The organism is Burkholderia sp. lig30 (assembly GCF_000687455.2).
GTDB lineage: Bacteria > Pseudomonadota > Gammaproteobacteria > Burkholderiales > Burkholderiaceae > Burkholderia.
Genome location: NZ_JGVW01000088.1, coordinates 1 through 56336 on the forward strand (window position 1 = coordinate 1; position 56336 = coordinate 56336).

Consider the following 56336-nt stretch of genomic DNA (forward strand, 5'->3'; position numbering starts at 1 on the left):
CCTCATGCCAACCCACGCCCCCGACCTCGCCTCCGCCAACGAAACCCCGCTTCCGGTTCCGCTGATCGCCGCCGCCGTCGACGTCCTGTCGCGCGCCGACTCATTGCTCGTCACGGCCGGCGCCGGCATGGGCGTCGACTCCGGCCTGCCGGACTTTCGCGGCACCGAAGGCTTCTGGCGCGCGTATCCCGCGCTACGCCACGAGGGCTACGAATTCCACGAGATCGCGTCGCCGCGCGCGTTCCGCGACCGGCCGCGCCTCGCATGGGGCTTCTATGGCCATCGCCTCGCGCTCTACCGCGCGATCGTTCCGCACGCGGGCTTCGAGATTCTGCGCCGCTGGATCGACGCGATGCCGAACGGCGGCTTCGTGCTGACGAGCAACGTCGACGGGCAATTCCAGAAAGCCGGCTTCGATCCCGCGCGCATCGTCGAGATCCACGGATCGATCCATGCGATGCAGTGCCTGGAGACCTGCTCGGGCCACACGTGGGATGCCGTCCCGTTCGCGCCGGACGTCGACGCCCGCACCTGCGGCCTCGTCGGCGAGCTGCCCGCGTGTCCGCGCTGCGGCGGCCTCGCGCGGCCGAACATCCTGATGTTCAACGACGTCGAATGGATCGGCACGCGCTACGACGCGCAGGATCAGGCGCTGCGCGACTGGCTCGCCGGCGCCGGGCGGGTGGCCGTGGTCGAGGTGGGGGCGGGGACGGCGATTCCGACCGTGCGTCTCATCGGCGAACGGGTCGCCACCGAGATGATCCGCATCAACGCGCGCGAGGCGCACGCGCGGCGCGCGCGCGTGATCGGCCTGCAGGGCGGCGCGCTGGCGACGCTGGACGCGCTCGACCGCGCGTGGCAGGCCCGCGGCTGACCCGCCGCGGGCCGCGTGCGATTACGGCTGCGCGACGAGCGCCTGCATGAGATAAGGCACGTGCGGCGCGCCGAGCCCGGTCACGTAGTCGTAGCCGCCTGCAGCGGTGCAGATCGTGCCGCAGTTGCCGTTGGTGCCGGTCGTCACGTCGTGATAGTCGCTGCCGTACGCGCTTGCCCCGGCCGCATACAGCGTGTTGTACGTGCCGCTCAGCACGTGCTTGCCGGCCGCGGTGCGCAGCGAATTGGCGATCGCGAAAAGCGCCGCCCACTGCGGTGCACCCGCGCTCGTGCCGCCGACCTCGAACCAGCCCGCCTGCCGCTGATACGTGACCGAGTCGTACACCGCGAATCCCGTGGACGGGTTCGCGTCGTAGCTCACGTCCGGCACGCCCCGCTTGCCGGCGACCGGGATCGGCCACGTGGATTGCCCGGCCGGCTCCGGCTCGTAGCTGCTGACGCCGCCGCCGCTGCCGTTCCAGGCGGTCTCGCCGAGGTAATTGCCGTAGCCGTCGGCGGACAGCGTCGTGCCGCCGACGCCGACGACGTACGGCGACACCGCCGGATATTCGGTGCCGTTGCCGCTATCGCCCGACGATGCGACGAACGTGACGCCCGCCGGCGTGCGGAAGTGGCTGTCGTAGCTGGTCTCGCCGCTGAACTCGTTGCCCCCGAAGCTCATCGACACGACGGACGCACCGCGCTTCACCGCGACGTCGACTGCCGTCATCAGGTCGTTGAAGCTGTTCGACGCGGCTTCGACGAGGACGATCTTCGCTTTCGGCGCGATCGCGTGCGCCCACTCGACGTCGAGCGCCATTTCGAGCGACCAGCCCGCGTTCGAGGGCGGCCTGATACCGCTCGCGTAGACCTTCGTGAAGCAGCCGTTCTGGCTGGTGCAGGCCGGCAGCGAGAACGTGTTGCTGAACACGCCGAGATCGGACTCGATTTTCGGATCGTCATAGGCGTCGATGATGGCGATCACCATGCCGTCGCCGCCGTTCGCCACGGCGTCGAAGCCGTATGCGTGCCGCACGACGGACGGCGTCAGGCCGGTGACGATGGCCGTGCTGGCGTTCGCCTTCACCTTCGTGTGGAACGGCGGCCGGGCGAAGCCCTTCTGCACGCGGGTGCCTTCGATGTACGACGGCGTGTCGCCCTGGGCGAACGCGATGGCCGATGCCAGAAGCGGCATGCAGAGCACCGTCGTCAATATGGACGGCAGGGTTTTTCGCTTCATTTTGAATCTCCATGTCGGCGAGACGGCGCGACTCCGCGGAATTCTAGGAAAGATCCCGGGCAACTAGAAGCGATATCGGCGTAGCTCGGGAATTCCTTAGGGATGCAGATGCTGTGGAATCGCGGGTGAACGGGTGTTCTGGCGAATGCGGAGCGCACCTGGACATGGATTGCGATAAGCCGGGATATAAATCTTGTTTTATTTATCGATTAATTCGCCGTATTTGAATAATTGAAATGACGACGTAATGAGCTGCGTAATGAACCGGAAAAGATGCGAGTGAGCATTCGCTATGAACGACGGGGCTGCGAATCCGGCCGCACGTTCGCGCGCATTGCCGAAGCGGCGCAAATCCGCATAAAGTGCTTCGTACGCAGACGAAGGCGCCGTGCAGCCGCGCCCGGGCTGCGCCGTTCGCCGGGCGCCGCCGGCGTGCCGCGGCCGTGGTCGGGCCGCCCCATCGACGAGGAGCGGCCTTGCTATATTCGATCGTCGCAATCTTCATCGGCGCCGGGCTGGGCGCGCTGCTCCGCTGGTTCCTGAGTCTCGGCCTCAACGCGCTCCTTCCCGAGGTGCCGCTCGGCACGCTCGCCGCGAACCTGATCGGCGGCTATGTGATCGGTGTCGCCGCCGTGGCGTTCACGGCAAAAGCGGGGCTGCCGCCCGAGTGGCGGCTGTTCGTGATCACCGGCTTCCTCGGCGGGCTGACGACGTTTTCGACCTATTCGGTCGAAGTGATGACGCACGCGCTGCAGGGCGAATTCGGGTGGGCGGTCGCGGTGGCTGCCCTACACTTGACGGGATCGTTCACGCTGACCGCGCTCGGCATGTGGACCGCCCGCGCGTGGCTGGTGGCGGCCTAGGCCCCGCGCCAGCCGGTTATTGGCATGAACGGGCGGCAGGCACAGGCAGCAGGCGCGGGCGCTAGGCGGCACGATCAGGTGCCAGGCAGCAGGCGATCGGAGGCTCGGGATGGACAGGATCTTGTTGCGCTTCTACGTGCACGAGCAGCATCGCCTGCACTGGAAGCCGCTGTGGGAATGGCTGCTCGAGGAGGCGAACCGGATGGGCATCGCGGGCGGCTCGGCGTTCCGTGCGATGGCGGGCTTCGGCCAGCACCGGGTGCTGCACGAGGACCGCTTCTTCGAATTGCAGGGCTCGCTGACGATCGAAGTCGAATTCGTCGTCAGCGAAGACGAGGCGCAGCGCCTGCTCGCGCGGCTCGCGCAGGAAAAGCTGCGCGTGTGCTACGCGATGATTCCGGCACGCTTCGGCGTGATCGACACGCTCGGCGCGCCGGGCTAGGGCATGTTTCTGCCGTCGAATCGGCGCGAACGAGGCCCGGTGGCGCCGGGCGGGCACCGCCTTCGGTCAGATGCCGAACAGCGTCAGCGAAACCGCGGCGCGGGTGACGACCATCAGCAGCACCTGCACGATCACGAACAGCAGGATCGGCGACAGGTCGATGCCGCCCAGGTGCGGGATCACGCGGCGCAGCGGATTGAGAAACGGCGCGGTCAGCTGATAGAGGATCGGCATGGCCGGCGAGCGCGGATTGAGCCACGACAGCAGCGCCATCAGGATCGTCATCCAGATGACGAGGTTCAGTGCCCACTTCAGGACGGTCAGCAGCGCGACGATGGCGATCGTCGGCGCGAGCGCGAGCGGATCGACGCCCGCCATCGCGATCATCAGCACCACGTACACGAGCGCGGTGAGAATCGAGGCGACGACGCTTGCCCAGTCGATGCCGCGCACGCCGGGAATCACATGGCGCAGCGGCAGCACCAGCCAGTTGGTCGCCTGCAGCACGGCCTGCGTGACGGGGTTGTAGGGCGGCACGCGCACGGCCTGCATCCAGATCCGCAGGATCAGCGCGGCGCCGAACAGCGTGAAAAGTGTATTGAGCAGAAAACGGGCGATCTCGCCGAGCATCGTTGGAATCCTTCTTATACAGTCGAGTAGCGTGCGGCCGCCACCGCCGGACGGCGGCGCATTGGCCGCCGACACCTTATCACGGCTCGTCGCGCGAGGGGGAGGCGCCGGCTGTCGCACGCGCGAGCGATGCCTCGACGACGCCGGCCAGCGCCGCAAGCGACGCGGGCGGCGCCGCGCGCGTCGCGGCAAGCGCGACCGCCCGGCGGGTGAGCAGCGCATAGAGCGTCGCGTGGTCGCCGCCGCGCGCCTCGAGCAACGCGAGCTGGCGCTCGACAATGTTCGTGTCGCCGCGCGACACCGGCCCGGAGAGCGCGTTCGCCAGCCCCTTCTCGCGCGCCGTCTCGATCGTGCCGGCGAGCATCGGCAGCAGCGCGCGCAGCGCGTCGTCCTCGTCGAAGCCGAGGCCGCGCCACAGTTCCACCGCCTCGGCGAGCCCGCACAGCGCGAAGCTGGCCGCGTAATGCGCGGCGGCGTGATAGAGCATCCGGCCGCCCGCCGGAATCGACAGCGGATGGCAGCCGAGCGCCGCGGCGAGGCGTGTGAGGACCGCGTGCAGCGCGCCGTCCGCTTCGATCGTGACCGAGCAGCCGTCGATGCGCGTCAGGTCGGCGTCGCCGCCGCCGAACAGGTACAGCGGATGGAACCCGCCCGTCGCCGCGCCCTGTTGCCGCGCCGGTTGCAGGAGCTCGACGCTCGACGCGCCGCTGCAGTGCACGAGCGCCTGCCGCCCGGCACGCGATGTGTCGAAGCGCAGACCCTGCGCCGTCGCGGCGAGATGGTCGTCGGGCACGGTGAGGAAAATCAGCTCGGCCGCGTCGGCCACGTGCTGCGGCGTCTCGACCGCCCGGCAGCCGTCGATGCGCGCGGCGAGGGTGGCCGCCGATGCCGGCGTGCGGCTCGCCACTGCGACGACGGGAAAGCCGGCCTGCGCGAAACGCTGCGCGACGCAGCGCGCGAGACGGCCGGCGCCGATGAAGCCGAGACGGGGCGTGGCGGATAGGGACATGGCGAAACGGGGAGCAGAGAAGGGAAAGGGCGCCAGTATCGCAGGATTGATCGCCGGCGCGTCGGCCCCGCAGCGTTGGCTATTTGTCTCGAAATTGTAATCATTCATTACGTGTCCGGCGCGCCGCCACGTGCGCGAATCGGCAAGAATGACCGATCGGCGCGGTCCGCTTCGTCCCGTCTGACGGAATCATGCGACCTTTGCGGGTGTCCGTCGGGTGCGCGCGATGCGCGGCGGGCGACCCGCACGGCCGCCCAATTGCAATTTGCAACAAATGCGGGTGCCGAGAGGGGCGGGTTTTCGCTACATTGGCTGCATGCGACGCGCATGCGCGCGATTGCCGACAGGTGCGGACCTGGTGCCGCCCCAGCAGGAGAATCGAAGTGAAGAAGCTCATTCCGTTCATCGCCGCCGCAGCGCTCGGCCTGGGGGCCGCCAGCGCCGCGCAGGCACACGTGTCGATCGGGGTCGGCATCGGGGTTCCGGCCTACCCGGCCTACCCGGTCTATGCGGCGCCGCCGCCCGTCTATTACGCGCCGCCGCCGCCCGTGTATTACGCTCCGCCGCCAGCGGTCTACTATCCGCCGCCTGGTGTCGTCGTCGGCGGATATTGGGGGGGCGGTCCGTACTGGCGTCACCATGGCTACTATCGAGGAGGCGGCCACTGGCGCCGCTGATCGCCCGCTGATTTGCCACCCTCGCGCGGCATGACCGCGCGTGGCCTACGGCGCAACGTCCCTGGCGGGAGGCTGCGCCGTTTTTTCGTTTGGGCGGCCGGGGCCTCGCTCGTCAAGCATCGGCAAAGCTGGGACAATGCAATTCCTTCCAGCCACGGCCACAGCCCCGAACGCGATGCCCGTCCTGCCTGCTCCGACCTTCGATGATGTCGTCGACGCCGCCGCCCGGCTCGATGGCGCCGCACACCGCACCCCCGTCCTGACGTCCCGCACTGCCGATGCGCGCACCGGCGCGACGCTGTTCTTCAAGTGCGAGAACTTCCAGCGGATGGGCGCGTTCAAGTTCCGCGGCGCGTACTACGCGATTTCCCGCTTCGACGCCGAGCAGCGCCGCGCGGGCGTGCTCACGTATTCGTCGGGCAACCACGCGCAGGCGATCGCGCTCGCCGCGAAGCTCGCGGGCATCCGCGCGACGATCGTGATGCCGCACGATGCGCCCGCCGCCAAGCTCGACGCGACCCGGGGCTATGGCGGCGAGGTGATCACCTACGACCGCTATACGGAAAACCGCGAGGAAATCGGCGCGCGGCTCGCGCAGGAGCGCGGCATGACGCTGATCCCGCCTTACGACCACCCGCACGTGATCGCGGGGCAGGGCACGGCGGCGAAGGAACTGATCGACGAGGTCGGGCCGCTCGACATGCTCGTCGTGTGCCTCGGCGGCGGCGGATTGCTGGCGGGCAGCGCGCTGTCGGCCGCGGCGCTCGCGCCGGCGTGCAGCGTCGTCGGCGTCGAGCCGGAGGCCGGCAACGACGGCCAGCAGTCGCTCGCGCGCGGCGAGATCGTGCACATTCCCGCGCCGCGCACGATCGCGGACGGCGCGGCGTCGACGCATCTGGGCGCGTACAACTTCCCGATCATCCAGCGGCTCGTCGAGCGGATCGTCACGGTCAGCGACGCGCAGCTCGTCGGCACGATGCGTTTCTTCGCGGAGCGGATGAAGATGGTGGTGGAGCCGACCGGCTGTCTCGCGGCCGCCGCGGCGCTCGACGGCGTGCTGCCGGTCGCGGGCAAGCGGGTGGGGGTGCTGGTGAGCGGCGGGAACGTCGATCTCGCGCGCTACGCCGGGTTCCTGCACGGCTGAACGCCGCCCGGCCGGTGGCCGGCCCCGCTGCGGTGCGGTCAGGCCGCGTGAACGATCAGGTCGCGATAGCCGCTGACGATCACGCTGTACGAGAAATACGCGAACAGCAGCGCCGACACCACGTGGCACGCGCGCATCAGCCCGGCGCCCGCGCGCTTGCGGCCGTGGCTTGCCAGCGTGCAGAGAAACAGCGTCCACGCGAGGCCGCCGAGGAAGAATCCCGACAGGAACACCGACGCCGTCGCCGGCGTGGTGGCGCCGGCCTTGGCAATCAGCGCGCCGCCGACCGCCGCGAACCACAGGATCGCGCTCGGCGACGACATCGCGAGCACGATCCCGCGCACGAAGCTGCGCCGGGCGCTTGCGCGCGGCGCTTCCCCGTCGCCGGCGTCCGCCGGTGCGGATGCCGGCGCCAGCGCCTCGCGCGCCATTTTCCACGTCAGGTACAGCAGCACCGCGCCGCCGCCGATCCAGACCACCCAGCGCACCGCTTCGAACTGCAGCAGCACCGCCATCCCGGCGAGCGCGAGCGCCGCATAGGCCAGATCGCCGACGCATGAGCCGAGGCCGAGCCAGAAGCCCGGACGGAAGCCGTGCGACAGCGTGAGCGACAGCATCGCGACATTGACGAGGCCGATGTCGAGGCACAGCGAGAGCGACAGGAAGAATCCGTCGGACAGCATCGAAGCGGGCGGGAAGTTCATCGTTCCTCGTGGAATTGCATGAAGCGGGCGGCGCGCATGGTCACAGGCCGATGTCGCGCCACAGTTGATCGACGCGCGCCTTGACGGCCGCATCCATCTCGATCGGGCGGCCCCATTCGCGCGCGGTTTCGCCGGGCCACTTGTTGGTCGCGTCGAGCCCCATCTTCGAGCCGAGGCCGGCGACGGGCGACGCGAAATCGAGGTAGTCGATCGGCGTGCTGTCGACCATCACCGTGTCGCGCACCGGGTCGACGCGCGTCGTGATCGCCCAGATCACTTCCTTCCAGTCGCGGATATTCACGTCCTCGTCGACGACGACGATGAACTTTGTATACATGAACTGCCGCAGGAAGCTCCACACGCCGAACATCACGCGCTTCGCATGGCCCGCGTAGCTCTTCTTCATCTGGACGATCGCCATCCGGTAGCTGCAGCCCTCGGGCGGCAGGTAGAAATCGGTGATCTCGGCGAACTGCTTCTGCAGCAGCGGCACGAACACCTCGTTGAGCGCGACGCCGAGAATCGCGGGCTCGTCGGGCGGTTTGCCGGTGTAGGTCGAGTGGTAGATCGCGTCGCGGCGCATCGTGATGCGCTCGACCGTGAAGACCGGGAACCACTCCTGCTCGTTGTAATAGCCGGTGTGGTCCCCGTACGGCCCTTCGAGCGCGTGCTCGTATGCGGCGGACGCGCTGTTCGCCGGGCGCGGCGGGGCGCCGGCCGGGGCGGGCGCGGGGGCGCCGTCCTGCGGGTAGATGAAGCCTTCGAGCACGATCTCCGCGCGCGCGGGCACCTGCAGCGTGTCGACGCCCGGCGTCAGGCACTTCGCCAGCTCGGTGCGGCTGCCGCGCAGGAGGCCGGCGAACTGGTATTCGGACAGCGAATCGGGCACCGGCGTGACGGCGCCGAGCATGGTGGCCGGATCGGCGCCGAGCACGACCGCGACCGGATACGGCTTGCCCGGATTCGCGAGCGCGAATTCGCGGAAGTCGAGCGCGCCGCCGCGATGCGCGAGCCAGCGCATGATCAGCTTGTTGCGGCCGATCAGCTGCTGGCGGTAGATCCCGAGATTCTGGCGCGGCTTGTGCGGCCCCCGCGTGACCGTCAGGCCCCACGTGACGAGCGGGCCGGCGTCGCCCGGCCAGCAGGTCTGGATCGGCAGCTTGTTCAGGTCGACGTCGTTGCCTTCCCAGACGATCTCCTGGCACGGCGGCGACGACACCGACTTGGGCGCCATGTCCCATACCGCCTTCGCGAGCGACAGCAGCTTGCCGGCGTCTTTCAGGCTCTTTGGCGGATCGGGTTCCTTCAGCGCGGACAGCAGCCGGCCGAGATCGCGCAGGGAGCCGAGCGCGGCGTCGTCGCCCGCGTCGACGCCCATGCCGAGCGCGACGCGCCGCGGCGTGCCGAACAGGTTGCCGAGCACCGGAAAGCGGTGGCCGGACGGCGCATCGAACAGCAGCGCCGGACCGCCGGCGCGCAGCACGCGGTCGCACAACTCGGTCATTTCGAGCACGGGCGACACGGATTGCGTGACGCGGCGCAGCTCGCCGAGCGCCTCGAGGCGCTGGATGAAGTCGCGTAAGTCTTTGTATTTCATGAACAGGTCCGGGCCGCCCGTGTGCGGGACGGCGAAGGTGGGGCGAGCGGCCTGCTGCGACCCCGAATCGAGCGCAGATTTTACCCGCGTGGCCGCGTGGATGCCCGAACACGAAAAAAGTTGACAGCGCGCAAACCCATACGGCACGGGGCTCGGTGTTCTGAAGGGTCGGCGTGTATTACTTTTTGTTATGATTTTTGCATTTTATAGTGTTGACGATCTATAAAACCCTGCTAGAATCCGCTCACATTGGTTGCAGGGTAAAGGCTTAGAGCCGCCAATCACCGATCCTTTGACGCAGCGCGTCACCGTCCGCCGATACCTGCACGGCATGCTTGACGGTCTTAGTTGTAGTCTCAGCCAGCGCCACCAGACGCTGGTTTTTTATGCGTGGGAGCCACCGCGTACGCCCGCCAGCATGGCGCCGGCCGTTTTCCTGCCGTGGCCCCCGAACGGTACTTATGCCGTTTCTCCGATACCTGCCGTCCAGACCAAGGCGTGCGGTGTCGTGATTCCGCGGAGCGTTGCCTTTCTCGCCATCGAGATGCGCGGGCCGCACGAATCATGTTCATGGGAGATCTTCTGAATGAATGCTTGGTTATCGTGGCGTCCCAGTGAGCAGCATGCGCAGTGGTTGCGCGCCGTGCTCCGTCGCGGGACGCGTGTCAGTCACCACTTGTTCAGCGTCGTCGGCGGTCTTGCCATCGTCGTCGCGCTCGCGCTCTGGCTTCTGCCGGCGGTGCGCGGCACGATTGCCGCGAAATTGATGCCGATCGTTTCCGCGGCCGTGCAGGCCGGTCCGGCACGCTTGCTGACCGGACATCCGCTGCCGAATTTCGCGCCGGCCGGCGCGCAGCAGCAGGACGACGGCCAGGGCGCCGATGCGCTGGACGTCAGCTATGACGACGCGTCGGATGCCGCCCAGGGCGACGGCGACGCGGCCCGCAACGGCGAGTCGCCCGTGTCGCTCGCGAAGATGATCCCGATCCAGCGCGTGCCCGCCGATGCGCGCGACGATCGTGCGCTCGCGTCGAACCGCGAGCAGGCGCTCGTCGCCACCTATATCTCGCGTCGCTACCGGGTCGCGCAGGAGCCGGTCGGCAAGCTCGTCAAGGCGGCATTCCAGACCGGCCGCGACGTCGGCCTCGATCCGTTGCTGCTGCTCGCGGTGATGGCGATCGAGTCGGGCTTCAACCCGTACGCCGAAAGCGGCGTCGGCGCGCAAGGCCTGATGCAGGTGATGTCGAAGGTGCATTCCGACAAGTTCCAGTATTTCGGCGGCACCGACACCGCGCTGCAGCCGGTCGCGAACATCCAGGTCGGCGCGCTCGTGCTGAAGGACTGCATCGCGCGCGGCGGCTCGCTCGCGAGCGGCCTGCGCATGTACAACGGCTCGACGAACCCGGACGACAGCGTCTACGGCGCGAAGGTGCTCGCCGAGCGCACCCGCCTGCGCGATGTGTCGCGGGGCCACAACGTGTCGATCTACACGCAGCAGGCCAAGGCCTCGCAGCCGATCGTCACCGCGGCGGCGGCCGGCGGCGCGAAGCGCGTTCACACGACGCTCGACGGCGCGGCCAAGAAGTCGGCGCAGCAGGACGATGCAAGCATCGACGCCGCGAAGCACGGCGGCCATTCGGAGCTGGGCGCGTAACGCGCGCATGGCCCCGGACGGGCAGAAAGCGGAAAGGGCACTCGAGGGTGCCCTTTCTTTTTGTCTGCGCGGCGGCGTATGTCGTGAAACTCGCCGGGAGCGGAAAGCCTGCGCGCCGCTCCACCCCGGGGTGCATCGCGCGTGCCCCGCGTGGCCCGTCAGCGGAGGTTGAACAGCTTGCCGAGCCGCTCGACCGCCTCTTCGAGGCGCGGATACGCGGTCGCGTATGACAGGCGGATGTAGTCGCGCGGCGCATGCACGCCGAAATCCATGCCGGGCACCAGCACGACGCCGGCATCGTGCAGCATCGCCTGCGTGAGCGCGGCGCTGTCGCCGGCCGCCGCGTGCGCGACGCCGCCGCAATGCGCGTAGACATAGAACGCGCCGTCCGGCATCACCGGCACCGTGAAGCCGAGACGCTCGAGCGCCGGCACGATGAAGTCGCGGCGGCGCTTGAATTCGAGTCGGCGCGTCTCGTAGATGTCGAGCGCGGCGGGTTCGAAGCACGCGAGCGCCGCATGCTGCGCGAGCGCGGACGGGCAGATGAACAGGTTCTGCGCGAGCTTTTCGAAGGTGCCGACGAGCGCGGGCGGCACGACCAGCCAGCCGAGCCGCCAGCCGGTCATGTTGAAGTATTTCGAGAAGCTGTTGACGGTGACGACATCGTCGCCGAACGACAGCGCCGACACCGGCGGCGCGTCGTAGCTGAGCCCCTGGTAGATCTCGTCGACGATCGTGAAGCCGCTGCGCGCGCGCACGGCCTCGACGATGCGTTTCATCTCGTCCGGCGCGAGCGACGTGCCGGTCGGGTTCGACGGCGACGCGAGCAGCACGCCGCGCGTGCGGTCGCCCCACAGCCGCCCGACGTCGGCGGCGGTCAGCTGGAAGCGCGCTTCCGGGCCGCTCGGCACCAGCACCGCGCGGCCTTCGGCCGACGCGACGAAGTGACGGTTGCACGGATAGGACGGGTCCGGCATCAGCACCTCGTCGTCGCGGCCGACGAGCGCGAGACACGCGAGCAGGAGCGCCGCGGACGCGCCCGCGGTCACGACGATCCGCTCCGGGCTGACGGTGAGCCCGTACGCGCGCGCGTAGTGCGCGGCGATCGCCTCGCGCAGCGGCGCGATGCCGAGCGCGCTCGTGTATTGCGTGACGCCGCGGTGCAGCGCGGCGGCGGCGGCCTCGATGACCGGCTCCGGCGCGGTGAAATCCGGCTCGCCGATGCCCATGTGGATGATGTCGCGGCCGGCGGCTTCGAGCCGCTGGGCCTCTTTCATCAGCTCCATCACGTAGAACGGCTGGATCGCGTCGACGCGCGCAGCGAGCGTCATGAGCGGATCGGCGGTGGTATTCATCGGCGGGTCGGAAGAGGGGGCGTCAATCGGAAAAGAAAAACGGGCGCCCGAAAGCGCCCGTCAAGCATCAGCCGTTGCGGCGCGCCTGCGCTTCGGCGGGGCGCAGCTGGGCCGCGAGTTTGTCGAGTACGCCGTTGACGTACTTGTAGCCGTCGGAGCCGCCGAACGTCTTGGTCAGCTCGACCGCTTCATTGATGATCACGCGGTACGGCGTGTCGATGTGCTGCTTGAGTTCGAACGTCGCGATCAGCAGCACCGCCCGTTCGACGGGGGACAGCTGCTCGATCGGACGATCCAGGCACGGCGTGAGCGTCTCCACGAGCGTCGCATGCTCGCGGATCACGCCGTGCAGGATCGCGTCCAGCAATGCCTTGTCGGCCTTGTCGTAACCCAGCGCGCCGCGCAGTTGCGCGTCGATCTCGCCTGAAGACGCGTTCGACAGCAGCCATTGATACAGGCCTTGCGTCGCCAGCTCGCGCGATTGTCGGCGGGCGCTCTTCTTCATGCGCGCTCCTCTTCGTCGTCTTCGTCCTCGTCTTCCTCGTCGGCGAGCTGGTCGAGTGCCATCGTCAGGTTGGCCATCTCGACCGCCACGCGCGCCGCGTCACGACCCTTTTCGGTCATGCGCGCGACGGCCTGCTCGTCGGTCTCGGTGGTGAGGACCGCGTTCGCGATCGGCAGGTTGAAATCGAGGCCGATGCGGGTGATGCCCGCGCCGCTTTCGTTCGAGACCAGCTCGAAGTGATAGGTTTCGCCGCGGATCACCGCGCCGAGCGCGATCAGCGCGTCGAACTGGCCGCTTTCGGCGAGCTTTTGCAGCGCGAGCGGGATTTCCAGCGCGCCGGGCACCGAGACCAGCAGCACGTCTTCGCCGGTGACGCCGAGGCGTTCGAGTTCTTCGACGCAAGCGTCGGCGAGGCCGTTGCACACGGGCTCGTTGAAGCGCGATTGCACGATGCCGATGCGCAGGCCGTCGCCTTCGAGATTCGGTTGGTATTGTCCGATTTCCATGATCTGTCCGTATGTTTGGATGAGCGGTTGTAGGGCGGAAGCGACTTCAACAGCAGGCGATGCGGGTCATGCTTGCGGCGTCGTCGAGCCGCAGGCTGCGGCGTCGCTGCCCGGCATCGGCACGAAGCCGGTGACTTCGAGGCCGTAGCCGGACATGCTGCCCAGCTTGCGCGGGTTCGACAGCACCTGCATCTTGCCGACGCCGACATCGCGCAGGATCTGCGCGCCGACGCCGAACGTCTTGAAATCGACCGGCCGGCGCTTGAGCACCGCGGCCTTCTCTTCCTCGTCGAACGCCTTGAAGACGTCGACCAGATGTTCCTTCGTGTCGCCGCAGTTGAGCAGCACGATCACGCCGAGGTCGCGGCTCGCGATCTCGCGCATCGCGGCGTCGAGCGTCCACGAATGCGTCGACACGCCGGTCTCGAGCAGGTCGAGCACCGACAGCGGCTCGTGCACGCGCACCGGCGTGTCACGGTCCGGCGACGGCGTGCCGCGCACCAGCGCGATGTGCGGCGAGCCGCTCGGCTGGTCGCGGTACAGCACCGCGCGGAACGTGCCGTGCGCGGTCTGCATCGTGCGCTCCGCGACGCGCTCGATGATCGACTCGGTGCGGCTGCGGTAGTGGATCAGGTCGGCGATCGTGCCGATCTTCAGGCCGTGTTCCTTCGCGAATTCGATCAGGTCGGGCAGGCGCGCCATCGTGCCGTCGTCCTTGATGATCTCGCAGATCACCGCGGCGGGCGTGAGGCCCGCGAGCGCCGTGAAGTCGCAGCCGGCCTCGGTGTGGCCGGCGCGCACGAGCACGCCGCCCGGCTGCGCCATGATCGGGAACACGTGGCCCGGCTGAACGATGTGCTCGGGCCGCACGTCGTGCGCGACCGCCGTGGCGATCGTGTGCGCGCGGTCCGCCGCCGAGATGCCGGTCGTGACGCCTTCGGCCGCCTCGATGCTGACGGTAAACGCGGTGCCGTACTGCGTGCCGTTGCGATACGTCATCAGCGGCAGGTGCAGCTGTTTGCAGCGCTCCTGCGTCAACGTCAGACAAATCAGGCCGCGGCCGTAGCGCGCCATGAAGTTGATCGCTTCCGGCGTGACGAATTCGGCGGCGATCACCAGATCGCCTTCGTTCTCACGGTCTTCTTCGTCGACGAGAATCACCATCCGGCCGGCTTTCAGCTCGGCGATGATGTCGGGCGTGGAGGCGAGCGTCATAAGAGGGGCTTGAAAGAGGAAAGTGCGTATTTTACGCCACCCGGGCGGGGTTTCGGCTGGCGCGGTCGGCAATCGCTCGCCGGCCGGGCCGAAACGCGCAACGCCCGGCCACGCGGGCGGGCGCGGCGGCGCGGCGCGCAGCCGCCGCGCGCCGGCTTTCCGTTGCGCTCGCGCGAGCGCCGTGTCATGCGTTGCCGTGACCGCCGAGGAAATCGAGCTTGCCGAGTTCCACGCCGTTGTGGCGCAGGATGTCGTACGCCGTCGTCACGTGGAAGAAGAAGTTGGGCAGCACGAAATGCAGCAGGTACGTGAGGCCGGTGAACTCGAGCGGGCCGACGCGCATCTTCAGCGTGATCTGGCGCGCTTCCGATCCGTCGATCTGCGTCGCGTCGAATCCCTTCAGGTAGTCGATCGTCTTCTGCACGCGCGCGTGCAGTTCGTCGAACGTCTGTTCGACATCGTCGTACACCGGCGCTTCGACGCCGGCCAGCCGCGCGGCGCAACCCTTGGCCGTGTCGGTTGCGATATAGACCTGGCGCGTGAGCGGCAGCATGTCCGGGAAGAGACGGGCGCCGGTCAGCACGGACGGATCGATCTGCCGGGCGGCAGCGTGCGCCTGCGCCTTGCCGAGAATGTGCTGCAGGTTGGTCAGGCCGCGGATCAGGACGGGCACGGAGGCCTGATACATCGAAATGGACATGGGCGGTTCCTCTTTATGAGCGACAGCTTGCGCTACGGGGCGCGTGACGGGATGCGGCGTCGGATCGCCGCCTGCGCATCATAGCGCGGGCGGAGGCCGTGCGCGGGGGACGCGGGCCGGACACGTCCGGCCCGCATGCGGTGTTGCGACGATTTTGCCGGTTTCGCCGACGCGAGGCCCGGGCTGCCGACGCCCGCGGTGCGGATTTCCGGGGACGAGCCGGCTTTTTCTTGAGCCGCGCGTCGGCACGCGGTATCGCACCGGGTAGAATGCGCCGATGGCGTCCGTGCCGTCGGCGGGCGCACCACAACGCCGGATGCGACGCGCCGCATCCGCGCCACCGGCCATTCGCGCGTCGGCCGCCGTCGCGGCATGCGATGCGGGGGGGCGGGGGAGGGACGATCCCGGCCGGGGCGTCGGCCGCGCGGCGGCCGGACCCGCTGGCCGGTCTGGCTGGCCTGGGCGTTTTGCGATTTCGATTGGGCGCATTCGGACATGTCGACTCCCGCCATCCTCATCGTCGTTCTGTTGAGCAATTGCCTGCTCACGTCGGCCGTGCTCGGCTCGCTGCTGCGCACCGACGTGCCGGGCGTGCGCCGCTGGCTCGCGTCGCAGGCGATGCTTGCCGTCACGCTCGGCGCCACGCTGGCGGGCGGGTCGTCGCCACCGCACGCGCTCGTCGCGGCCGCCGCCGTGTTCTACGTCGGCGCGACCCTCACCGTCCTGCAGGGCTTCAGGCAGTTCTTTGGCGTCGCGGTGGTGCGCGGCCCCGAGCTGTGCATGGTCTCGCTGCTCGTTCTGGCGCTCGTCTATTGCACGTGGATCAGGCCCGACCACGACCTGCGGGCCGAGCTCATCTCCGTATTCACCGCCTATGTCCGGCTGGCGATCGGCTGGCTCGCATGGCGGCGGCGGCCGCCGAGCCGCCCGGCGTTTACCTATGTGTTCGTCTACGTGGTCGCGACCGGCGGCGCGGTCGTCCATCTCGGCCGGGGCGCCGCTTACCTGCTCGGCCGATCGCACGACACGGCGTTCCTGAGCGGAACGCCGATGAACGTCGCCTTCCTGATACTCGGCACGCTGAGCCTGCTGTGCCTGTCGATGGGGGTGTTGATGCTGGTGCACGACCGGATGGCGGAACGCCTGGAACGGCTCGCGACCATCGACGGCCTGACCGGCGCGCTGATGCGCGGCGCATTCCTCGACCGGGCGGAGCGGCTTCGCCTGCGCGCGGCGCGCACGCGCACGCCGCTGTCGCTCGTGATCGTGGATCTGGACAACTTCAAGACGATCAACGACCGTCACGGGCATGCGGCGGGCGACCAGGCGCTCGTCCATTTCTCCGAGGTCATCCAGGGCGGCATCCGGTCGTGCGATCTGTTCGGCCGGCTCGGCGGCGAGGAGTTCGCGCTGCTCTGCCCGGACGCGACCGCGAGCGACGCGGCGCGCGCGATCGACCGCCTGCGCGCATCGCTCGCGGGCGGCAACGAGCCGGTCGCCCGCTGTGTCGTCGCCTTCACGTTCAGCGCCGGCGTGGCCGAATGCGAGCCCGACGAACGGCTGTCGAACCTGATGGCGCGCGCCGATGCGGCACTCTATGCGGCGAAGGCGGGCGGGCGCGACCGCGTCGTCGTCGCGGAGCCGGCCGACCGGGCCGACAGCCGGCTCGCCGTGGGCGCGTGAGCGCCCGCATACTCCGCGGATTGTTACGCCAGTAATAGTCGCGCCCCGATTTGTAACTCGGCGCCGCGCCGATTTCACGATACTCCCCACCCGATGTGACGAGCCCGCACGTGTCGCGGGCGGTATCGCGACCTGCATCGATGTGGAGACAGACGTGAACAGCCTACCTGTTGTCATCGGGCGCCGTGGCCGGCCGGCGCCCCGTTGCCGCGAAACGCGGCCGGACCCGCGCGGGACCGCCGCCGCGCGTGACGTTCGATGAGCGCGGCACCGGCCACCGATCCGCGCGATGCCGCGATCCTGCAGGCGCAACAGGCGCTTGCCCGCGCGCCGCGCGACGCCGAGGCGTGGCATCAGCTCGGCCTGGCCTGGGAGCACCGCGGCGCGCTCGATGAGGCGATCCGATGCTATCGCCGTGCGGTCGAGATCAATCCGCGCGCCGACGGCTCGCACAACAACATTGCCAACTGCCTGCATGCGCAAGGTCGATTCGACGACGCGTGCGCCGCGTGGCGCGCCGCGATCGACGCGGAGCCCGGCGGTGCGTTGTACTACCGCAATCTCGTGCAGTCGACGACGCTCGCGGCGGACGATCCGTGCTTCGCGTCGCTCGAGCGGCAGGTCGCGCAGGCCGACGGCGCGTCGCCCGACCACCAGGCCGACCTGTTCTTCGCGTATGGACAGGCGCTCGCCGGCATCGGCGAGCCGGCGCGCGGGTTCGCCTGCGTGGTGCGCGCCAACGCAGCCTGCCGATCCGTGACCCGCTACGACGAGGCGGCGATGCTCGGGCTGTTCGAGCGGATGTCCGAGGTGTTCACGCCCGACCTGGTGCGCGAGAAGGGCGGCGCCGGCGATCCGTCAGCCTCGCCGGTCTTCGTGGTCGGGATGCCGCGCTCCGGCTCGACGCTGGTCGAGCAGATTCTGGCGAGCCATCCGGGCGTGTACGGCGCGGGCGAGTGCACCGGGTTCGCGCAGATACTCGCGCACGCAGCGTCGCACGGCGTGCCGGGCGCGCCGGGCACGTTCGGCCTGGAGACGCTGCGCGACGCGCCGCCCGCGTCGTTGCGCTGGCTCGGCTCGGAGTATCTGCGCCGGATCGCGTGCGCCGTCGAGGGCGGGCCGCATGCGCGCATCGTGGACAAGTACCTGTACAACTTCATCAATCTCGGCTTCATCCATCTCGCGCTGCCGAACGCGCGCTTCATCCACACGCGGCGCGCGCCGCTCGAAACCTGTCTGTCGATCTATTCCCGGCGCTTCCAGGACGTGCCGTTCGGCTACGACCTCGGCGAGCTCGGCCGGTTTTACCGCGCGCATGACGCGCTGATGGCGCACTGGCGCCGCGTTCTGCCGGCGGGCACGCTGCTGGAGATCCAGTACGAGGATGTGGTCGGGGATCTGGAAGGCCAGGCTCGCCGGATGCTCGCGCATTGCGGGCTGGACTGGGACGCGCGCTGTCTCGAATTCCACCGGACCGAGCGGCAGATCGGGACCGCGAGCGCGGTCCAGGTGCGCCAGCCGATTTATGCCACCGCGCTGCGGCGCTGGCGTCCGGATGCGGCGGCACTGCGGCCGCTGCTCGACGGGCTGGGGCCGCAGCTGGCACGCGGCGCGTAGCCCGGGCCGCATTGCGCGACCGCTTGCGGTGGCGGTCGCGTTATCGCCGCGTCGTCGACTGACTGGAAAATCGCGCCAGAGTGCGCCAAAATTAACCGAGATCAAGCGGCCATATAAAGTTCGCGGGATTGCGTTCGTTATCAGATCTGGGGCTTCATGATTCGCCGAAGCCCGGGTTCGACCGTCAATGAATCGGGGCGTCGCCGCCAAGGCGCGTCACGGCGTTTGCGGCGTGCGGCTTGCCATGGCCTTTGCGTGGCGAGCCCCTGTTCACCTTGCCGCGGGTTCGCCCGCCGAAAGCGATCCATACATGTCACGCCGCTCAGTCGTCACCGACGACGATCTCGAGTTGAGCGCCGATTCGGCGCAACGCTACGGCCCGGCTGCCGCCACCGCGCTGGGCACGATCACGGCTGCATTGCAGCATCGGGTCGCAGCCATCGTCGACGAGTTCTATGGGTCCCTGTCGCAACTGCCCGGGCCGCGGCTCCTGATCGAGACGTTGTCCGGGCCGGAACTCGAGCATCTCAAATCGCAACAACGCCGCAATCTGCTGCTGCTGGCGGATCCGGAACTGACCGAGTCCGCGCATCGCGCGGTCGCGCTGCAAGTCGGGCGCATCCACACGATCATCGGGCTGGCGCGGGAGGATCTTCTTCACTGCCAGGACATCCTGCACGCGGCGGTGTGCCATCACGTCGATATGGCGGAGCACTGCGAAGCGTTGTCCGTCCTGGCCCGCAGGCTGATCCGGGACATGGCCTGGCAGATGGAGGCCTACCAGCAACTGCAGGACGCGCGTCAGCAGTTGTTGCTGGACATTTCCCGGCTCGCGTGGGGCGCGGACAGCTACACGGACCTGATCGCCGAAGCTGCCGACCTGATCGGCCGGCACGAGGAGGTGGCCGGGTGCTCGTTCGGCCGGCCGGACGACGAGGACCGGTTCCGCTTCGAGGCCGCCTCGGGCGGGAGCATCCAGCGTTACCTGTCCGAGCTGGAACGCTCCGCGTCGGCGCCCATCATGGCGGGCGATCGCGTACAGGGCCAGGGGCCGACGGGCCGCGCGTGGCAGAGCGGGAAGGTGGAGCGCTGCCTGAACTTCGCCACCGACCCGAGAATGGCGCCCTGGCGGGCGATCGCGCAAGGCGAGGGAATCCGCTCGAGCGCGGCGGTTCCGCTGGGCCAGCCCGGTGGCCCGCCCACGGCGATCCTGACCTTGTACAGCGCGTTTCCGGGCGGCTATGCGTCGCCCGAGCAGGCCACCTTCGTCATGCAGCTGCAGACGCTGCTGGCTTTCGCCCTCACGCGGATCGAGAGCCATCAGGGGCGCACGCACACGATGCCGTACGGGATGCGGCAACGCCTGGCGGCGCTGCTCAGGTCGGACGCGCTCGTCATGCATTACCAGCCGATGCTCGAACTGGGCTCGGGGAAAGCGACGCGCGTCGAGGCATTGGCGCGCCTGCGGGACGGAGACCGGATCCTCGCGCCGGATGCATTTTTTTCTGCGCTTTCGTCCGATGATTTCGTCGAGCTCTACGTGCGCGGTCTCGGGCAGGCGTTGCGTCAGCGAAACCGCTGGTTGCAGCAGGGCTTCGACCTCAATGTCTCGATCAACCTGCCGTCGAGCGCGCTCGGCGACATCCGCTACCTGAGCGCGACGGAGCGGGCGTTGCGCGAATATGGCTGTCCGCCGCGCAAGCTCACGCTGGAAGTGCTGGAGACGGACGAGGCCCCGCCCGGTGTGGACATCGCCAAGGCGTTGGCGAAATTCAAGGCGCTCGACATCAGTCTCGCAGAAGACGATCTCGGCTCCGGGCACAGCAGCCTGACCCGGCTGCGCATGCTGCCGTTCGACTCGTTCAAGATCGACCGGAGCATCGTGGCGCTCGCCGACGAAGACCGCTCGAACGTGCTGCGGTTCATCTATCAGCTGTCCCGTCTTGGCCACTCGATTGGCAAGACCGTGGTGGTCGAGGGCGTCGAGACGACAGACCTGCTCGAGGCGATCGCGATTCTGGGTGCCGACGCCGTGCAGGGCTATGCGGTCGCGCGTCCGATGCCCGCGGTGGATCTCGCAGAGTGGATGGAGAAGAACGGCCGGTTTACGTTGGCGGATCGCCGTCGTCCGGCGAGCGCACTGGCGAAGCTGGCCCGCCTGCTGGTGTGGGAAGAGCATCTGCATCTGCTGCTGGGGGAGGCCCCGGTTTGCGGGCGGCCGGCCGCAGACAGCGCGTGCGATGCCGGCGACGGGCACGACGTGCAGGCAGTTCGCGATTCCGGTTCGTTCATGGGGACGTTCGGCGATGGCGCGGCGATTCTCCCGTTCGAGTCGGTGGATGCGACGATGCAGCGTGCGCTCGTCGATGCGGCGGTGAGCCACGGGCCGCGCAGCGCCGAATACGGCGCGGCCCGGCACCGGCTGGTCGGCGTGTTGACGGCGTCGTAGCAGGGGCGCCGGGCACTGCGGCGCGCGCGCTGGCGCCGCCTGCGCGGCGTCGGTCGGCAACGCGTCGCGCCGCGATCCTGCGCGGGCCGATGCGTGGGTGCTGACCTCGACCGTTGCACTCGCGTACCACGGCGCCCGCTACCGCGTTCTGGTCGTGTCGAACCGGCACGCGTCATTTATTTTGAATTTAACGAGCATGACACGGAGAGCCGCTAGTTTTGGCGTGTTTATCCAACGAGTCGTCTCGCCATGCATCCAGCGCTTGCGCAGTTTCGTCGTCCGGGCCTGTCCGAAGGCCCGCGTTGCGCGGGTGACTTGTCCGTAGACGTACCGGCGGTCGACGCGGCGGACACCAACTCGCTGGTGATGGAGATTTTCTATTCGCGGCGCGATATGGTCAGCCTGGCCGTGACGGAAGGCGATCGGCCGATCGGGCTGATCAACCGCGACATTTTCCTGTCGGAAATGAGCAAGCCGTTCCACCGCGAGCTCTATGACAAGAAGAGCTGCATCGCGTTCATGGACAAGGCGCCGCTCGTCGTCGACGCCGACATGAACATCGAAGCGCTGATCTTCAAGACGGTCGAGGTAGGCGAAAAAGCGCTGGTGGATGGATTCATCGTGACGCGGGACAGCCGATTCGCCGGCATCGGCAGCGGCCTGCAATTGCTGGGTGCCGTGGCCGAGATGCAGGCGGCGAAGAATCGCCAGATCATGCAAAGCATCGAATATGCCAGCGTGATCCAGCAAGCCACGCTGCGGGCTTCGCGCGAGACCCTGTCGAACGCGCTGCCCGACGCGGCACTGGTCTGGGAGCCGCGCGATGTGGTCGGCGGCGACTTCTATCACTTCACATCGTTTCCCGATGGATGGTTCGGCGCCGTGGCCGACTGCACCGGACATGGCGTGCCGGGCGCTTTCATGACGCTGCTCGCGTCGACGTCGTTGTCGCAGGCGCTCGAACGGCTCGGCCCGCACGACCCCGCCGCACTGCTCGCGGCGGTCAATCGCAACATCAAGGGTCTGTTGGGGCAGGTCAATGGCGCGGGAGAGTCGCCGCAGTCCAACGACGGCCTGGACGCGGCGTTCTTCTGGTTCGATGCGGGTCGGCAGCAGCTGCACTTTGCCGGCGCGCGCATCGCGCTGCACATTCTGCGGCCCGATGCCGACCAGGTCGAAAGCATTGCGGGCGAGCGCATGGGCGTGGGGTACGTCGACAGCCTCGCGGATCATGCGTGGCCGCTGCATACGATCGCGGCTCCGAGGGGCAGCCTGCTGTTTATTTCGACAGACGGTCTGATCGATCAGATCGGCGGTCCGCGAAGGATCTCCTTCGGGAAGCGCAGGGCCCTCGATCTGATCCTCGGGCAACGTGTGCAATCGCCATCTGCGATCTGCGAAAGCCTGTGGCAAGCGCTGGTCGAGTGGCAGGGCACGCAATCCCGTCGCGACGACGTCACGCTGTTTTTTGCTCGCGTTTAGAGTGGTCCATGAATATATCCGAACCCTTAGACAAAGATAGCGCGTTTTTTGAGCTGGCTCAGCGGCGCAACCTGATTTTTTATCACAAGGGTTATTTCTCCCATAACATCGTCGCGGCGATGAGTGAAGTCGTGAAACTGCAGCTGGAGATTGCAGGCGTCAGCGCGTCCACCCGGCGGAAGTTGTTTTCGTCGTTTATCGAGTTGTCGCAAAATATCGTCCACTACTCGTCGGATTCGCTCGTCGACGGCAGTGAGAGCATGGGCGCCTTGCGCGAGGGCGCGGTGTGCATCACCAACGAAGGTGAGCGTCACCTCATGATGTGCGTGAACCCCGTCGCGACGGCCGCCGTGAACGACTTGCGCGAAAAGCTCGAGCCGCTGCGCAGCATGTCGCTCGACGAAATCAAGCAGCAGTACAAGATCTCGTTGCGTGCCGAGACGCCGCCCGAAAGCAAAGGTGCGGGATTAGGGTTCCTGACGATGGCACGTGACGCGAGTGCCCCGCTCGAATTCGCATTCTATCCGCGCGTCGAAGACCCCGAAACCACGCTGTTTTGCCTCAAGACCATTATCTGAGTAAGCTACGCGCACCAGCCATGGATAACCTTTACATTGCCGCCACGGCTACGTCGCCGGAAATCGATTTCCGGTTCGACGGTCACCTGCTGTCGCTCAAGGGCGAGTCTTACCCCGAGAACGCGGCTGCTTTCTACACGCCCGTGATCGAACGGCTTCGCGCGTATCTGGCGAGCTGTGCGGATGCCGCGATCACGGTTGACGTGACCCTGACGTACTTCAACAGCTCGAGCACGAAGATGCTGTTCAGCATATTCGATGCGCTGGACCATGCGACTGCATCCGGAAACCGCGTGCAGGTGAACTGGTACCGCGACGACGAAGACGAAACGATTCTTGAATTCGGCGAGGAATTGCAGACCGATTTCACGGGGATCAAGTTCAACGACTGTCCGATTGTGGCCTGAGAACGGGAATAGCGGTGTCGACTTCCTCTTCGGATGCGTCTTCGGTGGACGCTCTGGATCTGTTCCGGAACGAGAGCGAGGCGCTGGAAAAAGCGCGCGCAGTTCGTGCGGCTGAAGGCGCGGATGCGCAGGAATACCGTCTGGCGCTGGGCGAACTCATCGGGCATTACGAGCGCCTGATGCGCGAGACGCGCCGGCTGATCGGACGGAGCGACCGTGCCGAACGCCTGATGCACTCACTCACTCAGCAGTTGCAATATCGTGCAAGCCACGACGCATTGACCGACGTGTTCAACCGCGGCGCGGTAATCGAGCGAACGACCAAGGCATTGCGCGCCGACCGCGCGGTGATGATCCTGCTCGATATCGACGAGTTCAAGAAGGTCAACGACGATTTCGGTCATCCTGCCGGCGACGCGGTGATTCTCGGCATCGTCGGTTGTTTGCAGCAAGTGGTGGGCGATCGAGGCGTCATTGGCCGTGTCGGGGGCGAAGAGTTCACGGTAGTGCTGCCGGGATACGATCTCGACGATGCGTTGCAGTTGGCCGAGAGCATGCGCTCGACGATCGGCAACCATGTTTTCGCTCCGCCGGTGAACCGGCGCATTACCGCGAGTTTCGGCGTCAGCGCCAATGCTGCCGGCACCGATTTCGACACCGCGTACGGCCTGGCCGATTCTGCGTTGTACAGGGCGAAGCGCTCGGGCCGCGATCGTGTGGCGTGTTGAGGTGCGGGCCGGGCCGCAGACACCGACTGCGGGACGGATTAAAAAAAACGCCAACCCGTATGGGTTGGCGTTTTGCCTGGGGTACTACGGGTATCAGAACTGGTTCATCGTGTTGTCTTTACCCGCCGCCTTCAGGGCTGCTTCGCCGCTGAAGTATTCCTTGTGGTCGTCGCCGATGTCCGAGCCGGACATGTTCTGGTGCTTGACGCAGGCGATGCCCTCACGGATTTCCTTGCGCTGCACGCCAGCCACGTAACCCAGCATGCCCTGGTCGCCGAAGTATTCCTTGGCCAGGTTGTCGGTCGACAGCGCGGCGGTGTGGTATGTCGGCAGCGTGATCAGGTGGTGGAAGATCCCTGCTTCGCGCGACGCGTCCGCCTGGAACGTGCGGATCTTTTCGTCGGCGGCGAGCGCCAGTTCGGACTCGTCGTATTCCACGCTCATCAGCTGGGCGCGGTCGTATGCCGACACATCCTTGCCTGCGGCCTTCATCGCGTCATACGCCTGCTGACGGAAGTTCAGCGTCCAGTTGAACGACGGGCTGTTGTTGTACACCAGCTTCGCGTTCGGGATGACCTTGCGAATCTCGCTGACCATGCCGCCGATCTGCGCGATATGCGGTTTTTCGGTTTCGATCCACAGCAGGTCGGCGCCGTTTTGCAGCGAGGTGATGCAATCGAGCACGCAGCGTGCTTCGCCCGTGCCGGCGCGGAACTGGAACAGGTTGCTCGGCAGGCGCTTCGGACGCAGCAGCTTGCCGTCGCGCTTGATGATCACGTCACCGTTGCCCAGCGCGTCGGCCGAAATTTCGTCGCAATCGAGGAACGCGTTGTATTGGTCGCCCAGGTCGCCCGGCGTGTTGGTCACGGCGATCTGCTTGGTCAGGCCGGCGCCCAGCGAGTCGGTACGGGCCACGATGACACCGTCGTCCACGCCCAGTTCCAGGAACGCGTAGCGGACTGCGCGGATCTTGGCCAGGAAGTCCTCGTGCGGCACGGTGACCTTGCCATCCTGGTGGCCGCACTGCTTCTCGTCGGACACCTGGTTTTCGATCTGGATACAGCACGCGCCCGCTTCGATGAACTGCTTGGCCAGCAGGTAGGTTGCTTCGGCGTTGCCGAAACCCGCGTCGATGTCGGCGATGATAGGCACGACGTGGGTGACGTGGTTGTCGATTTTTTCCTGGATGGCGGCCTTGGCAGCAGCGCCTTCGGCAGCGTCCAGCTGGCGGAACAGGCCGCCCAGTTCACGGGCGTCGGCCTGGCGCAGGAAGGTGTACAGCTCACGGATCAGCGAGCTGACCGCGGTTTTTTCGTGCATCGACTGGTCCGGCAGCGGGCCGAACTCGGAGCGCAGCGCGGCCACCATCCAGCCCGACAGGTACAGGTAGCGGCGGTCGGTGCTGTTGAAGTGCTTCTTGATGGAGATCATCTTCTGCTGGCCGATGAAGCCGTGCCAGCAACCCAGCGACTGGGTGTACTTGGACGGGTCGGCATCGTAGGCGGCCATGTCGGCGCGCATGATCTTCGCGGTGTACTTGGCGATGTCCAGGCCCGTCTTGAACTTGTTCTGGGCACGCATGCGGGCGGCGTACTCGGGATTGATCGCATCCCACGCGCTGCCGTGCGTCTCTTTCAAGCCAGCGACTGCCTTGATGTCGTCCTGATACTGGGCCATGTGAATCTCCTAGGAGTGAAGGGCGTTTGAGTAAATGCTTGACTGGGCCGCTACGTCTGTCGCAGCGAACTGCATGACTGCATTGTAGGGACTTTCTGCTGCGTCGCGGCGATGTCTTATATAAGACATATGACTTATTTGTTCTTTATTTTTCAATGAGTTAGGTGTCGTCTTTTGCGATGTAGAACAGTTTTTCAGAAGACGGAAAACCCGACGCTGTGGAAATTCGAGATGGATTTCACAATGTGAAGTGCGCTTTCGGGTGCCGGTGCTAGGGTAAGCACGGATGGCTCGGGCAACGATGGCTGGGGGGATTTTGTAGACGTTTATTGCGACGAACAGGCGTTCCAGCGTGCGATCGAACGCGCCGCGGAAGCCGCCAGTGGAGCGGCCGCCTGAAGCACCGCCGTGGATGAGGATCGGCGTCAGGCCGGCTTATGGCTGTCGGAGGATTTGGGGCACGTTGCGCAACGAGCGTGTTGCGGCTAGTGCTGGATGGCTGAGACCGTGAAGCGATGACGCGGGCGGCCACGACCACAGGCCACAGCGGAGACATCGTGCGCGACGTGATTCATGTCACGCGGGCCGTAAGTGGGACGTCAATAAACGACGAGACAATTTCTACTTTTATTGGCCTGATACAGCAGGCATGAGCAATCGACGCGCGTCCTTGAGCAACAGAAGCAATTGCTGTTCTTGCACCGGTGAAGCTTCGAACCCGAAACGCAGATAGAAGCGCTTTGCATCCTCATCGATCGGGTGTGTCAGCAGCGCACGAACGCCGGCTTGTTCGGAGATGGCGACGGTACGCCGGATTGCGTCTTGCAGCATACCCATCCCGATGCCACGTCCATGGTCCTGCATTGCTACCGCCAGCCGAGCCAGGATGACAACAGGAATTGGATAGGCTCCCATCCCTTTGCGTACGCGGTCAGGCGCCTCCAAGGTGTCGATCTGCCCTACAGCCAGGCTGTAGTACCCTGCCAGACGCTGACCATCGGTGACGACGAAGGTCTTGGCCGAACCGCTCGCTTGAGCCTGGCGCGCGTGGCGCAGGAGCCAGTCATTCAGGCCGGGCTTGCCGCAATCGAAGTCTTCCAGTACATGGTTTGCACCGAGTGCATGCGGTGGGGACAGCGGCATCAGTTTTCCCAAGGCGCCGTTCGGGAGAACAACTCCGTCAAGCCCGCATTGTCTTGAGCCGGCCGATCCAGCATGTCAAGCAGCGCTTGCGATTGGCTTTCGGTCACGAGGAACAAACGCTGGTCAAGCAGGGTTCGTTCGGCAGCCTGGCAGGCACTGTCGAGAATGAAATCGGTCATGGATTTGTGCGCGATCTCGGCGGCGCGGCGCAGCACCGCTTCCTGTTGTGGTGTGGCCCTCAAACCCAGGCGAGCGGAACGGGTAGCGGTGCTCATGGAAACTCTCCTTCAGATGTACGTCATGTTAGCACAATGGGCGTACATGATTTCTCCATAAGCTGACGAGCCACGGGTGGGCGGTCGCATGATCTCGAGCGACCCACCATTGCGCAGGAAGGGTGGCCGCAGCGGCTATTAGCGCGCCGCCGGGGTCGTCGTCGACAGCATGCGCTCCACATACCGCGCAATCAAATCGACCTCCAGATTGACCGGCGCCCCCGGCTTCAGATGACGCAGCGTCGTCACCTCGACCGTATGCGGAATCAGGTTGATCGAGAATTCGCAGCCGTTGTCGCGGTCGGCGATCGAGTTGACGGTCAGGCTAACGCCGTTGACCGTGATCGAGCCCTTGTAAGCAAGATAGCGGCCCAGCTCCTGCGGCGCGACGATGCGCAGCTCTTGCGACTCGCCGACCGGCGCGAAATGCGACACCGTGCCGAGCCCGTCGACGTGACCGGACACCAGATGGCCCCCCAGCCGGTCGTGCGCGCGCAGCGCTTTCTCAAGATTGACTTCGCCCGGCTCGGCGAGGCCGACGGTGTGGTTCAGGCTTTCGCGCGACACCTCGACGTCGAACGTGCCGGCGGTCTTCTCGATCACCGTCACGCACGCGCCCTGAATGGCGATGCTGTCGCCGAGCGCGACGTCGGCGAGATCGAGGTCGCCCGCCTGCACGGTGAGGCGCACGCCCGCGTCCGGCGACGCGCCGAGCGGCTTGATCGATTCAATGCGGCCGACGGCCGCGACAATTCCGGTAAACATCGTGACGATTCCGTTCAATGAGTGGCGGTGGGCGGCGCGAAGCGCGCCAGGATCCGCAGATCGTCGCCGATCCGCTCGAAGCTGTGAAACGTGAGCCGCGCGCGCGCGTCGAGGCTCGCCGGGGCGGCGAGATCGAACATCCCGGCCGCGTCGGCGCCGAGCAGGCTCGGCGCCAGATAGACCAGCAATTCGTCGACGCAGCCTTCGCGCAGCAGCGAGCCGTTCAGCTTGTGGCCCGCTTCCACGTGCAGCTCGTTGATGCCGCGCGTGCCGAGCGCCGCGAGCATCGCCGGCAGGTCGACCTTGCCGTGCGCGTTCGGCAGCGGCACGATCTCGGCGCCGCGCGCCGCGAGCGCCGCCGCGCGCGATTCGCCGGCGGCGTCGAGCCGTCCGCAGAAAATCAGCAGCGGTGCGCCTTCGAGCAGCCGCGCGTCGAGCGGCAGCTCGAGCCGGCTGTCGATCAGCACGCGCTGCGGCTGGCGCGGCGTGTCGATGCCGCGCACGGTCAGTTGCGGGTCGTCCTCGCGCACGGTGCCGATGCCGGTCAGGATCGCACACGCGCGCGCGCGCCACGCGTGGCCGTCGGCGCGCGCGGCCTCGCCGGTGATCCACTGGCTCTCGCCGGACGGCAGCGCGGTGCGGCCGTCAAGCGACGCGGCGGTCTTCATCCGCACCCACGGCCGGCCGCGCGTCATCCGCGACACGAAACCGATGTTCAGTTCGCCGGCCTCGTGCGCGAGCAGCCCGCAGCGCACGTCGATGCCGGCATCGCGCAGCATGCCGAGCCCGCGGCCCGACACTGCAGGATTCGGATCTTCCATCGCCGACACGACCTTCGCGACGCGCGCGTCGATCAGCGCGTTCGCGCACGGCGGCGTGCGGCCGAAGTGGCTGCACGGCTCGAGCGTCACGTAGACGGTCGAGCCGGCGACGTCATGGCCGTGCGCGCGCGCGTCCTTGAGCGCCTGCACTTCGGCGTGGTCCTGCCCGGCGGGCTGCGTGAAGCCTTCGCCGATCACTTCGTCATCCTTGACGATCACGCAGCCGACACGCGGGTTCGGCGTGGTCGTATACATGCCGCGCGCGGCCAGTACGAGTGCGCGCTGCATGTGGGCGAAATCGGTCTCCGAGAACATCCGCGCAGCCCCGCTCAGGCGGCGAGCGCGGCGAACGCGCGCCGCGCGGCGGCCAGCGTCGCGTCGATCACGGCGTCGTCGTGCACGCTCGACACGAAGCCGGCTTCGTACGCGGACGGCGCGAAGTAGACGCCTTCGTCGAGCATCAGGTGGAAGAAGCGGTTGAAGCGCTCGACATTGCTCTGCGTGACCTCGGCGAAGCTCGTCGGCACGCGCTCGGCGAAGTACAGGCCGAACATCGCGCCGATCGAGTCGGCCGAGAACGTCACGCCGGCCGCACGCGCCTCGGCGGCGAGGCCGTCGGCGAGACGCTTCGTCTGCGCGGTCAGCGCGTCGTAGAAGCCGGGCGCCTGGATCAGCTGCAGCGTCTTGAGGCCCGCGGCGACCGCGATCGGGTTGCCGGACAGCGTGCCGGCCTGATAGACGCCGCCGAGCGGCGCGAGATGCGCCATGATGTCCCGGCGGCCGCCGAACGCGGCGGCCGGCATGCCGCCGCCGATCACCTTGCCGAGGCAGGTCAGGTCGGGCGTGATGCCGTAATGCGCCTGCGCGCCGCCGAGCGCGACGCGGAAGCCGCACATCACCTCGTCGAAGATCAGCACCGCGCCGTGCTTCGTGCACAGTGCGCGCAGCGCGTTGTGGAACTCGGGCGTGCCGCGCACCAGGTTCATGTTGCCGGCGACCGGCTCGATGATCACCGCGGCGATCTCGTCGCCGAACGCGCCGAACGCTTCCTCGAGCGCGGCGACGTTGTTGTACTCGAGCACGGTGGTGTGCTTCGCGATGTCGGCGGGCACGCCGGCGGACGTCGGGTTGCCGAACGTCAGCAGGCCGGAGCCGGCCTTCACGAGCAGGCTGTCCGCGTGGCCGTGGTAGCAGCCCTCGAACTTGACGATGCGGCTGCGGCCGGTGAAACCGCGCGCGAGACGCAGCGCGCTCATCGTCGCCTCGGTGCCGCTCGACACCATCCGCACCTGTTCGATCGACGGCACGAGCTTGCAGATTTCCTCGGCGATCTCGATCTCCGCCTCGGTCGGTGCGCCGAACGAGAAGCCGTCGGCCAGCACGCGCTGAACCGCTTCGAGCACTTCCGGATGGACGTGGCCGACGATCATCGGGCCCCACGAGCCGATGTAGTCGATGTACTGCTTGCCGTCGGCATCCCAGAAGTACGGGCCTTGCGCGCGCGCGACGAAGCGCGGCGTGCCGCCGACCGAGCGGAAGGCGCGCACCGGCGAGTTGACCCCGCCCGGAATGGTTTTCTGGGCGCGTTCGAAGAGGATCTGATTGTTGGACATGGACGAAACCTGCGTGAGAAGGGCGCGGGCCTGACGATGCGCGGGCCGCGGTGCCCGGGGGAAGCGATCGTCTGATTGTACCGGAGACGCGCGCCGCAAGCCCGCCGCGGGCTTGCGACCGTTCAGCGCGTCGGGGGCGGGATCGGCGGCGGCTTGCGCTTGCCGGTCAGCTCGGCCCAGCGTTTTTCGAGCGGGCCTTCGACCATCGGCTTGATCGACGTGCCGGACGTCTGCGCGTCCCAGGTCTGCACGGAAAACGGATGCGCGCGCAATGCGTCGCGCGGGATCACCACCTGCTCGTGCGCATCGACGAGCCAGTCATAGACGAAATCGATGCAGAGGCGGTAGCCGCGCTTCATCGCGGGATCGGGGACTTCATATGGCGCGCGCGTCACGTAGCCGGAGCCGAACACGCCTTTCGGCGCCTGCGCGACGCGGTGCAGGAACACGCGGTCGCCCGGCAGGATGCCGCGCGCGAAGCCGCAGCCCCACGCGTCGGTCACGGCTTCGCCTGCTTTCACGCGGGCGGCCACGTCGGGCAACTCGGGCCACGGCCATTTCTTGGGGCTCCAGATCAGCAGGAAGGCGGTCATGTCGAGGAGGCAGGCGGTGGATCGTGGCAATGCCGCGAGCTTACCCGATCATCACCCCGTCCTGAGGCAAAGTAAGCGGACGCTCCAGAGGCTCGCGTACAATCACCGGTTCGCGGCCGCGGTTTCGGCCGTTCGTTTCCCCGTCGTCACCGCCTCGCGCGCCCCGTGCGTGCCGGCCTCCAATCGGATTCCCATGTCTCACGTCGTCAGACGCCGGCCCGATGTCCGGCTGATCCTGTTGCTCGGTGCGCTTGCCGCCTGCGGTCCGATCGCGACCGACATGTACCTGCCCAGCCTGCCCGCGATCGCGGACGGCTTCTCCGTCGATTCCGCCGCCGCGCAGCGCACGCTGACGAGCTTCATGGCCGGCTTCTCGGTCGGCATGCTGCTCTACGGCCCGATGTCGGATACCTACGGGCGGCGGCCGGTGCTGCTCGGCGGCATCGCGCTGTTTACGCTCGCGAGCATCGGCTGCTTCGTGTCGACGTCGATCGACATGCTGATCCTCGTGCGCTTCATGCAGGCGCTCGGCGCCGGCGCGGCGTCGGTGCTCGCGCGGGCGATCGCGCGCGACGCGCATGAGCCGAGCGACGCGGCGAAGGTGCTGTCGATGGTCGCGATCGTCACCGCCGTCGGGCCGCTGCTCGCTCCGCTGTTCGGCGGGCAGGTGCTGCGCTTCTCCGGCTGGCGCGGCGTGTTCGTCGTGCTCGCACTGTTCGGCGCATTCTGCGGCGCGGCCGCGTTCCTGCGCGTGCCGGAAACCTGGCCGAAGGAGAAGCGCAAGAGCGCGGCGGTGCTGAGCTCGTTCGCGTCGTACGGGCGCATCCTGTCCGATCCTGTCGCGTGGGGCCACATGCTGTGCGGCGGGATGGCGTTCGCGTCGATGTTCGCGTACATCACCGCGACGCCGTTCGTCTACATCCGGTATTTCCACGTGTCGCCGCAGCACTACGGGCTGCTGTTCGGGCTGAACGTCGTCGGCATCATGATCGGGAATTTCATGAACACGCGCCTCGTCGGCCGGCTTGGCTCGCTGCGGATCATTTCCGCCGCGTCGCTTGTCAGCTGCGTGGCGTCGCTCGCGGTCGCGCTGTTCGCGATCTCGGGGTGGGGCGGCCTCTGGTCGATCGTCGCGTCGCTGTTCTTCGTCGTCGGCGTGGTCGGCATCCTGTCCGCGAACTGCACGACCGACCTGATGCACCGCTACCCGCACAACGCGGGCGCGTCGGCGGCGCTGTTCGGCGCGATGCAGCTCGCGCTCGGCGCGGTGGCGAGCGTCGCGATCGGCGCGCTCGCCAACGGCACGCCGTTCGGCATGGGCGTCACGATCGGCACGACCGGCGCGCTGTGCTTCGTCGGGCGGGTGCTGGTGCTGCGCTGGCACGGCCATCCCGTGAAAAGCGGCGGCTGAGCCGCCGGCGCACCGTCGCCGATCGAAACGCCACCGGCGCCGTATGGCCTCCCGGTGGCGTTTTTTGTTGTGGAGCTGCCGTGCGCGGCCGTCAGTCGCGCACGGCCGGAGACGCGCCGTGGCTCAGCCAGTCGAGCACGTCGGCGGTCTCGTCGTCGCGCGCGCGCGCCTTCGCCTGCGCGACGGCCCCGGTCAGCTCGGCGTTCGGCGACGCGCGGCGGATCGCGACGCCCACCGCGAGGATGTCGATCATCAGCAAATGCAGAATGCGCGAGATCATCGACAGCTGCGACTCGCGCATCTCGATATGATCCGTTTCGAGCGCCACCGTCGCGCGCTTCGCGAGCGGGGTGTTGCTCGACGTGATCGCGATCACCTTCGCGCCTGCCTCCATCGCGACGTCGAGCACGCGCAACAGCTCGGGCGCGCGCCCCGATTTCGACACCGCGACGATCACGTCGCCTTGGCCGAGCAGCGCGGCCGACGCGGCCTGCATGTACAGGTCGCCGTATGCGATCGTCGGCACGCCGAAGCGGAAGAACTTGTAGTGTGCGTCCTGCGCGACGATGTTCGAATTGCCGAGCCCGTAGAACTCGACGCGCCGCGCGCTGCCGAGCACGTCGATCGCCTGCTCGACATGGTCGAAGTTCAGGTGCTCGCGCAGTTGCAGGATCGCCGACACGGTGTTGTCGAGCACCTTCGCGCCGAAGTCGGTCGCGGCGTCGCCGAGATGCACCTGGCTGTGGCTCATCGGAATCGTGCCGGTCAGGCCGGTCGCGAGCTTCAGCTTGAAGTCGGACAGCCCCTGGCAGCCGAGCGAGCGGCAGAAGCGGATCACCGTCGGCTGGCTCACGTCGGCCTTGCGCGCGATGTCGACGATCGGGTCGTTGATGATCGAGCGAGGATGATCGAGCGCGAGGTCGGCGACGCGGCGCTCGGCCGGCGTGAGCGCGTCGCGCATCTGGCGGATCCGCTCGAAGACGGCCGACGACGCGCCACCCGTGCGGTTCGACAGCTGCTCGGCGAGGATCGCCGACACGCCGAGGAAGGCCGGGTAGTCGGCGGTGATCAGGTAGGTCGGCACGTTCGCGAGATAGTGCGCGAAGCGGCCCTTCGCCTCGAAGCGCTCGCGAAACGACGAGCGCGTAAACAGCTCGCCGAGCTTCAGCGCGACGCCGCCGCCGATATAGACGCCGCCGAGCGCACCGAGCGTCAGCGCGATGCTGCCGGCGAACGAACCGAGAATGCCGCAGAAGCATTCGACGGTTTCGAGCGCGAGCGCATCGCCCGCCTGCGCCTGCGCGACGACGTGCGGCGCGTCGACGCCGGCCGGTACGTGCTTGCCGTCGCGGGCGGCGAGCGCGCGGTAGATCAGCGCGATGCCCGGCCCCGAGCAGATCCGCTCGAACGACACGTGGGGAAATTGCTCGCGCGCGTAGTGCAGCACGAGATCCTCGCGCGCGTCCTGCGGCGCGAACGACGCGTGGCCGCCCTCGCTGCCGAGCGCGATCCAGCGGTCGTCGGCCGGGATCAGCCCGGACACGCCGAGGCCGGTGCCCGGGCCGAGCAGGCCGATCACGCTGTTCTGGCGGCGCGTGCCGCCGCCGATCTGCACGCGCTGCGTGTCGGCGAGGCCGGGCAGCGCCATCGCGAGCGCGGTGAAATCGTTGACGACCAGCAGCGTGTCGAAGCCGAGCGCGCGGCGCGTCGCCTCGATCGAAAACTGCCAGTTGTGATTGGTCATGCTGACCTGGTCGCCGTCGACCGGGTTCGCGATCGCGATCGCCGCGTGATCGACGCGGCCGATCTTCACGTCCTTCATGTACTTGCGGACCGCGTCGGCGAGCGTCGGGTGGTCGGCGGCCGGGTAGACGCGAATCTGCGTGATTTCGCCCGGCCCGGTTTCCAGCGCGAAGCGCGCGTTGGTTCCGCCGATGTCCGCGAGCAGGCGCGGGCCGTCGGCATGTGGGTTCGCGGCGGTTTTAATTGGCGCACCAGTAGACATCGAGTGTCGTCCCCTTGTCGTTGGCCAGTTTCGAAATGGCGTTCTGTTGCGGTGCCGACGCAGCGGCGTCGAGCACCGCGCGTTTGCGGCTGCCCGCGATCAGCAGGAACAGCCGGCCGACATGCGTCAGCGCATCGAGCGACAGGCTCACGCGCGGATGCGGCGCCGCGCCGGGATGGACCGCGACGAAGCGCGCGGTCGTCGTGGTCGCGTGCGCCCATTCGGGCGCATCCGCGAAGAGCGACGCGGTGTGCCCGTCTTCGCCCATGCCGAGCACCGCGACATCGGGCAGCCGGTGCGCGGCGTTCGCGTTGAGCGCGGCGACGTGCGCGTCGAGCGGTGCGGCCGTGTCGACGAGCGGCAGGAAACGAGCGGCGGCGGCGGCGCGCTGCAGCAGCGTGTCGCGCACGAGGCGCGCGTTGCTCGCGGCATCGGTTTCCGGCACCCAGCGGTCGTCGACCAGCGTGACGTCGATGCGCGCCCAGTCGAGAGCCGCGCCGGACAGCGTCTGCAGGAACGGGCGCGGGCTGGTGCCGCCGGATACCGCGAGGGTCGGCCGCGCAGGGCGGGCGAGCGCCGCGCGCAGCGCGTCGCCGACCGCCTGCGCGAGCGCGTCGCGTTGCGCTTCAGGGGTATCGAAAGCGTGAAGCTCGATCACGTCTCCTCCGGACTGCGGTTGTCTGTTGAAATCGTGGCGATCGCCGCGCGGCGCCCGGTCAGTTCTCTTCCTCGAGCCAGCAGGTGCCGTGCTGCGCGAGCATCGCGCTGGCCGCGGCCGGCCCCCAGGTGCCGGCCGCGTACGGCTTCGGCGGCTTCAGCGAGTTCGCCCATTCGTTGAGGACCGGCTCGACCCAGCGCCACGCGGCTTCCTGCTCGTCGCGGCGCACGAACAGCGCGAGGCGGCCGTTGATCACGTCGAGCAGCAGGCGCTGATACGCCTCCATCCGGCCTTCCTTGAAGAACTGGTCGAACGCCAGATCGAGGTGGACGCTCGCGAGATTCATCCCCTCGCCGGGCTGCTTCGCGAGGCAATAGAGGCGGATCGACTCGTTCGGCTGCAGGCGGATCACGAGGCGGTTCGCGCCCGGACGCAACGCGGTGGGGCCGAGCGCCGAGTGCGGCACCGCGCGGAAGTTGACGACGATCTCGGCGACGCGGTCGGCGAGCCGCTTGCCGGTGCGCAGGAAGAACGGCACGCCCGCCCAGCGCCAGTTGTCGATCTCGACCTTCAGCGCGACGAAGGTTTCGGTCTGACTGTCCGCCTTCACGCCCGGCTCGGTCGCATAGGCCGGCACCTGTGCGCCCTTGATCACCCCCGCGTGATACTGGCCGCGCACCGCGATCTTGCCGATGTCGCGCGGATCGACCGGCTTGAGCGCGCGCAGCACGCGCAGCTTCTCGTCGCGCACCGAATCGGCGTCCATCGAATGCGGCGGCTCCATCGCGACGATCGACAGCAACTGCAGCAGGTGGTTCTGCACCATGTCGCGCAGCGCGCCGGTATTGTCGTAGAAGTTGCCGCGCGCCTCCACGCCGAGCTCCTCGGCGATCGTGATCTGGATGCTCTCGACCCACTCGCGGCGCCACAGCGGCTCGAACAGCGCGTTGCCGAAGCGCAGCGCGAGCAGGTTCTGCACCGGCTCCTTGCCGAGATAGTGGTCGATCCGGTAGATCTGGTCTTCCGCGAAGATCTCGCCGACCGCGTCGTTGATCGCGTTCGACGAGCGCAGGTCGTAGCCGAGCGGCTTCTCGAGCACGATGCGCGCGCCCTGGTTCAGCCCGACCGACGCGAGCGCCTTGCAGATCGGCACGAACAGCGACGGGCCGGTCGCGAGATAGAACACGCGGATGCCGGACAGTCCGGCGACCGTGTCGCGCAGCACCGCGTAGTCCTCCGCGCGCCCGAGGTCGAGCCTCACGTAGACGATGCGATCGAGGAAGCCTTTCCACGCCGTTTCGTCGAACGCGCCGTTCGACGTTTTCTCCGCGTGCGGCTTCACATGCTCCTCGACCCACTCGAGATAGCCGGCGCGGTCCGCCGCATGGCGCGCGACGGCGACGATCCGGCCGCTTTCCGCCAGCATGTTCGCGCTGTGCGCTTCGAACAGCGCGGGGAGGATCTTGCGCATCGACAGGTCGCCGGTGCCGCCGAAGAGGACGAAGGTAAAGCTGGAATCGGTATGCATGAGTCTCCGCCGGTTGAGTGGGCTGGGAATCTGGGCTGGTCAACGATCCGTAGTACGATGTAATTATTTTCGATGAATAATTGTAGTTTAACTACAATTTGTCGAAAGCGGGAGCCGTCGGGCAAAGAAAAACGCAGCGTGGTCGGCAGAGCAAAGCATGCCCGCCGAGCGGGTGCGCGCGATGCGCGGCCTGATACCGGACATCGGTGACGCGCATCGGGCGCAACCCGATGTTGATTGATGGCGCAACCTTAGTGATTGAGGTTAACCCCTATCCTCCGACGCGTTCGCAGACAAATCGAAGCTGCGGCGTCGAATATTGGCGGCGGCGCTCGACACAGCCCTAAAGCTTCGAACGCGCATGCCGTTATGTGCGACAGGAAAGCTGGGGAAGACCCGAGTGGTCGAGAAAGAAGCCTCTCCGCGCACCCCGATGCGGCGAGATCGATCCATGCACGCAGATGAATGGCAGAGCGCAAGTCCCGGTCGTTGCCCGCCGCGTTCGACGTCGCGCCGGGCGGCGCAGGCCGCCGGCGCGAGGCGACTTCCCGTCGAGAGACGGGAGTGTCCGGAATTTACAACGCGATGACGCCACCTGGCGATGTCGTTTATCGAAGTGGGAAAGCAAGCGTGAGTTTCTTCAGCAATTTCAAGATTTCCACCCGCCTGATGGTGCTTGTCGGCGCTCTTTCGGTGATGCTGATCGTGGGCGCCGTGCTCGGCATCTACGGCATCAGCAGCGCCAACGACTCGCTGAAAACCGTGTATGAAGACCGCACCGTGAGCCTCGGGCAGATCGGCCAGGTCCAGCGGCTGATGTCGCGCAACCGCCTCGTCATCGCGGAGGCGCTCGTCGCCCAGAATCCGGCTGATGCGAAGGCGGGCATCGATTCGGTGGACGGCAACGTCGCGGAACTCAACAAGGTCTGGGCCGCCTACATGGCGACCTATCTGACGCCGAACGAGTCGGAGCTGGCGAAGCGGTTCGCGGATGACCGCGCGAAATTCGAGCGGGACGCCGTCGTTCCGATCGTCGCCGCGATGCGCGCGGGCAATCTCGACGCGGCGCGGCAGTTGCAGGCCGGCGCGTTGCGCGATCTTTACGGGCCGGTGCGCGGCGACATCGAGGCGCTGGTGAGCCTTCAGCTCGACGTCGCGCGCGACGAGTACGTGACGGCGGTCGACCGCTACCACTTGATCCGCAACTCCGCGATCGTCGCGGTGGTGCTGGGCGTGGGCGCGGCGATTCTGTTCGGGCTCGCGTTGATTCGCGGCGTGTCGCGCTCGCTGAACGTGGCCATCGAAACCGCCGACGACATCGCGCAGGGCGACCTGACGCACGAGATTCGCATCGAAGGACGCGACGAGGCGGCGCAGTTGCTGCGTTCGCTGTCGAACATGCAGGACGCGCTGCGCAAGGTGGTCTCGACCGTGCATCGTGGCGCCGAGGCCGTCGCGTCGGCGAGCGCGCAGATCGCCCAGGGGAATGTCGACCTGAGCGCGCGAACCGAAAGCCAGGCCAGCGCGCTGGAGGAAACGGCCGCATCGATGGAGGAGCTCGGCTCGACCGTCAAGCACAACGCCGACAATGCGCGCCAGGCCAACCAGCTCGCACAGACCGCGTCCACGGTCGCGGTCAAGGGCGGCGACGTCGTCGCGCAGGTGGTCGACACGATGCAGGGCATCAACGAATCCGGCAAGAAGATCGCGGAAATCATCGGCGTGATCGACGGCATCGCGTTCCAGACGAACATCCTCGCGCTGAACGCGGCGGTCGAGGCGGCGAGAGCGGGCGAGCAGGGGCGCGGCTTCGCGGTGGTGGCGGGCGAGGTCCGCAGTCTCGCGAGCCGCAGCGGCGAAGCGGCCAAGGAGATCCGCAACCTGATCACCGCCAGCGTCGCGCGCGTGGAGGACGGCACGGCGCTGGTCGACCAGGCCGGCGCGACGATGACCGAGGTGGTCGGCAGCATCCGGCGCGTCACCGACATCATGGGCGAGATCAGCGCGGCGAGCGTCGAGCAGAGCGCGGGCGTGTCGCAGGTCGGGACCGCAATGACCCAGATGGACGAGGCGACGCAACAGAATGCGGCGCTGGTCGAGGAGATGTCGGCCGCCGCGGCGAGCCTCAAGTCGCAGGCGCAGGATCTGGTGCGCGCGGTGTCGGTATTCAAGCTGCATCAGGGGGGCAGCGCCGGCGCGCGGCCCGCGGCTGTCGCCGGTTCGGCGGATGCGCTTCGCCCCGCCGCCCCGAAAAAGCCGGCTGCCGTCCGCCGGGTCGCCGCTGCACCGGCGCCTGCGTCCGCGCCTGCCGCAGCGCCTGCGGCGCAGACTGCCAGCGCGAATGAGGACGACGACGGCTGGAGCACGTTCTGACCGGACGCGCTGATCGGCGCAGGGGGCGGCCGCGGCGCATGCCCCGTGCGCTGGCGATGCCGCCGCGTGCGCCGATCTCCTCCGTTGTTTGCCGTTTGCCCATGATGGCGCGTTGCCGGCGGCTCGCGCCCGTTTGCTGAAATTCTGGAAGTGCAATGAAACTGTCGTTTGTACAAAAGCTCTGGTTGCCGCTCGTCATGAGTCTCGTGTGCCTCGTCGGACTCGCAGTCTACGACGCGTGGCAGATGAGGCAGGCCCAGCTGGACGAGCGCAAGCTGGATCTGGTTCACGCGTCGGAGATCGCCCTCGGCATGGTCAAGACCTATGGCGACGAGGTGGCGGCCGGCACGCTGCCGGAGGCGGAGGCGAAAAAGCGGGCGATCGACCGGATTCGCTCGATCCGCTATGGCGAGGACGGCTATTTCGTGCTGCTCGACGCGCAAAGGATCCTGATGCATCCGACCAAGCCGGACTTGAACGGCAACGAGATCGTGCAGTTCAAGGACCCCGCCGCAGCGGCGATTTTCAAGGACGCGCTCGCGATCGTGCAGCGCGAGGGCAAGGGGTTCACCACGTATGCGTTTCCCCGGCCGGGCGCGAGCAAGCCGTCCCCGAAGATCTCCTATGATGTCGGCTACCAGCCGTGGGGATGGACGCTGATGACGGGCGTGTATGTCGACGACATCGACGCGGCGTTTCACGCGACGCTGTATCGCAGCCTCGCGATCCTGCTGGTGGCGGCCGGCGCGTTGTCGGCGGTGGTGGTGATGCTCAATCGCGGCATCCTCCGCTCGCTTGGCGGCGAGCCGTCCTATGCCGCCGACATCGCGAACCGGATCGCCGGCAACGATCTGACGGCGGACATCCGGCTCGCGCCGGATGACCGCACGAGCCTGCTGTACTCGATGAAGTGCATGCAGACCCAGCTCACGCAGACGATCGGCACGATCAAGATCTCGGCCGATTCGATCGCGACCGCCACCCACCAGATCGCGGCGGGCAACGAGGATCTGTCGCAGCGCACCGAGCAGCAGGCCGCGTCGCTCGAGGAAACGGCGGCCAGCATGGAGGAGCTGACGTCGACGGTGTCCCGCAGCGCGGACAACGCGAACGAGGCGAACCAGCTCGTGACGCAGGCGGTGAATGTCGCCTCGCATGGCGGCGAGGTGGTTTCACGCGTCGTGGAGACGATGGACGGCATCAATGCCAGCTCGGGCAAGATTGCCGATATCGTCGGCGTGATCGAGGGCATCGCGTTCCAGACCAATATCCTCGCGTTGAACGCCGCGGTCGAGGCGGCGCGCGCGAGCGAGCACGGCCGCGGCTTCGCGGTGGTGGCGTCCGAGGTGCGTTCGCTGGCGCAACGCTCGTCGGTGGCGTCGAAAGAGATCAAGGCGCTGATCGAGGATTCCGTCGAGCGGGTGCGCGTCGGCGCGGACTATGCGAAGGAAGCGGGCGACGCGATGGACAGGATCCAGCACGAGGTGCGGCGCGTGACGGATCTCATGAGCGAAATCGCCACGTCGTCGCGCGAGCAGAGCCGGGGCATCGGCGAGGTCAACCAGGCCGTCGCGCAAATGGACGACGTGACGCAGCAGAACGCGGCATTGGTCGAGGAAGCGGCCGCGGCCGCGCATTCCCTGGAGACGCAGGCCGAAGACCTGAAAGCCGCCATCTCCCGGTTCAGGTTCCACGGCTAGCCCGAAGCCGCGCAGGCGGCAGACGTCCGGCGGGGCGCTCGACGCGCGCCCCGGCGCTCAATGCGGCAGCCGGACGTCGAACTTGTACGTGACGAGCCGGGCGACGAGGATGAAGCCGGTGGCAAGCAGCACGCTGTAGACGGAATCGAACTGCAGCCAGGCCAGCAGCAGATAGAACCAGCAGCCGACGAACGCGCAGGTCGCGTACGGTCGCGAATCGCGCAGGATCAGCGGGATGTCGTTGCACAGCACGTCGCGGATGATCCCGCCGACGACACCGGTGATCACGCCCATCATCACCGCGATGAACGGCGGCATTTCCGCGTCGAGCGCGATCGACGTGCCCGAGATGCTGAAGATGCCGAGCCCGACCGCGTCGGCGACCAGCAGCATCCGCTCGGCCGACAGCCGCGACACCATCCGCAGCACGACCGGCGCGAACAGCGACAGCGCGAAGATCACCATCACGTAGCCGTCGTGCACCACCCAGTAGAACGGGCGGCGCTCCAGCAGGATGTCGCGCAGCGTGCCGCCGCCGAACGCGGTCGCAAGCGCGACGACGAACGTGCCGACCGAGTCGAGCCGGTTCTTGCGCGCCTCGACGAAACCGGAAATCGCGAACGCGAGCGTCGCGATCGCCTCGAGCACGGCGATCGCGAGTGTCAGCCTAGGATGCGGCACGCGGCCCCCGATCGCCGGGCACGGCCGACGGCTGCAGCAGCACCAGCACGGCGCCTGCGCCGCCGTCGTGGCTGCGCGCCTCGCAGAACGCGATCACTTCTTCCTTCTGCACGAGCCACGCGCGCACCTTGCCCTTCAGCACCGGCTCCTTGCCGATCGAGCCGAGCCCCTTGCCGTGGATCACGCGCAGGCAGCGCAGGCCCTTCTTGCCGGATTCCCGGATGAACGCGGCGAGCGCGTCGCGCGCCTCGTCGCGCCGCATCCCGTGCAGGTCGAGCTGCGCCTGCACGATCCACGCGCCGCTCCTCAGCTTGCGCACCACGTCGCCGCTCACGCCGGGGCGGTGGTAGTAGAGCGCCTCGTCGCTGTCGAGCAGCGTCTCCGGATCGAACTCGTCGGACAGCGTCTCGCCGAGCACGGCCTCTTCGTCGCGCTGCGTCTGCTGGGGCACCGGCGCGGGCTGCGCGCGGCCGGCTGCCGCGCGCGGCGGCGCGTCGAGCGGCTTGACCGCGCCGATCCCGGCGCGGAACAGGTTCGCGTCGGCTTCGGTCTGGCGCGCGGCCTTCGCGGTTTCGGTGCGCTGGCGCTCGCGGCGCTCGGCTTCGCCCTTGAGCGTCGTGCGCAGTGCGCCGAGGCCGGCGAGGCCCTGGCCGCGCAGCGCGGCGGGGGCGGGCGTGGCAGGCTCGACAGGGGCGGGTTTCGCGGGGCGGGCGGCGGCTTGCCGCTTCGCGGGGTCGCTCGGATGGGGCTGGTTTTTCGCCATGATGTCACACGCAAGACAGATGGCCGCGCGCGGCGCGCGGCACATAAAAAAAGCCGCTGCGCGACGGCAGCGGCTTCGAGGCAGGCAGACGGCGCGGCAGCGGACGCCATTGTAGCGCCCGTCCCGGGATGGGGGCCGCCTCAAGGTGGCCCGCCCAACCGACTGCTTACTTGCGGTCGTGCAGGCTTTCGACGTAGCGCTGCGCGTCGAGCGCGGCCATGCAGCCGGTGCCCGCGCTGGTGATCGCCTGGCGGTATACGTGATCCTGCACGTCGCCGGCGGCGAACACGCCCGGCACGCTCGTCGCCGTCGCGTTGCCCGACAGGCCGCTCTTCGTCATGATGTAGCCGTCCTTCATCTCGAGCTGGCCCTGGAAGATGTCCGTGTTCGGCTTGTGGCCGATCGCGACGAACAGGCCCTGCACCGCGAGGTCTTCCGTCGCGCCGGTCTGCACGTCCTTGATGCGCAGGCCCGACACGCCCGAATTGTCGCCCGTCACTTCGTCGAGCACGTGGTTCCATTTGATCTCGACGACGCCTTCCTTCTCCTTCTCGAGCAGGCGGTCAACGAGGATCGGCTCGGCGCGGAACTTGTCGCGGCGGTGGATCACCGTGACCTTCTTCGCGATGCCGGTCAGGTAGAGCGCTTCCTCGACCGCGGTGTTGCCGCCGCCGATGACCGCGACTTCCTGGTTGCGGTAGAAGAAGCCGTCGCAGGTCGCGCAGGCCGACACGCCCTTGCCCATGAACGCTTCCTCGGACGGCAGGCCGAGATACTGCGCCGACGCGCCGGTCGCGATGATCAGTGCATCGCAGGTGTATTCGCCGGCGTCGCCGATCAGGCGGATCGGCTTTTCGTGGAGCTTCGCGGTGTGGATGTGATCGAACAGGATCTCGGTGTTGAAGCGCTCCGCATGCTCGAGGAACCGCTGCATCAGCTCGGGGCCCTGCACGCCTTTCGCGTCCGCCGGCCAGTTCTCGACGTCGGTCGTGGTCATCAGCTGGCCGCCCTGGGCGATGCCGGTGACCAGCACCGGGGACAGGTTGGCGCGCGCCGCATAGACGGCGGCCGTGTAGCCGGCGGGGCCGGAACCGAGAATCAGGACTTTGGCGTGTTTGGGCGTGGACATGTGCAAGATCCGTAAAGGGCGGCCGCGGCGGTCGGGGTGGCGCCGCCGGGCGGTCGGGGTTGACCGGGATGCCGCCGTAGATGGGTATCAGACGCGCATTATAAAGGCCCGGGTGCCGGGCTGCCGAACGGCAGTTTCAATCGGGGCGATAGCCTTTCCCGGCCAGCCCCCGTCGGGCGCGGCTTGCGGCGCCGGTATGTAACCGTCATTTACAATTGCCCGGGCGGCGCAGCGTTTACAATAGGCCGGATCGAACGATCGGCGGACCGGCAGCGTGCGCGGTCCGCCCTTTCTATACGGATTCATGGCAAAAGCTCCTTATTCCGCCCAGGCACAGGCGTTGCCGCACCGGATGTCGAAGCTCCTCACGGAGATCCGCTGGATTCTCCAGGTCGCGCTGTTCGGCTTTCTGGTGATGGCCCTGTTGAGCTACAGCCGGCGCGATCCGAGCTGGACGCACGCCGCGCAGGTCGATCACTTCTCGAACTGGGCGGGCCGGGTCGGCGCGTGGACGGCGGACATCGTCCTGTTGCTGTTCGGCCTGTCCGCGTACTGGCTGATCGTGCCGCTCGCGCGCCGGATCGCCGCCAATTACCGCCGCATCACCCACCACGAATCGCTCGACGAGCCCGAGCGGCCCGCCGGCTGGCTCGCCGAAGGGCTGTCGTTCGTGCTCGTGCTGCTCGCGTGCGACGGCATCGAGGCGCTGCGGATGTGGTCGCTCAAGGTGCAATTGCCGCGCGCGCCGGGCGGCGTGGTCGGCGAGGCGGTCGCGCATGCGATGTCGCACGCGTTCGGCTTCACGGGCGGCACGCTCGCGCTGCTGATCGCGCTCGCGATCGGCCTGTCGCTGTATTTCCGCTTTTCGTGGCTGTCCGTCGCCGAGCGTGTCGGCGACGCGATCCTGTCCGCCGTCAACGTCGCGAAACTGCGCCGCGAGGCCGTGCGCGACCGCAGGCTCGGCGAGGCCGCGGCCGTGCGCCGCGAGGGCAAGGTCGAGGAGGAGCGGGTGCGCATCGAGGAGCACGAGCCGGTGACGATCGTGCCGCCCGTCGTGACGCCGGCGAAGTCCGAGCGCGTGGAAAAGGAGCGCCAGGTGCCGCTGTTCACCGACCTGCCGGGCGACTCGACGCTGCCGCCGATCGCGCTGCTCGATCCGGCGCCGCAGGTGCAGGAATCGGTGTCCGCCGACACGCTCGAATTCACGTCGCGCCTGATCGAGAAGAAGCTGAAGGACTTCGGCGTCGAGGTGAGCGTCGTGGCCGCGTATCCCGGCCCGGTCGTGACCCGCTACGAGATCGAGCCCGCGACCGGCGTGAAGGGCAGCCAGATCGTCGGTCTGGCGAAGGACCTCGCGCGCTCGCTGTCGCTCGTGTCGGTCCGCGTGGTCGAGACGATCCCCGGCAAGAACTGCATGGCGCTGGAGCTGCCGAACCAGCGCCGCCAGACGGTGCGCCTGTCCGAGATCCTCGGTTCCGAGGTCTACGCGGATGCGCCGTCGCTGCTCACCATGGGCCTCGGCAAGGACATCGGCGGCAAGCCGGTGTGCGCCGACCTCGCGAAGATGCCGCACCTGCTCGTCGCCGGTACGACCGGCTCGGGCAAGTCGGTCGGGATCAACGCGATGATCCTGTCGCTGCTGTACAAGGCGAGCGCCGAGCAGGTGCGCCTGATCCTGATCGATCCGAAGATGCTCGAAATGAGCGTGTACGAAGGCATCCCGCACCTGCTGTGCCCGGTCGTCACCGACATGCGCCAGGCGGGCAACGCGCTCAACTGGACGGTCGCCGAGATGGAGCGCCGCTACAAGCTGATGAGCAAGCTCGGCGTGCGCAACCTGTCCGGCTACAACAACAAGATCGACGACGCGGCGAAGCGCGAGGAGAAGATTCCGAATCCGTTCAGCCTGACGCCGGAGGAGCCTGAGCCGCTCGGCCGGCTGCCGAACATCGTCGTCGTGATCGACGAGCTGGCCGACCTGATGATGGTCGTCGGCAAGAAGGTCGAGGAGCTGATCGCGCGGATCGCGCAGAAGGCGCGCGCGGCCGGCATCCACCTGATCCTCGCGACGCAGCGTCCGTCGGTCGACGTGATCACCGGGCTGATCAAGGCGAACGTGCCGACGCGGATCGCGTTCCAGGTGTCGTCGAAGATCGACTCGCGCACGATTCTCGACCAGATGGGCGCCGAATCGCTGCTCGGCATGGGCGACATGCTCTACCTGGCGCCCGGCACCGGCCTGCCGGTGCGCGTGCACGGCGCGTTCGTGTCGGACGACGAGGTGCACCGCGTCGTCGAAAAGCTCAAGGAGCAGGGCGAGCCGAACTACATCGAGGGGCTGCTCGAAGGCGGCACCGCCGACGGTGACGAGGGCGCGGCCGGCGCGGGAACCGGCGAAGGCGGCGGCGAGTCTGATCCGCTGTACGACCAGGCGGTCGAGATCGTCGTCAAGAACCGCCGCGCGTCGATCTCGCTCGTGCAGCGCCATCTGCGCATCGGCTACAACCGCGCGGCGCGGCTGCTCGAGCAGATGGAGCAGTCGGGGCTCGTGTCGGCGATGTCGTCGAGCGGCAACCGCGAAATTCTTGTGCCGGCGCGCGACGCGGAATGAGTCCGCGGCGCTCGCGGCGCCGGCCACCCACGGAGAAAACCGTAATATGCAGCAACATTCGTCCGCCCATTCCGTTCAATCGACGCAGCGCGGCGCGCGGCGCTGGCTCGGCGCCGCGCTGGCCGGCGCGGCGCTGATGCTGTCGGCGTCGCACGCGTTTGCGAGCGGCACCGAGCAGCTGAAGGCGTTCGTCGCGCAGGTGCGTTCGGCGAAGGGCGATTTCACGCAGCAGATCGTCAAGGCGCCCGCGAAGGGCGCGAGCGCCGCGCAGGCGCTGCCGAAGGCGAGCGACAATTCGAGCGGCACGTTCGTGTTCTCGCGCCCCGGCAAGTTCATCTGGACGTACCAGAAGCCGTATCAGCAGGTGCTGCAGGCCGACGGCGAGAAGCTGTACGTGTACGACAAGGACCTGAACCAGGTCACCGAGCGCAAGCTGTCCGGCGCACTCGGCGCGAGCCCGGCGGCGATCCTGTTCGGCAGCAACGACCTGGACAAGAACTACACGCTGCGCGATGCGGGCGAGAAGGGCGGCATCGACTGGCTCGAGATGCTGCCGAAGGCGCAGGACACGCAGTTCCAGCGGATCGGCATCGGCTTCCGGAACGGCACGCTCGCCGCGATGGAGCTGCATGACGTGTTCGGCAACGTCACGCTGCTGACCTTCACGAACATGCAGACCAACCCGCCGCTGAAGTCGGACACGTTCAAGTTCGTCGTGCCGAAGGGCGCCGACGTGATCAGCGGCTGACCATTCCGTCATGCCGTCTTCGAGCGGGCCCGCTTCGTTCAGGGCCCGTTATTGGCGTGAACAGGCCCTTGGCGCGCGGCGGCCGCGTCGCGCGGCTGTCATAATGCACAGTCCGGCGGCCGCGTCAGGCCGCCATCGATTGAAGTGGAGCCAGGGTTCATGTCCGACCTGTTTCAAGTCGAACCGCGTCGGCCGCTCGCCGAGGCGTTGCGGCCGAAGACGCTCGCCGAGGTGATCGGCCAGATGCATTTGCTGGGCGCAGGCAAGCCGCTGCGGCTTGCGTTCGAATCGGGCAAGCCGCATTCGATGATCCTCTGGGGGCCGCCCGGCGTCGGCAAGACCACGCTCGCGCGGCTCACCGCGCAGGCGTTCGATTGCGAGTTCATCGCACTGTCGGCGGTGCTGGGCGGCGTGAAGGGCATTCGCGAGGCGATGGAGCAGGCGAAGGAGACGCTGAACCGCACCGGCCGCCACACGATCCTGTTCGTCGACGAGATCCACCGTTTCAACAAGGGCCAGCAGGATGCGCTGCTGCCGTTCGTCGAGTCGGGGCTCGTGACCTTCATCGGCGCGACGACCGAGAACCCGAGCTTCGAGGTCAACTCGGCGCTGCTGTCGCGTGCGCAGGTCTATGTGCTGAAGTCGCTGACCGACGACGAGATGCGCCTGCTGCTCAAGCGTGCGCAGGAGATCGCGCTCGAAGGGCTCGCGTTCGACGACAAGGCGGTCGACACGCTGGTCGGCTACGCGGACGGCGATGCGCGGCGCTTCCTGAACCTGCTCGAGCAGGCGCAGACGGCGGCCGCGTCGGCCGGCGTGACGACGATCGACGCCGATTTCGTCAGCAGCGCGATGACGCTGAACGCGCGCCGCTTCGACAAGGGCGGCGACAACTTCTACGACCAGATCTCGGCGCTGCACAAGTCGGTGCGCGGCTCGAGCCCGGACGGTGCGCTGTACTGGTTCTGCCGGATGATCGACGGCGGCGCGGACCCGAAGTACCTCGCGCGGCGGATCGTGCGGATGGCGTGGGAAGACATCGGCCTCGCCGATCCGCGCGCGATGCAGATGGCGAACGACGCGGCCGCGACCTATGAGCGGCTCGGCTCGCCGGAAGGCGAGCTGGCGCTCGGCCAGGCGGTGATCTATCTCGCGTGCGCGGCGAAGAGCAACGCGGGCTACAACGCGTTCAACCAGGCGATGGCGTTCGTCAAGCAGGACAAGTCGCGCGAGGTGCCGGTGCATCTGCGCAACGCGCCGACCAAGCTGATGAAGGAACTCGGCTACGGCCACGCGTACCGCTACGCGCATGACGAGCCGAACGCGTATGCGGCCGGCGAGACCTATCTGCCGGACGGCATGCGCGAGCCGCGCTGGTACCAGCCGGTGCCGCGCGGGCTCGAATCGAAGATTGCCGACAAGCTCGCGTGGCTGCGCGAACTCGACCGCGAGGCGGGCAAGAAGGATTAGTGCGCGTTCCTCCGGCATCCGCCACGCGCGCGCCGTGGCGGACGCGCGGTGCGTTAGAATCCCCGTCTCACACAACGATTTTTCCTGTCCTCCCATGCTCGACATCCAGTTGCTGCGCAAAGACCTCGACGGCGTCGCCAAGCGCCTCGCCGATCGCGGCTACACCCTCGACGTCGCAGCGTTTTCCGCACTCGAAGCGGAGCGCCGCGCGATCCAAACCCGCACCGAAGAACTGCAGGCGCGCCGCAACAGCCTCTCCAAGCAGATCGGCGCGATGAAGGGGCGGGGCGAGGACACGACGGCCGTGATGGCCGAAGTCGGCGGCATCGGCGACGAAATGAAGGCGTCGGCCACGAAGCTCGACGAGATCCAGGCGCGCGTGTCCGACCTGCTGCTGGGCATGCCGAACCTGCCGCACGAGAGCGTGCCGGTCGGCAAGGACGAGAGCGACAACGTCGAGGTGAAGCGCTGGGGCACGCCGCGCGCGTTCGATTTCGACGTGAAGGATCACGTCGACGTCGGCACGCCGCTCGGCCTCGACTTCGAGACCGGCGCGAAGCTCGCCGGCGCGCGCTTCACGATGCTGCGCGGCCCGATCGCGCGCCTGCACCGCGCGCTCGCGCAGTTCATGCTCGACACGCACACGCAGCAGCACGGCTACAGCGAGACGTACACGCCTTACATCGTGAACCCGGACATCCTGTACGGCACGGGCCAGCTGCCGAAGTTCGCGGACGACATGTTCCGCGTCGAGAAGGGCGGCGGCGAGAACACCATCACGCAATACCTGATCTCGACGTCGGAGATTTCGCTGACGAACACCGTGCGCGAATCGATCGTTGACGCGTCCGCGCTGCCGATCAAGCTGACCGCGCATTCGCCGTGCTTCCGTTCGGAAGCCGGCTCGTACGGCCGCGACACGCGCGGGATGATTCGCCAGCACCAGTTCGACAAGGTCGAGATGGTGCAGATCGTCGCGCCGGAAGCGTCGTATGCCGCGCTCGACGAGATGGTCGGCCATGCCGAGACGATCCTGCAGAAGCTCGGCCTGCCGTACCGCGTGATCGCGCTGTGCACGGGCGACATGGGTTTCTCGGCGGCGAAGACGTTCGACCTCGAGGTGTGGCTGCCCGCGCAGAACACGTATCGCGAGATCTCGAGCTGCTCGAACACCGAGGCGTTCCAGGCGCGACGGATGCAGGCGCGTTATCGCAACGCGCAGGGCAAGCCGGAGCTCGTGCATACGCTGAACGGTTCGGGCCTCGCGGTTGGCCGCACGCTCGTGGCGGTGCTGGAGAACTACCAGAACGCCGACGGTTCGGTCACGGTGCCGGAGGTGCTGCGTCCGTACATGGGTGGTCTGGAGCGTATCGACGCGCCTGCGCAGGCGGCCTGACCGCCGCCCGATGAGGCTTCCGGCGATGCCTGAAAATTTTTTTCAGAAAAGGCTTGGAAGTTTCATTTAAGTCGTTCTATAATCTTTTCTTTCCCGGAAACGACCAACCGGGAAATGCAGTAAGGAAGGAGAGGTGGCAGAGTGGTCGAATGTACCTGACTCGAAATCAGGCGTACGGTTTCCCCGTACCGTGGGTTCGAATCCCACCCTCTCCGCCAAAATACGAAACCCCTTGATCCGGCAGGATCAAGGGGTTTTTCGTTTTGGGCACGTCATCCAACTTGCCGAAGCGAGATTTCGAGGCGCGCCATGCGCCGCTCCGGGCGGCCGTCGCGCCACGCCCGACATGCGCAGCGAATCCGCGCGCGCATCATTTTTCATTTTCCGCTTCAAGCTTGCCGTTGGCGCGCCGTTAACGGAATCCGGGGCCATGTATTTTATTTGCATCATGGTGCCGCCGCCCCCGACGATTCACGTGATATGAAGCTGAGTTACAAGATCCCTTTCGCATTTGCAGTCGCGTTGCTGCTGATTTTCTCCTGCGCCCTTTACGGCAATCACATCCTCAACCGTTCGATCGACACGTTCTCGACCGATGTCCAGTCGAACGTGGCCAACGAGCGGCTCGTGTCGACCACGCTCGTGCAGTTCAAGCTGCAAGTCCAGGAATGGAAGGACACGCTGCTGCGCGGCAAGCAGCCCGAGAAGCTGGACAAGTACTGGACCGCGTTCCAGAAGCGCGAACGCACGGTCGACACGCTCGCCGCCGAGCTCGACAGGCAGTTGCCGCCGGGCGAGAGCAAGCAGCTCGTCGAGCAGTTCATGCGCGCGCACAGCGCGATGGGGCAGGGCTACCGGCGCGGATTCGACGCGTTCAAGGCGGCCGGCTTCGAGCCGACCGTGGGCGACGCGGCGGTCGCCGGCATCGACCGCGAACCGGCCGCGTTGCTCGAGCGCGCCGCGCGGATGATTGCCGACGAGAGCGCCGGGGTGTCCGCGCAGGCGATTCGCGATGCGCAGCACGCGACGACCGCGAGCATCTCGATCATGCTCGTCATGCTCGGCCTCGCGATGATCGGCAGCTTCATGTTCAGCCGGAGCATCCTGCGGCCGCTCGACAAGGCGGTGGCCTGCGCGAAGGCGGTCGCCGGCGGCGACCTGACCCGCGAGGTCGATGCCAGCGGTCGCGACGAGATCGCCGATCTGCTGCGCGCGCTGCAGGCGATGCAGGCCAGCCTGTCGGGCGTCGTGCTCGAGGTGCGCGAGCATGCCGAGTCGGTCGCGACGGCGAGCGCGGAAATCGCGTCGGGCAACCACGACCTGTCGGCGCGCACCGAGGCGCAGGCCGCGTCGCTCCAGGAAACGGCGTCTAGCATCGCGGAATTGACGAGCGTCGTGCGGCAGGCCGCCGAGCACGCGCAACATGCGTCGCAGGTCGCCGACGACGCGTCGCGGATCGCGTCCTCCGGCGGCAGCGTGATGGCCGAGGCGGTCGAGACGATGAACGGTATCGCCGACAGCTCGGCGAAGGTCGGCGAGATCATCTCGGTGATCGACGGGATCGCGTTCCAGACCAACATCCTCGCGCTCAACGCGGCGGTCGAGGCCGCGCGCGCAGGCGAGCAGGGACGCGGCTTCGCGGTCGTCGCGTCGGAAGTGCGCACGCTCGCGCAGCGCAGCGCCGCCGCGGCGAAGGAGATCAAGACGCTGATCGAGCAATCGACGGCGCGCGTCGACGTCGGCGCGACGCTGATCGGCCAGGCGGGCGCGTCGATCCACGAGATCGTCGGCGCGGTGCAGCGCGTGACGACGTTCGTCGGCGAGATTTCGACGGCGTCGCAGGAGCAAAGCGGCGGGATCCATCAGGTCAACGTCGCCGTCACGCAGATGGACGAAGCGACGCAGCGCAATGCGGCGCTCGTCGAGCAGGCGTCGGCGGCGACTCAGTCGCTCGCGGAGCAGGCGCACGCGCTCAGGCACGCCGTGTCGGTGTTCAAGGTGCGCGGCGGCGTCGCGGCCTGAGCGCGCCGCTGATGGTGCGGTGCAATAAAAGTGCCGCCGCCACCGCGTGCGCGCGTCGTTTCGGGCCCCTGCAACGGCGGTTGCCTTTCGATTCGCGCCGCCATTTGAAAATTACGATTTGACTCATGCCCTGCTTTCGGTTGAAGCTAGTAACTTGCTGTCCGACAGGGGCTGTGCCTGCATGAGTTCGATCTTGACCGTTCGTCGTATCGCTGCCGATCAGGGTGGCGTCTATCGCGAACTCCGCGCGGCGTCGTTGCGCGAGCCCTACGCGCCCGGCGAAGCGCCGGAGGCCGACATGATGGCTGTCGACGCGGCCGCGGCGGAGGCGATCGCCGCGCAGCGCGCGACTTCCGATCAGTCGACGACATTCCTGCTGTATACCGAAGGCCATCCGGCCGGCATGATCGGCGCGTATTTCGACGGCACGCCGCAGCGCCGCGCGTTCGTCAGCGAGCTGTGGGTCGCGCATGCGGTGCGCCACCTGCGCGGTGGCGTGCTGCTCGTGGATACGGCGAGCGCATGGCTCGCCGAGCGCGGCGCGGGGGAAATCTATGCGTGGATTGCCGACGCGAACCGTAACGCGGTCCGCTTCTACGAGCGGGCCGGCTTCAACAACACCGGCGAGCACGCGCCGATCGCCCGGGTACCCGGCGCGATGAAGTCGCTGTTCGTCTCGCAAGTGGCGCGCTGACGCGCCAGCCAAAAATAATGGCCGGTGGCGTGGACGACTGTAAAATACGCAAAATTTTTTTGCTGAACGTCCATGTCGCTTAAAAAATCGCCATTCTTCGAACTGCGCAGCGGGACCGTCGACACGTTGTTCTTCATCGTGAAGACAACCGATCTCGGCGCATTGCGCACCGAGTTGGTCAAGCGCTTCGAAGCGACTCCCGAATTCTTTGCCGATGACGTCGTCGCGATCGACGTCCGCCGCCTTGCGGGCCACGAGCGCGTGCCGCTTGCCGAGATCCGGCAGATGCTCAACGACGTGCGGATGCGCCCCGTCGGGGTCGTCGCGCAGCCGGGCCAGCAGGCATGGGCGAGCGAAGCGGGCCTGCCGCTGCTCGAGGCGCGCGACCGTCGTGCGCCGGCTGCGAAGCCGGACGAGGAGGCCGCCGCACCCGAGGCCGCGCCGGCGGTCGAACCCGCGCCTGCGCCGGCGCCGCCGGTGGTGCAGGTGCCCGCGGGCAGCCAGACGCTGATGATCGACAAGCCGCTGCGCTCGGGGCAGCAGATTTACGCGAAGGGCGACCTCGTGGTGCTCGACCTGGTCAGCTACGGCGCCGAGGTGATCGCGGAAGGCAACATCTACATTTATGCGCCGCTGCGCGGCCGCGCGCTCGCGGGCGTGCACGGCAACCATGACGCGCGCATCTTCTGCACGTGTCTCGAGCCGGAACTGATTTCGATCGCGGGCATCTATCGAACCACCGAGAACCCGTTGCCGCCGGACGTGCAGGGCAAACCGGTGCAGATCCGGCTCGAAGAGGAAAAATTGATGATCGAACCGCTACGCCTGACGTGACGCACGCGGCGCGAACCGGCTCGATCGGCTCTCATTGACGAACACAGGGTATAGGGTAAATGGCAAAAATCATCGTGGTGACCTCGGGCAAGGGCGGCGTGGGCAAGACGACGACGAGCGCGAGCTTCGCGTCCGGTCTGGCGCTGCGCGGCCACAAGACGGCCGTGATCGACTTCGACGTCGGCCTGCGCAACCTCGACCTCATCATGGGCTGCGAACGCCGCGTCGTGTACGACCTCGTCAACGTGATCCACGGCGAGGCGAACCTGAACCAGGCGCTCATCAAGGACAAGAAGTGCGAGAACCTCTTCATCCTGCCCGCGTCGCAGACCCGCGACAAGGATGCGTTGACGCGCGAAGGGGTCGAGAAGGTCATCAACGACCTGATCGCGATGGATTTCGAATACATCGTCTGCGATTCGCCGGCCGGCATCGAGTCGGGCGCGCTGCACGCGATGTACTTCGCCGACGAGGCGCTCGTCGTGACGAACCCGGAAGTGTCGTCGGTCCGTGACTCGGACCGCATTCTCGGCATCCTGTCGTCGAAGACCAAGCGCGCGACGGACGGCAAGGACCCGATCAAGGAGCACCTGCTGATCACCCGCTACAGCCCGAAGCGCGTCAACGAAGGCGAGATGCTGTCGCTCGAGGACATCAGCGAGATCCTGCGCATCAAGCTGATCGGCGTCGTGCCGGAATCGGAGGCGGTGCTGCACGCGTCGAACCAGGGCTTGCCGGCGGTGCATATGGACGGCACCGACGTCGCCGAAGCCTACAAGGACATCGTTGCGCGCTTCCTCGGCGAGGACAAGCCGCTGCGGTTCACCGATTATCAGAAGCCGGGCCTGCTGCAGCGCCTCTTCGGCAGCAAGTAACGGAGGGCGTTCATGTCGATTCTGTCGTTTCTCCTCGGTGAGAAGAAAAAATCCGCTTCGGTCGCGAAAGAGCGCCTGCAGCTCATCATCGCGCACGAGCGCGTCGGCGGCCGGCCACCGGCCGACTACCTGCCCGCGCTGCAGAAGGAGCTCGTGGCCGTCATCTCGAAGTACGTGAAGATCTCGAACGATGACATCCGCGTGAGTCTCGAGCGCCAGGACGATCTCGAGGTCCTGGAAGTGAAGATCGAGATTCCGCAGGCCTGACGGCCCGCGCCCGGCCTTATTGAGCGTCGCGAGGGCCGGGACGCGTGACGGAGGCATCCGCCGCGGTCGCGGCCGGCCCGTCGCCGGCCGGCGCGTGCCGGCCTGACGCGCCGTCGGCCTCGTCGCGCAGCGTGTCGAGCGGATCGGCGGGCGCGGCGGCCGCGTCCTGCGGCGCCGTGACCTCGGAGCGGGGCGGCGTCGCGGGCGAAGGCGCCGGTGCCGGCGGCGCGAGATAGCGCTGCGCGAGCGTTTCATACAGCGGCGGCGCGAAAAAGCGCGACACGCGGCTGGCGATCAGCGCGGCGGCCATCAGCGAGATCACCAGCGCGTGGCCATTGATCATCTCCATCACGATCACGAACGACGTGATCGGCGATTGCGTGACGGCGGCCAGGTAGCCGACCATCGCGAGCGCGACCAGCACCGGCAGGCGCATGTCGCCGAACACCAGGTGCAGCAGGTTGCCGAAGCCCGCGCCGATCGACAGCGACGGCGCGAAGATCCCGCCCGGAATGCCCGGCAGGTACGACGCGACCATCGAGACGATCTTCAGGAACGGATAGAACACCGACAGCCGCTCGTGGCCGTCGAGCAGCCCGCGCGCTTCCGCATAGCCGCTGCCGAACGTCGTGCCGCCCGACAGCAGGCCCACCACGGCGATCGCGAGGCCGCACAGCGCGGCGAACGCGATCGGCCGTTCGCGATACAGGCCGAGCAGGCGCGGCGGCAGCCAGCGGCCGGTATTGAGCAGCAGCCAGCAGAACAGCCCGCCCGCGACGCCGGTGACGAGCGCGGTAACGAGCACCGCCACCGCGAGCAGATCCGGGAAATGCGGGCCGATGTCGATCGTGCCGAAGTACGTGTAGTTGCCGTTCAGGGCGAGCGCCACCACGCCGGCGAGAATGATCGCGGTGATCAGCACGCCGCTGGCGCGCGCCGAAAAGCTGCGCGTCAGCTCCTCGATCGCGAACACGATCCCGGCGAGCGGCGTGTTGAACGCGGCGGACAGCCCGGCCGCCGCGCCCGCAAGCACGAGCTGGCGCTCGATCTGCGCGTTCGAGCGCGGATAGAAGCGGCGCAGGTTGAACATCAGCGCCGCGCCGACCTGCACGGTCGGGCCTTCGCGGCCGATCGTGAAGCCGCCGAGGATGCCGAGGAACGAGATCGCGATTTTCGCGAGCAGGATCCGCGGTGTCAGGAGCCGCGATCCGAACGCGCTCGGCCGCGCATGCAGCGTCGCGATCACCTGCGGAATGCCGCTGCCCTCCGCGCCACGGAAAAAGCGCCGCGTGAGCCATACGGAGCCCGCCGCGATCGCCGGCGTCAGGATGAGTGGCAGCCAGGTTGCGCGGTGCTGCAGCGTGCGGAACGTGTCGTAGCCCCAGTCGATCAGCCGCGCATACAGCACCGCGGTCAGGCCGACGGCGATTGCGCCGAGCCAGAAGACGCCGTATTGGCGCCAGATACGTTGGGTGCGGCGAGTGAGGGCGGGGAACAGGGCAGTGCGTTGCATCGGCGCGGCCGTCGGCAAAGTCCCGATTATAGAGAGATGTCGCGGGAGAGGGCCTTCAACTGGCTGTCGTCGATCCTTGCGGCAGGCATACGTGTGGATGCGGGCCGACGCGCCGGACGCCGGTGCGGACGGCGCAGTTGGCATCGGCCCGCCGTCGCTTATGCCGGCTGGCCGCCGAAACGGATCGCCTGCGCGGCCGGCGGGCAGCTCAATCGCCGATATCGCGGCGGCGCGGCGGCGCGCGCCGTGCGGGTCAGGCCAGCAGCGCCTCGACCGCGAGCACGGCGGCGACTGCCGCCGCGTTCGCGAGCAGCGCCTCCGCCAGGATGCCGCGCCACGTCTTCGGCCTGAAGCGGGCCGCGAGCAGGAGCGCGCCGCCCAGCGCGAGCGCGAGGATCATGACGAGATCGGCATTCACGAGACGGACAGGCATCGTGGCAACTCCCGGGTTTTCCGCGACGCGGGTGCGGGCGCGTCACGTCTCGAGTATAGGCAGCGCGCGCCGCCCGGCAACCCGTGCCGTCCCGGGGCAGCTCAGATGAGCGACGCGTCGCGCGTTTCGCGCATCAGCAGCACGCCGAGCAGGCTGATTGCCGCCGCGATCGACACATAGCCGCCGACCCACGCGAGCCCGCCGCGCGCGGCGAGGACCTGCGCGATATACGGCGCGATCGACGCGCCGAGAATCCCGCCGAGGTTGTAGGCCACGCCTG

The 56336-nt window shown here is 67.6% G+C and carries 52 protein-coding genes and 1 tRNA gene (1 of these 53 running past the window's edge); 27 read left to right on the forward strand and 26 right to left on the reverse strand.

What is annotated here, in order from left to right:
• Positions 1–4 precede the first annotated feature (4 nt).
• Positions 5–874: an SIR2 family NAD-dependent protein deacylase gene (locus LIG30_RS17620; protein ID WP_038714090.1), complete on the forward strand. Its 870-nt coding sequence runs from the start codon at positions 5–7 to the stop codon at positions 872–874.
• 21 nt (positions 875–895) lie between these two features.
• Here LIG30_RS17620 and LIG30_RS17625 read toward each other — a convergent pair whose 3' ends face one another.
• Positions 896–2068: a S53 family peptidase gene (locus LIG30_RS17625; RefSeq protein WP_235510336.1), complete on the reverse strand. Its 1173-nt coding sequence runs from the start codon at positions 2066–2068 to the stop codon at positions 896–898.
• Positions 2069–2589: 521 nt separating this feature from the next.
• Here LIG30_RS17625 and crcB point away from each other — a divergent pair.
• Both crcB and LIG30_RS17635 read left to right on the forward strand, forming a co-directional pair.
• Entirely contained in the window at positions 2590–2976 is a 387-nt protein-coding gene (gene crcB, locus LIG30_RS17630) for a fluoride efflux transporter CrcB (RefSeq protein ID WP_038713997.1), read from the forward strand.
• Positions 2977–3085: 109 nt separating this feature from the next.
• Positions 3086–3418, forward strand: coding sequence for a DUF190 domain-containing protein (locus tag LIG30_RS17635; protein ID WP_038713998.1), 333 nt, complete (start codon positions 3086–3088; stop codon positions 3416–3418).
• Between the two features lie 66 nt (positions 3419–3484).
• Here LIG30_RS17635 and LIG30_RS17640 read toward each other — a convergent pair whose 3' ends face one another.
• Together LIG30_RS17640 and LIG30_RS17645 are read right to left on the reverse strand one after the other, a co-directional pair.
• Positions 3485–4048 (reverse strand): YggT family protein, encoded by a 564-nt coding sequence (locus tag LIG30_RS17640; RefSeq protein ID WP_038714000.1) that lies wholly within the window; start codon positions 4046–4048, stop codon positions 3485–3487.
• A gap of 79 nt (positions 4049–4127) precedes the next feature.
• The gene (locus LIG30_RS17645; protein WP_038714001.1) at positions 4128–5057 is read right to left on the reverse strand and encodes a Rossmann-like and DUF2520 domain-containing protein; all 930 of its coding nucleotides are present in this window, start codon (positions 5055–5057) and stop codon (positions 4128–4130) included.
• 383 nt (positions 5058–5440) lie between these two features.
• Between LIG30_RS17645 and LIG30_RS17650 the strand changes: the two genes are divergently transcribed.
• Together LIG30_RS17650 and LIG30_RS17655 are read left to right on the forward strand one after the other, a co-directional pair.
• Positions 5441–5734: a hypothetical protein gene (locus LIG30_RS17650; protein WP_038714002.1), complete on the forward strand. Its 294-nt coding sequence runs from the start codon at positions 5441–5443 to the stop codon at positions 5732–5734.
• Between the two features lie 175 nt (positions 5735–5909).
• Complete coding sequence (locus LIG30_RS17655) at positions 5910–6878, forward strand: threo-3-hydroxy-L-aspartate ammonia-lyase (RefSeq protein WP_038714004.1); 969 nt, start codon at positions 5910–5912, stop codon at positions 6876–6878.
• 38 nt (positions 6879–6916) lie between these two features.
• Here LIG30_RS17655 and LIG30_RS17660 read toward each other — a convergent pair whose 3' ends face one another.
• Complete coding sequence (locus LIG30_RS17660; protein WP_038714006.1) at positions 6917–7582, reverse strand: LysE family translocator; 666 nt, start codon at positions 7580–7582, stop codon at positions 6917–6919.
• 40 nt (positions 7583–7622) lie between these two features.
• Positions 7623–9179, reverse strand: a complete 1557-nt coding sequence (locus LIG30_RS17665; protein ID WP_038714007.1) for a UbiD family decarboxylase — start codon at positions 9177–9179, stop codon at positions 7623–7625.
• 586 nt (positions 9180–9765) lie between these two features.
• On the opposite strand from LIG30_RS17665, the gene LIG30_RS17670 reads away from it, so the two are divergent.
• Entirely contained in the window at positions 9766–10833 is a 1068-nt protein-coding gene (locus LIG30_RS17670) for a transglycosylase SLT domain-containing protein (RefSeq protein WP_038714009.1), read from the forward strand.
• Positions 10834–10991: 158 nt separating this feature from the next.
• Here LIG30_RS17670 and LIG30_RS17675 read toward each other — a convergent pair whose 3' ends face one another.
• The 5 genes from LIG30_RS17675 to LIG30_RS17695 form a co-directional block, all read right to left on the reverse strand.
• Positions 10992–12188, reverse strand: a complete 1197-nt coding sequence (locus tag LIG30_RS17675; RefSeq protein ID WP_038714011.1) for a pyridoxal phosphate-dependent aminotransferase — start codon at positions 12186–12188, stop codon at positions 10992–10994.
• Between the two features lie 67 nt (positions 12189–12255).
• Positions 12256–12693: a transcription antitermination factor NusB gene (nusB, locus tag LIG30_RS17680; protein WP_038714013.1), complete on the reverse strand. Its 438-nt coding sequence runs from the start codon at positions 12691–12693 to the stop codon at positions 12256–12258.
• Positions 12690–13199 (reverse strand): 6,7-dimethyl-8-ribityllumazine synthase, encoded by a 510-nt coding sequence (gene ribH / locus LIG30_RS17685; protein ID WP_038714014.1) that lies wholly within the window; start codon positions 13197–13199, stop codon positions 12690–12692. Before ribH ends, nusB begins: the two co-directional genes overlap by 4 nt.
• Positions 13200–13265: 66 nt before the next feature.
• Positions 13266–14414 carry a bifunctional 3,4-dihydroxy-2-butanone-4-phosphate synthase/GTP cyclohydrolase II gene (ribBA, locus tag LIG30_RS17690; protein ID WP_038714015.1) on the reverse strand — a complete coding sequence of 383 codons (1149 nt, stop codon included), beginning with the start codon at positions 14412–14414 and terminating at the stop codon, positions 13266–13268.
• Between the two features lie 184 nt (positions 14415–14598).
• Positions 14599–15114, reverse strand: a complete 516-nt coding sequence (locus LIG30_RS17695) for a DUF1993 domain-containing protein (RefSeq protein WP_038714017.1) — start codon at positions 15112–15114, stop codon at positions 14599–14601.
• Between the two features lie 495 nt (positions 15115–15609).
• Here LIG30_RS17695 and LIG30_RS17700 point away from each other — a divergent pair, with 495 nt between their 5' ends.
• From LIG30_RS17700 to LIG30_RS17730, 7 genes are all read left to right on the forward strand, one after another.
• Positions 15610–16797: a GGDEF domain-containing protein gene (locus tag LIG30_RS17700; protein ID WP_038714018.1), complete on the forward strand. Its 1188-nt coding sequence runs from the start codon at positions 15610–15612 to the stop codon at positions 16795–16797.
• Between the two features lie 258 nt (positions 16798–17055).
• Positions 17056–18414 carry a tetratricopeptide repeat-containing sulfotransferase family protein gene (locus tag LIG30_RS17705; RefSeq protein ID WP_038714019.1) on the forward strand — a complete coding sequence of 453 codons (1359 nt, stop codon included), beginning with the start codon at positions 17056–17058 and terminating at the stop codon, positions 18412–18414.
• Between the two features lie 187 nt (positions 18415–18601).
• The gene (locus LIG30_RS17710) at positions 18602–20863 is read left to right on the forward strand and encodes an EAL domain-containing protein (RefSeq protein WP_235510333.1); all 2262 of its coding nucleotides are present in this window, start codon (positions 18602–18604) and stop codon (positions 20861–20863) included.
• A gap of 249 nt (positions 20864–21112) precedes the next feature.
• A complete protein-coding gene (locus LIG30_RS17715) occupies positions 21113–22345 on the forward strand; it encodes a SpoIIE family protein phosphatase (RefSeq protein ID WP_083494083.1) in 1233 nt (410 codons plus the stop codon).
• 8 nt (positions 22346–22353) lie between these two features.
• Positions 22354–22923, forward strand: coding sequence for a SiaB family protein kinase (locus LIG30_RS17720; RefSeq protein WP_442856863.1), 570 nt, complete (start codon positions 22354–22356; stop codon positions 22921–22923).
• Between the two features lie 20 nt (positions 22924–22943).
• A complete protein-coding gene (locus LIG30_RS17725; RefSeq protein WP_038714023.1) occupies positions 22944–23330 on the forward strand; it encodes a DUF1987 domain-containing protein in 387 nt (128 codons plus the stop codon).
• Positions 23331–23374: 44 nt separating this feature from the next.
• Entirely contained in the window at positions 23375–24058 is a 684-nt protein-coding gene (locus LIG30_RS17730) for a GGDEF domain-containing protein (RefSeq protein ID WP_038714024.1), read from the forward strand.
• 93 nt (positions 24059–24151) lie between these two features.
• Here LIG30_RS17730 and LIG30_RS17735 read toward each other — a convergent pair whose 3' ends face one another.
• From LIG30_RS17735 to LIG30_RS17765, 7 genes are all read right to left on the reverse strand, one after another.
• Positions 24152–25735 (reverse strand): isocitrate lyase, encoded by a 1584-nt coding sequence (locus LIG30_RS17735; protein WP_038714026.1) that lies wholly within the window; start codon positions 25733–25735, stop codon positions 24152–24154.
• A 627-nt stretch (positions 25736–26362) separates the two neighbouring features.
• Positions 26363–26890 (reverse strand): GNAT family N-acetyltransferase, encoded by a 528-nt coding sequence (locus tag LIG30_RS17740; RefSeq protein WP_235510334.1) that lies wholly within the window; start codon positions 26888–26890, stop codon positions 26363–26365.
• Positions 26878–27153 (reverse strand): type II toxin-antitoxin system TacA family antitoxin, encoded by a 276-nt coding sequence (locus LIG30_RS17745; protein ID WP_038714030.1) that lies wholly within the window; start codon positions 27151–27153, stop codon positions 26878–26880. The genes LIG30_RS17740 and LIG30_RS17745 overlap by 13 nt, the downstream gene beginning before the upstream one ends.
• 138 nt (positions 27154–27291) lie before the next feature.
• Entirely contained in the window at positions 27292–27918 is a 627-nt protein-coding gene (locus LIG30_RS17750; RefSeq protein ID WP_038714095.1) for a riboflavin synthase, read from the reverse strand.
• A 14-nt stretch (positions 27919–27932) separates the two neighbouring features.
• Positions 27933–29054 carry a bifunctional diaminohydroxyphosphoribosylaminopyrimidine deaminase/5-amino-6-(5-phosphoribosylamino)uracil reductase RibD gene (gene ribD, locus LIG30_RS17755; RefSeq protein ID WP_038714032.1) on the reverse strand — a complete coding sequence of 374 codons (1122 nt, stop codon included), beginning with the start codon at positions 29052–29054 and terminating at the stop codon, positions 27933–27935.
• 14 nt (positions 29055–29068) lie between these two features.
• A complete protein-coding gene (hemL, locus tag LIG30_RS17760; protein WP_038714033.1) occupies positions 29069–30352 on the reverse strand; it encodes a glutamate-1-semialdehyde 2,1-aminomutase in 1284 nt (427 codons plus the stop codon).
• 122 nt (positions 30353–30474) lie between these two features.
• Complete coding sequence (locus LIG30_RS17765; protein ID WP_038714035.1) at positions 30475–30945, reverse strand: hypothetical protein; 471 nt, start codon at positions 30943–30945, stop codon at positions 30475–30477.
• 193 nt (positions 30946–31138) lie between these two features.
• Between LIG30_RS17765 and LIG30_RS17770 the strand changes: the two genes are divergently transcribed.
• A complete protein-coding gene (locus tag LIG30_RS17770) occupies positions 31139–32356 on the forward strand; it encodes a Bcr/CflA family multidrug efflux MFS transporter (RefSeq protein WP_038714037.1) in 1218 nt (405 codons plus the stop codon).
• 91 nt (positions 32357–32447) lie between these two features.
• Here LIG30_RS17770 and LIG30_RS17775 read toward each other — a convergent pair whose 3' ends face one another.
• From LIG30_RS17775 to zwf, 3 genes are read right to left on the reverse strand one after another with little or no spacing between them, the layout of a single operon-like run.
• Positions 32448–34361: a bifunctional transcriptional regulator/glucokinase gene (locus LIG30_RS17775; protein ID WP_038714038.1), complete on the reverse strand. Its 1914-nt coding sequence runs from the start codon at positions 34359–34361 to the stop codon at positions 32448–32450.
• Positions 34339–35019 carry a 6-phosphogluconolactonase gene (gene pgl, locus LIG30_RS17780; RefSeq protein WP_038714040.1) on the reverse strand — a complete coding sequence of 227 codons (681 nt, stop codon included), beginning with the start codon at positions 35017–35019 and terminating at the stop codon, positions 34339–34341. Before pgl ends, LIG30_RS17775 begins: the two co-directional genes overlap by 23 nt.
• Before the next feature lie 58 nt (positions 35020–35077).
• On the reverse strand, positions 35078–36547 hold the full coding sequence (gene zwf / locus LIG30_RS17785; protein ID WP_038714041.1) for a glucose-6-phosphate dehydrogenase: 1470 nt from the start codon (positions 36545–36547) through the stop codon (positions 35078–35080).
• Positions 36548–37177: 630 nt separating this feature from the next.
• Here zwf and LIG30_RS17790 point away from each other — a divergent pair.
• On the forward strand, positions 37178–38920 hold the full coding sequence (locus LIG30_RS17790) for a methyl-accepting chemotaxis protein (protein WP_268760710.1): 1743 nt from the start codon (positions 37178–37180) through the stop codon (positions 38918–38920).
• Between the two features lie 155 nt (positions 38921–39075).
• On the forward strand, positions 39076–40620 hold the full coding sequence (locus LIG30_RS17795) for a methyl-accepting chemotaxis protein (RefSeq protein WP_038714043.1): 1545 nt from the start codon (positions 39076–39078) through the stop codon (positions 40618–40620).
• A gap of 57 nt (positions 40621–40677) precedes the next feature.
• Here LIG30_RS17795 and LIG30_RS17800 read toward each other — a convergent pair whose 3' ends face one another.
• The 3 genes from LIG30_RS17800 to trxB form a co-directional block, all read right to left on the reverse strand.
• Positions 40678–41301, reverse strand: coding sequence for a trimeric intracellular cation channel family protein (locus tag LIG30_RS17800; protein ID WP_038714045.1), 624 nt, complete (start codon positions 41299–41301; stop codon positions 40678–40680).
• Positions 41288–42064, reverse strand: a complete 777-nt coding sequence (locus LIG30_RS17805; protein ID WP_038714047.1) for a Smr/MutS family protein — start codon at positions 42062–42064, stop codon at positions 41288–41290. The genes LIG30_RS17800 and LIG30_RS17805 overlap by 14 nt, the downstream gene beginning before the upstream one ends.
• A gap of 166 nt (positions 42065–42230) precedes the next feature.
• The gene (gene trxB / locus LIG30_RS17810) at positions 42231–43193 is read right to left on the reverse strand and encodes a thioredoxin-disulfide reductase (protein ID WP_038714048.1); all 963 of its coding nucleotides are present in this window, start codon (positions 43191–43193) and stop codon (positions 42231–42233) included.
• 304 nt (positions 43194–43497) lie between these two features.
• Between trxB and LIG30_RS17815 the strand changes: the two genes are divergently transcribed.
• The 11 genes from LIG30_RS17815 (at position 43498) to minE (ending at position 54110) form a co-directional block, all read left to right on the forward strand.
• Positions 43498–45804, forward strand: a complete 2307-nt coding sequence (locus tag LIG30_RS17815; RefSeq protein ID WP_038714049.1) for a DNA translocase FtsK — start codon at positions 43498–43500, stop codon at positions 45802–45804.
• A gap of 46 nt (positions 45805–45850) precedes the next feature.
• Entirely contained in the window at positions 45851–46552 is a 702-nt protein-coding gene (lolA, locus tag LIG30_RS17820; protein WP_038714051.1) for an outer membrane lipoprotein chaperone LolA, read from the forward strand.
• A gap of 159 nt (positions 46553–46711) precedes the next feature.
• Positions 46712–48022 (forward strand): replication-associated recombination protein A, encoded by a 1311-nt coding sequence (locus LIG30_RS17825; RefSeq protein WP_038714053.1) that lies wholly within the window; start codon positions 46712–46714, stop codon positions 48020–48022.
• Between the two features lie 94 nt (positions 48023–48116).
• Positions 48117–49418: a serine--tRNA ligase gene (gene serS, locus LIG30_RS17830; RefSeq protein WP_038714054.1), complete on the forward strand. Its 1302-nt coding sequence runs from the start codon at positions 48117–48119 to the stop codon at positions 49416–49418.
• 127 nt (positions 49419–49545) lie between these two features.
• Positions 49546–49636, forward strand: a tRNA-Ser gene (locus LIG30_RS17835).
• Between the two features lie 14 nt (positions 49637–49650).
• Positions 49651–49902 carry a hypothetical protein gene (locus LIG30_RS26515; RefSeq protein WP_152986142.1) on the forward strand — a complete coding sequence of 84 codons (252 nt, stop codon included), beginning with the start codon at positions 49651–49653 and terminating at the stop codon, positions 49900–49902.
• On the forward strand, positions 49899–51440 hold the full coding sequence (locus LIG30_RS17840) for a methyl-accepting chemotaxis protein (RefSeq protein WP_038714055.1): 1542 nt from the start codon (positions 49899–49901) through the stop codon (positions 51438–51440). The genes LIG30_RS26515 and LIG30_RS17840 overlap by 4 nt, the downstream gene beginning before the upstream one ends.
• Before the next feature lie 46 nt (positions 51441–51486).
• Complete coding sequence (locus LIG30_RS17845; protein WP_235510335.1) at positions 51487–52134, forward strand: GNAT family N-acetyltransferase; 648 nt, start codon at positions 51487–51489, stop codon at positions 52132–52134.
• Between the two features lie 72 nt (positions 52135–52206).
• On the forward strand, positions 52207–52968 hold the full coding sequence (gene minC / locus LIG30_RS17850) for a septum site-determining protein MinC (protein WP_038714057.1): 762 nt from the start codon (positions 52207–52209) through the stop codon (positions 52966–52968).
• A gap of 59 nt (positions 52969–53027) precedes the next feature.
• Positions 53028–53843 (forward strand): septum site-determining protein MinD, encoded by an 816-nt coding sequence (gene minD / locus LIG30_RS17855; RefSeq protein WP_038714059.1) that lies wholly within the window; start codon positions 53028–53030, stop codon positions 53841–53843.
• A 12-nt stretch (positions 53844–53855) separates the two neighbouring features.
• Positions 53856–54110 carry a cell division topological specificity factor MinE gene (gene minE / locus LIG30_RS17860; protein ID WP_038714060.1) on the forward strand — a complete coding sequence of 85 codons (255 nt, stop codon included), beginning with the start codon at positions 53856–53858 and terminating at the stop codon, positions 54108–54110.
• Between the two features lie 16 nt (positions 54111–54126).
• Here minE and LIG30_RS17865 read toward each other — a convergent pair whose 3' ends face one another.
• From LIG30_RS17865 to LIG30_RS17875, 3 genes are all read right to left on the reverse strand, one after another.
• Complete coding sequence (locus LIG30_RS17865) at positions 54127–55623, reverse strand: chloride channel protein (RefSeq protein ID WP_038714062.1); 1497 nt, start codon at positions 55621–55623, stop codon at positions 54127–54129.
• A gap of 253 nt (positions 55624–55876) precedes the next feature.
• Positions 55877–56056, reverse strand: coding sequence for a hypothetical protein (locus LIG30_RS17870; protein ID WP_038714065.1), 180 nt, complete (start codon positions 56054–56056; stop codon positions 55877–55879).
• Positions 56057–56157: 101 nt separating this feature from the next.
• A protein-coding gene (locus tag LIG30_RS17875; RefSeq protein ID WP_038714098.1) for an MFS transporter crosses the window boundary here: on the reverse strand, positions 56158–56336 show its final stretch. The gene runs 1132 nt beyond the window's last position; 179 of the gene's 1311 nt are visible here — the last part of the coding sequence; its start codon lies beyond the right edge, outside the window — the gene reads right to left on this strand; it ends in the stop codon at positions 56158–56160.

What these genes read in the sequence shown, in the direction of transcription:
- LIG30_RS17620 (WP_038714090.1), top strand. Translation starts at nt 5, where the DNA reads ATGCCAACCCACGCCCCCGACCTCGCCTCCGCCAACGAAACCCCGCTT.
- LIG30_RS17625 (WP_235510336.1), bottom strand. Translation starts at nt 2,068, where the DNA reads ATGCCGCTTCTGGCATCGGCCATCGCGTTCGCCCAGGGCGACACGCCG.
- LIG30_RS17635 (WP_038713998.1), top strand. Translation starts at nt 3,086, where the DNA reads ATGGACAGGATCTTGTTGCGCTTCTACGTGCACGAGCAGCATCGCCTG.
- LIG30_RS17640 (WP_038714000.1), bottom strand. Translation starts at nt 4,048, where the DNA reads ATGCTCGGCGAGATCGCCCGTTTTCTGCTCAATACACTTTTCACGCTG.
- LIG30_RS17645 (WP_038714001.1), bottom strand. Translation starts at nt 5,057, where the DNA reads ATGTCCCTATCCGCCACGCCCCGTCTCGGCTTCATCGGCGCCGGCCGT.
- LIG30_RS17655 (WP_038714004.1), top strand. Translation starts at nt 5,910, where the DNA reads ATGCCCGTCCTGCCTGCTCCGACCTTCGATGATGTCGTCGACGCCGCC.
- LIG30_RS17660 (WP_038714006.1), bottom strand. Translation starts at nt 7,582, where the DNA reads ATGAACTTCCCGCCCGCTTCGATGCTGTCCGACGGATTCTTCCTGTCG.
- LIG30_RS17665 (WP_038714007.1), bottom strand. Translation starts at nt 9,179, where the DNA reads ATGAAATACAAAGACTTACGCGACTTCATCCAGCGCCTCGAGGCGCTC.
- LIG30_RS17670 (WP_038714009.1), top strand. Translation starts at nt 9,766, where the DNA reads ATGAATGCTTGGTTATCGTGGCGTCCCAGTGAGCAGCATGCGCAGTGG.
- LIG30_RS17675 (WP_038714011.1), bottom strand. Translation starts at nt 12,188, where the DNA reads ATGAATACCACCGCCGATCCGCTCATGACGCTCGCTGCGCGCGTCGAC.
- nusB (WP_038714013.1), bottom strand. Translation starts at nt 12,693, where the DNA reads ATGAAGAAGAGCGCCCGCCGACAATCGCGCGAGCTGGCGACGCAAGGC.
- ribH (WP_038714014.1), bottom strand. Translation starts at nt 13,199, where the DNA reads ATGGAAATCGGACAATACCAACCGAATCTCGAAGGCGACGGCCTGCGC.
- ribBA (WP_038714015.1), bottom strand. Translation starts at nt 14,414, where the DNA reads ATGACGCTCGCCTCCACGCCCGACATCATCGCCGAGCTGAAAGCCGGC.
- LIG30_RS17695 (WP_038714017.1), bottom strand. Translation starts at nt 15,114, where the DNA reads ATGTCCATTTCGATGTATCAGGCCTCCGTGCCCGTCCTGATCCGCGGC.
- LIG30_RS17700 (WP_038714018.1), top strand. Translation starts at nt 15,610, where the DNA reads ATGTCGACTCCCGCCATCCTCATCGTCGTTCTGTTGAGCAATTGCCTG.
- LIG30_RS17705 (WP_038714019.1), top strand. Translation starts at nt 17,056, where the DNA reads ATGAGCGCGGCACCGGCCACCGATCCGCGCGATGCCGCGATCCTGCAG.
- LIG30_RS17710 (WP_235510333.1), top strand. Translation starts at nt 18,602, where the DNA reads ATGAATCGGGGCGTCGCCGCCAAGGCGCGTCACGGCGTTTGCGGCGTG.
- LIG30_RS17715 (WP_083494083.1), top strand. Translation starts at nt 21,113, where the DNA reads ATGCATCCAGCGCTTGCGCAGTTTCGTCGTCCGGGCCTGTCCGAAGGC.
- LIG30_RS17720 (WP_442856863.1), top strand. Translation starts at nt 22,354, where the DNA reads ATGAATATATCCGAACCCTTAGACAAAGATAGCGCGTTTTTTGAGCTG.
- LIG30_RS17725 (WP_038714023.1), top strand. Translation starts at nt 22,944, where the DNA reads ATGGATAACCTTTACATTGCCGCCACGGCTACGTCGCCGGAAATCGAT.
- LIG30_RS17735 (WP_038714026.1), bottom strand. Translation starts at nt 25,735, where the DNA reads ATGGCCCAGTATCAGGACGACATCAAGGCAGTCGCTGGCTTGAAAGAG.
- LIG30_RS17745 (WP_038714030.1), bottom strand. Translation starts at nt 27,153, where the DNA reads ATGAGCACCGCTACCCGTTCCGCTCGCCTGGGTTTGAGGGCCACACCA.
- LIG30_RS17750 (WP_038714095.1), bottom strand. Translation starts at nt 27,918, where the DNA reads ATGTTTACCGGAATTGTCGCGGCCGTCGGCCGCATTGAATCGATCAAG.
- ribD (WP_038714032.1), bottom strand. Translation starts at nt 29,054, where the DNA reads ATGTTCTCGGAGACCGATTTCGCCCACATGCAGCGCGCACTCGTACTG.
- hemL (WP_038714033.1), bottom strand. Translation starts at nt 30,352, where the DNA reads ATGTCCAACAATCAGATCCTCTTCGAACGCGCCCAGAAAACCATTCCG.
- LIG30_RS17765 (WP_038714035.1), bottom strand. Translation starts at nt 30,945, where the DNA reads ATGACCGCCTTCCTGCTGATCTGGAGCCCCAAGAAATGGCCGTGGCCC.
- LIG30_RS17770 (WP_038714037.1), top strand. Translation starts at nt 31,139, where the DNA reads ATGTCTCACGTCGTCAGACGCCGGCCCGATGTCCGGCTGATCCTGTTG.
- LIG30_RS17775 (WP_038714038.1), bottom strand. Translation starts at nt 34,361, where the DNA reads ATGTCTACTGGTGCGCCAATTAAAACCGCCGCGAACCCACATGCCGAC.
- zwf (WP_038714041.1), bottom strand. Translation starts at nt 36,547, where the DNA reads ATGCATACCGATTCCAGCTTTACCTTCGTCCTCTTCGGCGGCACCGGC.
- LIG30_RS17795 (WP_038714043.1), top strand. Translation starts at nt 39,076, where the DNA reads ATGAAACTGTCGTTTGTACAAAAGCTCTGGTTGCCGCTCGTCATGAGT.
- LIG30_RS17805 (WP_038714047.1), bottom strand. Translation starts at nt 42,064, where the DNA reads ATGGCGAAAAACCAGCCCCATCCGAGCGACCCCGCGAAGCGGCAAGCC.
- trxB (WP_038714048.1), bottom strand. Translation starts at nt 43,193, where the DNA reads ATGTCCACGCCCAAACACGCCAAAGTCCTGATTCTCGGTTCCGGCCCC.
- LIG30_RS17815 (WP_038714049.1), top strand. Translation starts at nt 43,498, where the DNA reads ATGGCAAAAGCTCCTTATTCCGCCCAGGCACAGGCGTTGCCGCACCGG.
- lolA (WP_038714051.1), top strand. Translation starts at nt 45,851, where the DNA reads ATGCAGCAACATTCGTCCGCCCATTCCGTTCAATCGACGCAGCGCGGC.
- LIG30_RS17825 (WP_038714053.1), top strand. Translation starts at nt 46,712, where the DNA reads ATGTCCGACCTGTTTCAAGTCGAACCGCGTCGGCCGCTCGCCGAGGCG.
- serS (WP_038714054.1), top strand. Translation starts at nt 48,117, where the DNA reads ATGCTCGACATCCAGTTGCTGCGCAAAGACCTCGACGGCGTCGCCAAG.
- LIG30_RS17840 (WP_038714055.1), top strand. Translation starts at nt 49,899, where the DNA reads ATGAAGCTGAGTTACAAGATCCCTTTCGCATTTGCAGTCGCGTTGCTG.
- minC (WP_038714057.1), top strand. Translation starts at nt 52,207, where the DNA reads ATGTCGCTTAAAAAATCGCCATTCTTCGAACTGCGCAGCGGGACCGTC.
- minD (WP_038714059.1), top strand. Translation starts at nt 53,028, where the DNA reads ATGGCAAAAATCATCGTGGTGACCTCGGGCAAGGGCGGCGTGGGCAAG.
- minE (WP_038714060.1), top strand. Translation starts at nt 53,856, where the DNA reads ATGTCGATTCTGTCGTTTCTCCTCGGTGAGAAGAAAAAATCCGCTTCG.
- LIG30_RS17865 (WP_038714062.1), bottom strand. Translation starts at nt 55,623, where the DNA reads ATGCAACGCACTGCCCTGTTCCCCGCCCTCACTCGCCGCACCCAACGT.
- LIG30_RS17870 (WP_038714065.1), bottom strand. Translation starts at nt 56,056, where the DNA reads ATGCCTGTCCGTCTCGTGAATGCCGATCTCGTCATGATCCTCGCGCTC.